This window comes from Nocardia sp. NPDC005745 (assembly GCF_040630775.1).
In the GTDB taxonomy this organism is placed as follows: Bacteria; Actinomycetota; Actinomycetes; order Mycobacteriales; family Mycobacteriaceae; genus Nocardia.
Genome location: NZ_JBEXYF010000012.1, coordinates 94,005 through 151,675, shown reverse-complemented (window position 1 = coordinate 151,675; position 57,671 = coordinate 94,005). Strand labels below are relative to the sequence as shown.

Annotated in this window: 21 protein-coding genes (1 of these 21 only partly in view); 6 read left to right on the top strand and 15 right to left on the bottom strand. The window is 69.9% G+C overall.

What is annotated here, in order from left to right; genetic code table 11:
• The 3 genes in view from ABZ420_RS15265 to ABZ420_RS15255 are tightly spaced (at most 36 nt apart) and all read left to right on the top strand, a layout consistent with a single transcriptional unit that may run on beyond the window.
• Positions 1-10,299 carry the 3' portion of a non-ribosomal peptide synthase/polyketide synthase gene (locus ABZ420_RS15265; protein WP_357122325.1) on the top strand. The gene continues 7,500 nt to the left of window position 1, outside the view, so only the last 10,299 of its 17,799 coding nucleotides appear in the window; its start codon lies off the left edge, out of view; the stop codon is at positions 10,297-10,299.
• A complete protein-coding gene (locus ABZ420_RS15260) occupies positions 10,299-35,660 on the top strand; it encodes a non-ribosomal peptide synthase/polyketide synthase (RefSeq protein ID WP_357122322.1) in 25,362 nt (8,453 codons plus the stop codon). Before ABZ420_RS15265 ends, ABZ420_RS15260 begins: the two co-directional genes overlap by 1 nt.
• A 36-nt stretch (positions 35,661-35,696) precedes the next feature.
• Entirely contained in the window at positions 35,697-35,915 is a 219-nt protein-coding gene (locus ABZ420_RS15255; protein WP_040870086.1) for an MbtH family protein, read from the top strand.
• A 60-nt stretch (positions 35,916-35,975) separates the two neighbouring features.
• On the opposite strand, the gene ABZ420_RS15250 is transcribed toward ABZ420_RS15255, so the two are convergent.
• The gene (locus ABZ420_RS15250; RefSeq protein ID WP_357122319.1) at positions 35,976-37,700 is read right to left on the bottom strand and encodes a hypothetical protein; all 1,725 of its coding nucleotides are present in this window, start codon (positions 37,698-37,700) and stop codon (positions 35,976-35,978) included.
• A gap of 72 nt (positions 37,701-37,772) precedes the next feature.
• Here ABZ420_RS15250 and ABZ420_RS15245 point away from each other — a divergent pair, with 72 nt between their 5' ends.
• Positions 37,773-38,039: a hypothetical protein gene (locus ABZ420_RS15245; protein WP_357038903.1), complete on the top strand. Its 267-nt coding sequence runs from the start codon at positions 37,773-37,775 to the stop codon at positions 38,037-38,039.
• 232 nt (positions 38,040-38,271) lie between these two features.
• On the opposite strand, the gene ABZ420_RS15240 is transcribed toward ABZ420_RS15245, so the two are convergent.
• From ABZ420_RS15240 to ABZ420_RS15185, 12 genes are all read right to left on the bottom strand, one after another.
• Entirely contained in the window at positions 38,272-39,147 is an 876-nt protein-coding gene (locus ABZ420_RS15240; protein ID WP_357122316.1) for an aldo/keto reductase, read from the bottom strand.
• A 403-nt stretch (positions 39,148-39,550) separates the two neighbouring features.
• The gene (locus tag ABZ420_RS15235) at positions 39,551-40,804 is read right to left on the bottom strand and encodes a helix-turn-helix domain-containing protein (protein ID WP_357122313.1); all 1,254 of its coding nucleotides are present in this window, start codon (positions 40,802-40,804) and stop codon (positions 39,551-39,553) included.
• A 149-nt stretch (positions 40,805-40,953) separates the two neighbouring features.
• Complete coding sequence (locus ABZ420_RS15230; protein WP_357122310.1) at positions 40,954-42,195, bottom strand: TetR family transcriptional regulator; 1,242 nt, start codon at positions 42,193-42,195, stop codon at positions 40,954-40,956.
• A 288-nt stretch (positions 42,196-42,483) separates the two neighbouring features.
• A complete protein-coding gene (locus ABZ420_RS15225; protein ID WP_357122307.1) occupies positions 42,484-43,821 on the bottom strand; it encodes a cytochrome P450 in 1,338 nt (445 codons plus the stop codon).
• Positions 43,822-43,919: 98 nt separating this feature from the next.
• Positions 43,920-44,126, bottom strand: coding sequence for a hypothetical protein (locus ABZ420_RS15220; protein ID WP_357122304.1), 207 nt, complete (start codon positions 44,124-44,126; stop codon positions 43,920-43,922).
• Between the two features lie 52 nt (positions 44,127-44,178).
• Positions 44,179-44,901, bottom strand: coding sequence for a BTAD domain-containing putative transcriptional regulator (locus ABZ420_RS15215; RefSeq protein ID WP_357122301.1), 723 nt, complete (start codon positions 44,899-44,901; stop codon positions 44,179-44,181).
• A gap of 52 nt (positions 44,902-44,953) precedes the next feature.
• Positions 44,954-46,207: a hypothetical protein gene (locus ABZ420_RS15210; RefSeq protein ID WP_357122298.1), complete on the bottom strand. Its 1,254-nt coding sequence runs from the start codon at positions 46,205-46,207 to the stop codon at positions 44,954-44,956.
• Positions 46,204-46,866: a hypothetical protein gene (locus tag ABZ420_RS15205; protein WP_357122295.1), complete on the bottom strand. Its 663-nt coding sequence runs from the start codon at positions 46,864-46,866 to the stop codon at positions 46,204-46,206. Before ABZ420_RS15205 ends, ABZ420_RS15210 begins: the two co-directional genes overlap by 4 nt.
• 11 nt (positions 46,867-46,877) lie before the next feature.
• Positions 46,878-48,140: a hypothetical protein gene (locus ABZ420_RS15200; protein ID WP_357122293.1), complete on the bottom strand. Its 1,263-nt coding sequence runs from the start codon at positions 48,138-48,140 to the stop codon at positions 46,878-46,880.
• Positions 48,137-50,578, bottom strand: a complete 2,442-nt coding sequence (locus ABZ420_RS15195) for a hypothetical protein (protein WP_357122290.1) — start codon at positions 50,576-50,578, stop codon at positions 48,137-48,139. Before ABZ420_RS15195 ends, ABZ420_RS15200 begins: the two co-directional genes overlap by 4 nt.
• A 140-nt stretch (positions 50,579-50,718) precedes the next feature.
• Positions 50,719-52,914, bottom strand: a complete 2,196-nt coding sequence (locus ABZ420_RS15190) for a caspase family protein (protein WP_357122287.1) — start codon at positions 52,912-52,914, stop codon at positions 50,719-50,721.
• On the bottom strand, positions 52,901-53,326 hold the full coding sequence (locus ABZ420_RS15185; RefSeq protein WP_357122285.1) for a hypothetical protein: 426 nt from the start codon (positions 53,324-53,326) through the stop codon (positions 52,901-52,903). The genes ABZ420_RS15190 and ABZ420_RS15185 overlap by 14 nt, the downstream gene beginning before the upstream one ends.
• 682 nt (positions 53,327-54,008) lie before the next feature.
• Between ABZ420_RS15185 and ABZ420_RS15180 the strand changes: the two genes are divergently transcribed.
• Both ABZ420_RS15180 and ABZ420_RS15175 read left to right on the top strand, forming a co-directional pair.
• Positions 54,009-54,218 carry a type II toxin-antitoxin system VapB family antitoxin gene (locus ABZ420_RS15180; protein WP_357122282.1) on the top strand — a complete coding sequence of 70 codons (210 nt, stop codon included), beginning with the start codon at positions 54,009-54,011 and terminating at the stop codon, positions 54,216-54,218.
• A gap of 29 nt (positions 54,219-54,247) precedes the next feature.
• Positions 54,248-54,649 carry a PIN domain nuclease gene (locus ABZ420_RS15175; RefSeq protein ID WP_357122279.1) on the top strand — a complete coding sequence of 134 codons (402 nt, stop codon included), beginning with the start codon at positions 54,248-54,250 and terminating at the stop codon, positions 54,647-54,649.
• 46 nt (positions 54,650-54,695) lie between these two features.
• Here the strand turns inward: ABZ420_RS15175 and ABZ420_RS15170 are convergent, their stop codons facing one another.
• Together ABZ420_RS15170 and ABZ420_RS15165 are read right to left on the bottom strand one after the other, a co-directional pair.
• Positions 54,696-56,645 carry an acetoacetate--CoA ligase gene (locus tag ABZ420_RS15170; protein WP_357122275.1) on the bottom strand — a complete coding sequence of 650 codons (1,950 nt, stop codon included), beginning with the start codon at positions 56,643-56,645 and terminating at the stop codon, positions 54,696-54,698.
• 31 nt (positions 56,646-56,676) lie between these two features.
• Positions 56,677-57,489 carry a CoA ester lyase gene (locus ABZ420_RS15165; RefSeq protein ID WP_357122272.1) on the bottom strand — a complete coding sequence of 271 codons (813 nt, stop codon included), beginning with the start codon at positions 57,487-57,489 and terminating at the stop codon, positions 56,677-56,679.
• Positions 57,490-57,671: the final 182 nt, after the last annotated feature.

The following is a 57,671-nucleotide window of genomic DNA, read 5'->3' as shown; positions in this document are numbered from 1 at the left end:
TTGGTCGAGGTGCTCGCGCCGGAGCGGTCGGCGGCCAGGCATCCGCTGTTCCAGGTGATGCTCGACTTGCAGAACACCGCGCGGACCGAACTCGAGCTGCCCGGCCTCACCGCGACCGGACTCGATATCGACACGGGCACGGCCAAATTCGATCTGCACCTGTCCGTGGCGGAAGCGGCGGACGGTTCCGGGCTCGCCGCGGTATTCGAATACGCGACCGATCTGTTCGACCCCGCCACCGTCGAGGCGTTCGCGTCGCGCTTGCACCGCGTGCTCGACGCGGTGGTCGCCGATCCGCGGGTGTGCCTCGGCACGATCGATGTGCTGAATCCCGGCGAACGCGCCCTCGTCCTGGACGCGTGGAACGCCACCGGGCACCCGGTGGACCGGGCCGCGACGCTGGTGTCGCTGTTCGAGGCGCAGGCGGCCCGGACGCCAGAGGCGATCGCGCTGAGGTTCGAGGGCGAATCGCTCAGCTACGCCGAGTTCGCGCGCCGGGTGCACCGGATGGCCAGGCTGCTGGTGTCGGTCGGCGTGCGTCCGGAGAAGCCCGTAGCGGTGGGCATGCGTCGGTCGGCCGATCTCGTGGTGGCGCTGTACGCGGTGCTCGCGGCGGGAGGAGCCTATGTCCCGATCGATCCGGAGCATCCGGCCGAGCGGGTCGCCGACGTCTTGCGGACGGTGCGTCCGGTCTGCGTGCTGACCCGCTCCGAGGACGGGCTCGAGCTGCCCGATCCGGCCACCGGCGGTGGGCTGTGGGCTGTGCTGGATGTCGACTTGTTCGACACCGAGGACTACGCCGGGGAACCGTTGACCGATGCGGACCTGCTCGGGACGGTCACCACGTCGAATACGGCGTATGTGATTTTCACGTCGGGTTCGACGGGTCGTCCGAAGGGCGTCGCTGTCTCGCACGCCGCGATCGTCAACCGCCTGGTGTGGATGCAGACGGCCTACCGGCTGATCGGCGCTGATGTGGTGTTGCAGAAGACGCCGGCGACGTTCGATGTGTCGGTGTGGGAGTTCTTCTGGCCGTTGCAGGTCGGTGCGCGTTTGGTGGTGGCGAAGCCGGATGGGCATCGTGATCCGGCCTACCTGGCGGAGGTCATCAGCGCCGAGAAGGTGACCGTCACCCACTTCGTGCCGTCGATGTTGGCGGTGTTCGTGGCGGATGCTGCTGCCGCACGGTGTGATTCGTTGCGGTTGGTGTTCGCTTCGGGTGAGGCGTTGCCGCCGAAGCCTGCGCATCGTTTGCGTGAGTTGACCGGTGCGGCGTTGCACAATCTGTACGGTCCGACCGAGGCGGCGGTCGACGTCACTTTCCATGAGGTCGTGGATGCTGATACCGAGTCGGTGCCGATCGGTGCTCCGGTGTTCAACACGCAGGTGTTCGTGTTGGATGCGCGCCTGCGTCCGGTGCCGGTGGGTGTGGCGGGTGAGTTGTATCTCGCGGGTGTGCAGCTCGCGCGGGGTTATGTGGCGCGTCCGGATCTGACGAGTGACCGGTTCGTGGCCAACCCGTATGGGGAGCCTGGTGGGCGGATGTATCGCACGGGTGACTTGGTGGCGTGGACCGAGCACGGTGAATTGGAGTATTTGGGCCGTACGGATTTCCAGGTGAAGTTGCGTGGTCTGCGTATCGAGCTGGGTGAGATCGAGCAGGCGCTGACCGGCCTGGAGGAGGTCGCCCAAGCGGTCGTGGTCGTGCGCGATGACGCCGGAACCGGTGAGCGCCTCGTCGCCTACCTGATCGAAGCGCCCGGCGCGCGAGTCGACCTCGGCGCGGTCGAAGCGACGCTCACCCGGCGGTTACCGGCGTACATGATGCCCTCGGCATACGTCGTGTTGACCGAGTTCCCGGTCAACGCCTCCGGCAAGCTGGACCGCCGCGCGCTGCCCGCGCCAGCGGTCGAGTCCGCGCGATTCCGTGCGCCCGCGACACCGGTACAGAAACTCGTCGCCGCCACGGTCGGTGAGCTGCTCGGCGTCGACCGGATAGGGCTGGACGACGATTTCTTCGCCCTCGGCGGCAACTCGCTCACCGCCGCCCGGCTGGTGGCCCGGCTCGGCGCTGCGCTCGACACCCGACTGCCGGTGCGGGCGCTGTTCGACGCGCCGACGGTCGCCGCGTTGGCCGCGCGGGCCGAATCGCACCGCGGCGATGGCGGTCGGGCACCGCTGCGCCCGCTCCCGCGGCCGGACCGGATTCCGCTGTCCCCGGCCCAGCAGCGCATCTGGTTCGTCAACCGCTTCCACGCCGACGGGCAAGCAGGCGCGATCGACAACATCCCGGTCGCGCTGCGGCTCTCGGGTGATCTCGACCCCGCGGCGATGACCACGGCCTTGGCCGATCTGGTGGCCCGGCACGAGACCTTGCGCACCGTCTACCCGGACGGCCCCGATGGGCCCGAGCAACGGGTCCTGCCCTCCACCGCGCCTGACGTCCCGGTAGTGCGGGTGACCGAAACGGCACTGCCGGAGAGGCTTCGGCAGCTGGCCGCCGCGCCGTTCGATCTGGTGACCGAGACACCCCTGCGCGCAGTGGTGTTCGTGATCGACGACGCGGCGCAGGAGTATGTGCTCGCCCTGGTGCTGCACCACATCGCCGCGGACGGATTCTCCCTCGGACCGCTGGCCGAGGATCTGATGACCGCCTATCTGGCGCGCCGCGCCGCCGCCGCGCCCACATGGGACGCCCTGCCGGTGCAGTACGCCGACTACACGCTCTGGCAGGCCGATTCCGCCGACGCCGAGCGGCAGCTCGACTACTGGCGCAGCGCCTTGGACGGCCTGCCGGAACAGCTCGAGTTGCCCACCGACCGTCCGCGCCCGCCGGTCTCGTCGCACCGCGGCGCGACACACCGCCTGCGCATCGACTCCGATCTGCACAGCGAACTGGGCGAGCTGGCGCGCAAGCGGGAGACCACGCTGTTCAGCACGGTGCACGCGGCGCTGGCGGTGCTGCTGGCCCGCCTGTCCGGCGGCTCGGACATCGCGATCGGCACCCCGGTCGCCGGACGCGGCGACGCGGCGCTGGACCGGCTCGTCGGCATGTTCGTCAACACGCTGGTGCTGCGGACCGCCGTCGACTCCAGAGCCCGCTTCGAGACCGTGCTGGACAAGGTGCGCGACCAGGACATCGACGCGCTCTCGCACGCCGACGTGCCGTTCGAACGTCTCGTCGAAGCGCTCGCGCCCACCCGCTCGCGCAACCGTCATCCGCTGTTCCAGGTGGCGCTGAGCTTCCAGAACTTCACCCTGCCCGAGTTCGAGCTGCCGGGCCTGCGGGTGAGCGCGCAGGAGTTCGACGCGCCGGTCGCCGAATTCGACCTCCAGTTCACCGTGCTGGAGTCCAACGACCGGGACGGCCGCGCCGACGGCATGCAGGTCGAGATCCGCTACGCCACGGACCTTTTCGACGCATCGGCGATCGCCGTGCTCGGCAGGCGGTTCACCCAGGTGCTCGCCGCCATCGCCGCCGATCCCACGGTGGTCGTCGGTGACATCCAGTTGCTCAGCGCCGAGGAACAGCACCGCGCGCTGTACGAATGGCCGGTCGGCGGGGACGACGTCGCCGATGTGGCAGGCAACCTGGCCGAGCGTTTCGCGCGGGCCGCCGCGCTGGACCCGGACGCCGTCGCGGTGCGTGACGGTGCGCGGTCGCTGTCCTACGCCGAACTCGACGAGTGGTCCAATCGGTTGGCGCGGCGGCTGGCGGCCGCGGGTGTCGGGCCGGAAACGCTGGTGGCCGTCGCGCTGCCCCGCTCGGCGGAACTGGTGGTCGCCCTCCTCGCCGTGCTCAAGGCGGGCGGCGGGTACCTGCCGATCGACCCGGCCTACCCGGACGACCGGATCGAATACGTCCTCGACGACGCCCGCCCGATCTGCGCGATCGCCGGAGCCGCCACCGAGTTGCCGCGCGGCTGGTTCGGCGGACCGGTGATCGACGTCGACGCGCCGAACCTCACGGAGTTCAGCGGCGCGCCGGTCACCGACGCGGACCGGCGCGCCCCGCTGCATCGCGCACACGCGGCCTACGTCATCTACACTTCCGGCTCCACCGGCAGGCCCAAAGGTGTTGTGGTGCCGCATCGCAACGTGTTGCGGCTGCTGGACAACACGCGGCGGCGCTTCGGTTTCGGGCCGGCGGACGTGTGGACCTTGTTCCACTCCTACGCCTTCGACTTCTCCGTGTGGGAACTGTGGGGCTCGCTGTCGACCGGCGCCACGGTGGTGGTGGTCGACTACTACACCTCACGCTCGCCGCAGCAGTTCCGCGATCTGCTGATCGCCGAGCGGGTCACCGTGCTCAACCAGACGCCGTCGGCGTTCTACCAGCTCGTCGCCGCCGACGCGGCCGGACCGGAAGCCGAATTCGCCCTGCGCACCGTGATCTTCGGCGGTGAAGCGCTGGAGCCGCAGCGGCTGGCCGGTTGGTTCGCCCGCTATCCGGACGCGCCCCGCCTGGTGAACATGTACGGCATCACCGAGACCACGGTGCACGTGTCCTATCGCGAGATCGACCGGCACACCGGGTCGTCGAGCGTGATCGGTACGGCGCTGCCCGGACTGACCGTTCGCCTGCTCGACGACCGGTTGCGGCCCGTGCCGGTGGGTGTGCCGGGGGAGATCTACGTGTCCGGCGGCCAGTTGGCGCGCGGCTACCTGCACCGTCCCGCCCTGACCGCCGCCCGCTTCGTCGCGGACCCGTACGCGGGCGACGGCTCGCTCACCTACCGCTCCGGCGATCTGGCCCGCTGGACCTCCGAAGGTGAGCTGGAGTACCTCGGGCGCGCCGACCAGCAGGTGAATCTGCGCGGCTTCCGTATCGAGCTGGGCGAGATCGAGGCCGCGCTGCTCGACGCGTGCGACGCGGTGCGGGAGGTGGCCGTGGTGGTGCGCACCGACCTGGTGGACGAACCGCGCATCGTGGCGTACGTGGTGGCCGTGGACGACTCGGACGACTCCATCGATGCCGCCGCGCTGCGGCAAGCCGTGGCCTACCGCCTGCCCGAGCACATGGTGCCCGCCGCGATCGTGCCGGTGCGACGAATCCCGTTGACCGTCAACGGGAAGCTCGACCGCGCGGCCCTGCCCGCGCCGCGGTTCGAGTCGACCGTCTACCGGCCGCCGTCCACACCGAGCGAACGCGTCGTGGCGGAGGTGTTCGCCGAAGTGCTCGGCTCGGCACGCCCCGTGGGCGCCGACGACGACTTCTTCGCGCTCGGCGGCAGCTCCCTGCTGGCCGCCAAGGCGGTCAGCCGAATCGGCGCGGCGCTGGGCCGGACGGTCGGGGTCCGGGCGCTGTTCGAAGCTCCCCGGGTCGCGGACCTGGCCGCCGTGGCGAGCACGGTGGCCATGGGCGGCACCCGGCCCGCGCTGCGGGCGGCGCCGCGTCCGGAGCGGATGCCGTTGTCGCCCGCGCAGCAGCGGATGTGGTTCCTGAACCGGTTCGACCCGTCCTCCACCGCCTACAACATTCCGGTGGCCCTGCGGCTGGCCGGGCGGCTGGACGTGGCCGCGTTGCAGGCCGCGCTCGGTGACGTGGTCGCCCGGCACGAGGCGCTGCGCACCCGTTATCCGCAGGTCGACGGCGAACCGGTGCAGTTCATCGCCGACGCCGCCGACGCCACCCCGGAGCTGCGGCCGATCGACATCGCGGAAGACGAGGTGCCGCGGCGCATTCGGGAGCTGGCCGAGACGACCTTCGACGTCACCGCCGAGGTCCCGCTGCGGCTGCGGCTGCTGCGGGTGGTCAGGGCGGGTGCGCGTCCCGCGGACGGGCACGGTGAATTCGTGCTGGCCGGAGTGCTGCACCACATCGCCGCCGACGGCTCGTCCATCGCGCCGTTCGTGCGGGACCTGATGCTCGCCTATATCGCGCGCCGCGACGGCACGGCGCCGGAGTGGACGCCGCTCGCCGTGCAGTACGCCGATTACGCCCTGTGGCAACGCGCCCTGCTCGGCGCCGAGGACGACCCCGATTCAATGGCGGCCCGCGAGATCGCGTTCTGGAGCGAGACCCTCGCCGGGCTGCCCGACCAGCTGGCGCTGCCCACCGACCGCCCCCGTCCGGCGAAACAGACCCTGCGCGGGGACAAGGTGCCGCTGACGATCGGCGCGCGGCTGCACGCGGATCTCGTCGCGCTCGGCAGGCGGCACGGCGCGACGCTGTTCATGGTGGTGCACACCGCGTTCGCGGTGCTGCTCGCGCGCTGGTCCGGCGCCGGTGACATCGCCATCGGTACGCCGGTGGCCGGGCGCGGCGCGGCCGAACTCGACGACGTCATCGGGATGTTCGTCAACACCCTCGTGCTGCGCGTCGGCGTCGACGGCGGCGAGCCGTTCGCCGGACTCCTGGCGCGGGCGCGGGCCGCCGACCTCGCGGCGCTCGAGCACGCCACCGTGCCGTTCGAGCGCCTGGTGGAAGTGCTCAACCCGGTGCGCTCGACCGCCAGGCACCCGCTGTTCCAGGTCGGCTACTCGTTCCAGAACCACGAGCGTGGACAGCTGCGGCTGCCCGGCCTCGAGGTCGACGAACTCGACTTCGACAACGGCGTGGCGCAATTCGACCTGCACCTGTTCGCCGTGGACGCCTACGACGCCGACGGCGCGCCCGACGGCATCGAGCTGGCCCTGCGTTACGCGACCGATCTGTTCGAGCGGCCCACCGCTTTCCGGTTCGCCGCACAGCTGCGCAGGGTGCTGGAAACGGTCGCGGTCCGCCCGGACCTACCCGTCGGCGACATCGATCTGCTCGGGACCGACCGGTCGCTGGTGCTGGCCGAATGGAACCGGACCCGGCAGCCGGTCCCGCGTGCCACGCCGGCGGATCTGATCGCCGCGCAGATCGCGCGCACCCCCGGGGCGGTCGCGCTGGTGGACGCGACGACCGGAGCCGAGCTGCGCTACGCCGAGTTCGGCGAACAGGTGAATCGATTGGCGCGCAAGCTCATCGCGCACGGTGTCGGCCCGGAGTCGACGGTCGTGCTGGCGATGCGCCGTTCGCCGGAACTGGTCGTCGCCATGTACGCCGTGGTGTGCGCCGGGGGCGCGTACGTGCCCATCGATCCGGACCATCCCGCCGAGCGAATCGCCCACATCATGTCCACCGCCGCGCCCGCCGTGCTCTTGACCACCTCGCGCGACGGCTTACCGGCCGGAACGAACCGCACGGCAATGGAAGTCGACCGACTCGACCTCGCCGAATTCGCCGCGACCCCGATCACGGACGCGGAGCGGGTGCGGGCACTGCGTCCGGAGCATCCGGCCTATGTCATCTTCACCTCCGGCTCGACGGGCCTGCCCAAGGGGGTGACGATCCCGCACGCCGCGATCGTGAATCAACTGGCCTGGATGACCGGGGAATTCGGTCTCGGGGCGAACGATCGCGTGCTGCTGAAGACGCCCGCGACCTTCGACCTGTCCGTGTGGGAGTTCTGGTCTCCGCTGGTGACCGGAGGACGCCTGATCATCACCGCACCCGGCGCGGAACGCGATCCGGACCAGCTGCGCGCGCTGCTGCGCCGCCACGGCGTGACCGTGCTGTACGCCGTTCCCGCCTTGATCGGCATGCTGCTGGCGGTGGAGCCGGGAGCCGCGCTGCCGGAAACCCTGCGCCGCGTGCTCGCCATCGGCGAGGCGCTGCCGCCCGCCACGGCCGCGGACTTCCTGCGCCGCCACCCCGCCGGGACCGCGCTGGACAACCTCTACGGTCCCACCGAGGCGGCGGTGTCGATCACCGCGTTCCCGGTGCGCACACCGCCGGAGCACACCGTCCCGATCGGGTCGCCCGTCTGGAACAGCCGGGTCTACGTGCTGGACGCGCGATTGCGGCCCGCGCCGATCGGCGTGCCGGGGGAGTTGTATCTCGCCGGCGCGCAGCTGGCGCGGGGCTACCAGCGGCGTCCGGCGCTGACCGCGGACCGCTTCGTGGCCGATCCGTTCGCGGTGGAACTCGGCGCCGCGGCGGGCGAGCGGATGTACCGCACCGGCGACATCGTGCGCAGGCGTCCCGACGGCACGCTGGAATACCTGGAGCGCGCCGACTTCCAGGTGCAGATCGGCGGCTTCCGCATCGAACTCGGCGAGGTGGAGGCCGCTCTGCGGCGACAGCCCGGGGTGAGCGCGGCGGTCGCGGTGGCGCGGGCCGACGAACGCGCCGGTACGCGGCTGATCGCGTATGCCGTTGTGCCCGAAGCGGATCCGGAGTCGTATGCCGACTCGGGCGTTTCGCTGCGTACGGGCGTGGCCGCGCAGCTGCCGGGGTACATGGTGCCCGCCGCCGTCGTCGTGCTGGCGGCGCTGCCGCTCACCGCCAACGGCAAGATCGATCGCACCGCGCTGCCCGAACCGGTGTTCGCCGAGGCGGCTTCCCGCGCACCGGCCGGTGCGCTGGAGCGGCTGGTCGCGGATGCGTTCGCCGAGGTCATCGGCGTGCAGACGGTGAGCGTGGACGACGACTTCTTCGCCAGGGGCGGCAACTCCCTGATGGCCACCCGGCTCGCGGCCCGGCTCGGCGCGGCGCTGGGCGGCCACGTCCCGGTGGCCGCGGTGTTCGACGCGCCGACGCCCGCCGCGCTCGCCGAGCGTCTCGCGCACAGCGAGCGCGGCGCGGCCCGGCCCGCGCTGGTCCGCCGCGCGGATACCGGGCCGGTGCCGCTCGCGCCCGCGCAGCAACGTATGTGGGTGCTCGACCGGCTCACGCCGGACTCCTCGGCCTATCACATCCCCGCGGCGCTGCGGTTGCGCGGCGAGCTGGACGTTGCGGCGCTGTCGGCGGCCGTCGGCGATGTGCTCGACCGGCACGAGACGCTGCGCACCAGGTACCCCGATTCCGAAGCGGGACCGGTCCAAGAGGTCGTGGCCGCGTCGCCGGTCGACCTGACGCCGATCCCGGTGACGCAAGCGGAACTGAATACGCGCATCGCGGAATTCGTCTCCCTCGGATTCGATCTCGCCGCCGCGCCGCCCGTGCGCGCCGCCCTGTTCGCCACTGCCGCCGACGAACACCTTCTGGTCGTCGTGCTGCACCACATCGGCGCGGACGGGTATTCGATCGCGCCGTTGACCGCCGACCTGGTGCGCGCCTACCTGGCCAGATCCGCCGGTCACGCGCCGGAGTGGGCCCCACCGGCCATCCGATACCGCGACTACAGCGCCTGGCAGCACGAGTTGCTCGGCGATCCCGCGGATCCGGACAGCCTTTTGGCCCGCCAACTCGCCTTCTGGCGAACCGAATTGGCCGCGGCGCCGGAATCGCTGTCCCTGCCCACCGACCGCCCGCGCCCGGCGCGCCGGGACATGCGGGGCGCTACCGTCGTCCGCGAGATCGACGCCGAGCGCACCGCCCGGCTGGAACGACTGGCCCGCGAACACGGCGGCACGCTGTTCACCCTGGTGCACAGCGCGCTCGCGGTGCTGCTGGCGAAGCTGTCCGGCGCGGGGGACGTCACGGTGGGCGTCCCGGTCGCCGGGCGCGGCGTCCGCGAACTGGACGAGCTGGTCGGCATGTTCGTCAACACCGTGGCGCTGCGCACCGAGGTCGACCCGCGCACGAGCTTCGGCGAACTGCTGCGGCAGGCCACCCGGCGCGATCTGGCGGCGCTCTCGCACGCGGACGTCCCGTTCGATCAGGTGGTCGATGCGCTGGGCGTCACCCGTTCCGGCTCGCACGCGCCGCTGTGCCAAGTGCTGCTCACCTTCCAGAACATGCCGCAGGCCGCCGTGGAGCTGCCCGGACTCGCGGTCGAGGCGGTCGATCTCGCATCGACGGAGGCGAAATTCGATCTACAGGTCACCGTGCTGGAGCGGTCCGGCGCCGGTCTGGAGCTGCGCGTCGGATACGCGACGGACATCTTCGACGAGCCGACCGCGCGGGCGTTCGGCGACCGGTTGCTGCGCGTGCTGGAGACGGTGGCCGCGGATCCGGCGGTGACCGTTCGCGCGATAGACATCCGGTCCGCGCGCGAACGGCGGCCGAGGCCGACCGCGACGGATCTGCCCGCTCTGATCGCTCGGGCAGCGCGGGCCGCGCCCGGCGCGCCAGCGTTCGAGCACGGCGATCGGTGGGTCCGCTTCGGCGAACTCGACGCGAAGCTCGCGACCGTCGCCAGGGCCATGGGCGCGGCGGCCAAACCCGAAGCCCTCATCCATGTCTCGCTCGCCGGGCTGGTGCCCGGCCTGCTCGCCGAACTCGGTGGCAGTGGTCTGTCGGCCTTGCTGCGCACCCTGGCCGCCACCGCCGAGGCGCTGCTCGCCGACTCGGCGCGGGCTCTCGATTCGGAAGGAAACCGCTGATGACCCACGCAGACGCCGTCCGCCGCGCCTACGGCATCGACGACCTGCCCGGCCTCATCGCGACCGTCGCCGGACGGGAGCCGCACCGGGTGGCGCTGCGCCACGGCGAGGTCACCGTCACCTACGCGGCGCTGGCCGCGGAACTCGCGGCGCTGTCGGAGATCATGAGCGCGGACTCACTGGTCCCCGTCGTGGTCTCCGGCCTGCTGCCAGCCCTGCTGGAGTCCGGTGACGGCGCGCTCGGCGCGGTGCTGGACGCACTGCTCGAGGACGCGCTCGCCGCCGTGCCCGATGCCACGACCACCGCCGCCGCACCGGTCGAGACGCTGGTGAGCCTGTTCGAGGAGCAGGCACGCCGCACCCCGGACGCGATCGCGCTCGACTACGCGGGCGTCACCCTGACCTACGCCGAATTCGACGGCCGGGTCAACGCGCTGGCCCAGCACTTGACCGGACGCGGCGTCCGGCCGGACACGCTGGTGGGCTTGGCGGTCCGGCGCTCGATCGACCTCATGGTGGGCATGTACGCGATCCTGAAGGCGGGCGGTGCGTACGTGCCGATCGACCCGGATCATCCGGCCGACCGCATCGCCTACGTGCTCGCGGTCGCCGATCCGGTGCTCGTGCTGACCACTACCCACGACGAACCCGACTTCGGGCGTCCGGTCGAGGCGCTGCGGATCGATGAGTTCGCGGGCCCGCCCGCACCGGAGGCCCCCGCGGTCACCCGGTCGGCCGACGACACCGCCTACGTGATCTTCACCTCCGGCTCGACCGGCAGGCCGAAGGGCGTCGCCGTGTCACATCGCTCGATCGTGGCGAATCTGCGCTGGCGGCAGCGGATGTACCGGCTGCGCGCCGACGACGTGGTGTTGCAGAAGACGCCGTTCACCTTCGACGTGTCGGTGTGGGAGTTCTTCTGGCCGTTGCAGGTCGGCGCCCGGCTGGTCGTGGCGGAGCCGGACGGCCATCGCGACCCGGCCTACTTGGCGCGCGTGATCGGCGAGCGCGCCGTCACGGTGGCGCATTTCGTGCCGTCCATGCTCGCGGTCTTCGTCGCCGAGCGGCGCGCGGCCACGGTGGACTCGCTGCGGCTGGTCTTCGCCTCGGGCGAGGCGCTCCCGGCCGCCACCGCCGCGGCGTTCCGCGACATCTGCGGCGCGACCCTGCACAACCTGTACGGGCCCACCGAAGCCGCCGTCGACGTGACCGCGCACGAGGTGACCGGCGCGGACGTGGCCGGGGTGCCGATCGGCGTCGCGGCCGACGACACGGAGTTACTGGTGCTCGACGACAGCTTGCGCCCGGTGGCCCGCGGTGTCGTCGGCGAGCTGTACCTGGCGGGCGTGCAACTGGCCCGCGGCTATGTGGCCCGCCCCGGCCTGACCGCCGAGCGATTCGTCGCCAACCCGGAGGGCCCGGCGGGGGAGCGGATGTACCGCACCGGCGACCTGGTGCGCTGGGCGTCCGGCGCGGAGGGCGGCCCGGACGAACTGGAATACCTGGGCCGAAGCGACTTCCAGGTGAAGCTGCGCGGCCTGCGGATCGAACTCGGCGAGGTCGAGGCGGCGCTGTCGCGTCATCCGGCGGTGGCCCAGGCGGCGGTGACGCTGCACCGGCAGGCCAGCGGTGATCATCTGGTCGGTTATGTCGTCGGTGACCCCATCGACGCCACCGATGTGCTCGAGCACGTCCGGCGCGAGCTGCCCGAGTACATGGTGCCCACCCTGCTCGTCCCGCTGGACGCGATGCCGCTGAACGCCAACGGGAAGCTGGACCGCCGGGCGTTGCCGGAGCCGGAATTCGGTTCCGGCGCACCGGCCTATCGGGCACCGGAGACCGAGGCGCAGGTGGCGGTGGCCGCGGTCTTCGCCGAGCTGCTCGGCCTGCCACGGATGGGCGCCGACGACGATTTCTTCGCGCTCGGCGGCAATTCGCTGCTCGCCACCCGCGCCATCGCCCGGATCGCCGCGGCCCTCGGCGCGACCATCGACGTGCGTGACTTCTTCGACCGCCCGACCGTGGCCGCGGTGGCCGCGGTGTCGCGTCCCGGCCCGGCGCGCCCGCCGCTGGTGGCGGGACCGCGCCCGGAGCACGTTCCGCTCTCGCCCGCGCAGCGGCGCATGTGGTTCCTCAACCGGTTCGACGCCGACATCGAGCAGGCCCGCGACCTGGGCGCCGCCGCCGTGGACAACATCCCGGTCGCGTTGCGCCTGCGCGGCCCACTGGAGGTCTCCGCGCTGTCGGCGGCGATCACCGATCTGGTGGCCAGGCACGAAGTGCTGCGCACCGTGTATCCGCAGACCGCCGACGGGCCCGCGCAATCGGTGCGGCGGGTGCACGCGGTGTTCGACCTGACGCCCGCCGACGTGCCGGAGGACCGGCTGGTCGCGGTGATCCGGCGGGCGGCGGGGCAGGGCTTCGACGTCGCCGAGGAGATCCCGGTACGAGTGCGCCTGCTGCGCTGCGGGCCCGAGGACCACACGCTGGTGCTCGTCGTCCACCACATCGCGGCGGACGGTTTCTCGCTCGGTCCGCTGATGCGCGACCTGACCACCGCCTATGCCGCGCGGCGCGAGGGCCGGGCGCCGGAGTGGGCTCCGCTGTCGGTGCAGTACGCCGATTACGCGCTCTGGCAGCAGCGGGTGCTCGGCGCGGAGACCGACGCGGACTCCGTGGCCGCGCGCCAGCTCGCCTTCTGGCGCGCCGAATTGGCCGGTCTCCCCGCGCAATTGGAGCTGCCCGCGGATCGGCCGCGCCCGCCCGCGGCCTCCTATCAGGGCGCGACCTACGAGTTCGCCCTCGACGCCGCCCTGCGCGCCGAGGTCGAGGCGGTCGCGGCGCGCGTTCGCACCACGCCGTTCATGGTGCTGCACGCCGCGCTGGCGGCCCTGCTGGCCCGGCTGTCGGGCACCGCCGACATCGCGATCGGCACGCCGGTCGCGGGCCGGGGCGAGGCCGCGCTGGACGATCTGGTCGGCATGTTCGTCAACACGCTCGTGCTGCGCACCGAAGTGGACGGCGCGCGCAGCTTCGCCGAGTTCCTCGCGTATGCCGCCGACCGCGACCTGCGCGCCTTCGCACACGCCGACATCCCGTTCGAGCAATTGGTGGAAGCGCTGAATCCGGCGCGGTCGGCCGCGCGCCACCCGCTGTTCCAGGTCGCGTTGTTCATGCAGAACATCGGGCCGATCGCGCCGGCCATGCCCGGTCTGGACGTCGAGCCGGTCGACTTCGATCCCGGTTTCGCGAAGTTCGATTTGCAGCTCACGGTCTCCGACGCCGCCGACGGATATCGCGCCGAATTCACTTATGCCACCGACTTGTTCGACGCGACGACCGTACGGGAGTTCGCGGCGAAGTTCGTCCGGCTGCTGCGTGCGGCGGTGGACGCCCCGGACGCCCCGGTCGGCGATCTCCCGCTGCTCGACGCGGGCGAACTGGACTACGTCACCGCGAGCTGGAACGCCAGCGGGCACAAAGTGCCGGACCGTTTCCTGCACGAGGGCTTCGACGCGCAGGTACGCCGCACGCCGGACGCCGTCGCGCTGGTCGCCGGTACCGAGCGGTTGAGCTACACCGAGCTGTCGGACCGGGCCGACCGGCTGGCCAGGATGCTCATCGGGATCGGCGTCGGCCCGGAGGCGCTGGTCGTGCTGGCCCTGCCGCGCTCGATCGAGCTGGTCGTGGCCATGTACGCGGTGGCGCGGGCGGGCGGTGCGTACGTCCCGGTGGATCCGGCGCATCCGGCCGAACGCGTCGGTCACATCCTCGACACCGCGCGCCCGCACGCGATCCTGACCAGCCGGGCGGCCGGATTCGATGCGGAGACCGCTTCCGCGCCGGTGTATCACCTGGACGAACTCGATCTCTCCGCCTACCCCTCCGGCAAGATCGGCGACCGTGAACGCCATGGCGTGCTGCACCCACAGCACCCGGCCTACGTGATCTTCACCTCCGGGTCCACCGGCAAGCCGAAAGGCGTGGCCGTCAGCCATCGGGCCATCGCCAACCAGCTGGCCTGGATGCACGCGGAGTACCGTCCGCGCGTCGGCGATGTCTACTTGCAGAAGACCGCGAGCACCTTCGACGTCTCGCTGTGGGGGTACTTCCTGCCGCTGCGGGCGGGCGCCACTTTGTTGCTCGCGACGGCGGACGGGCACCGCGATCCGCGCTACCTCGCCGAAACCATTGCCCGCCACCAGGTCACGCTCACCGATTTCGTGCCGTCGATGCTCGCGGTGTTCGCCGCGCACGCGCAGCCGGGTGAACTGGACTCGCTTCGCGAGGTGTTCGTCATCGGCGAGGCACTGCCTCCGCACACCGTCGCGGCGTTCCGGCAGGTGTGCGACGCGGGCCTGCACAACCTCTACGGCCCCACCGAGGCGGCGGTGTCCATCACCAACCACGAGGTCACCGCCGCGGACACACCGTACGTGCCGATCGGCGAGCCGGAGTGGAACGCGCAGGTCTACGTGCTGGACGGACGGTTGCGGCCCGCGCCGATCGGCGTGCCGGGCGAGCTGTACCTGGCGGGTGCGCAACTGGCGCGCGGCTACCACGGCCGCGTCGACCTCACCGCCGATCGTTTCGTCGCGAACCCGTTCGGCGCGCCGGGCGCCCGCATGTACCGCACCGGTGACCTGGTGCGCTGGAGCGGCGACGGCGAACTGATCTATCTGGGTCGCACCGATTTCCAGGTGAAATTCCGCGGCAGGCGCATCGAACTGGCCGAGATCGAGACCGCGTTGCTGGCGGTACCCGAGGTCGGGCAGGCCGCGGCGCGGCTGGTCACCGGACCGGCGGGTGACTTCCTGGCGGGTTACGTGATCGCGGCGCCCGGCGCGACAGCCGACCTCGACGCGGTGAAAGCCGCTGCCGCTCAGCGGCTTCCCGCTTACATGGTGCCGACCGCACTGGTCGAACTGGACGAATTCCCCGTGAACACCAGCGGCAAGCTCGATCGCGCGGCACTGCCGGCCCCGGTGCTCGCCGCCGAGCGCTTCCGCCCGCCCGTGGACGCCCCGCAACGGCTGGTCGCCGCGGTGTTCGCGGAGGTGCTGGGAGCCGAGCGAGTCGGGCTGGACGACGATTTCTTCGCCCTCGGCGGCAGCTCACTGGACGCCACCCAGGTCACCGCCCGCACGGGCGAGGCCGCGGGCGTGCGCGTGCCGGTGCGCGCGCTGTTCGACGCGCCCACGGTGGAGGGCTTCGCCGCCGCCATCGGACGGCTCGGTGCGGAGGGAGCCCAGCGGCTCGCGCTGGTCCGCCGGGAGCGGCCCGAACGGGTGCCGCTCTCGCCCGCGCAGCAGCGACTGTGGTTCCTCAACCGCGTCGAGAGTCAGGACGGCGTCGACAGCGTCTACAACCTGCCGATCGTGCTGCGGCTGACCGGTCGCCTGGACGTGACCGCGCTGGAACGCGCCGTGCTCGCCGTGCTCACCAGGCACGAGACGCTGCGCACCACCTACCCCGAAACCGACCGCGGCCCCTATCAATCCGTCCTCGACGCGGCCGACATCGGCTTGAGCCTGCATCCGGTGCCGATCGACCGCTCCGCGGTGCGCGACGCCGTGATCGGCATCGTCCGCGCCGGGTTCGACGTCACCGCCGAACTGCCGTGCCGGGTCGCGCTGCTGGCCGTCGACCGGGTGGACGAGGCGCGCGGCGTCACCGGCGACGAATACGTGCTGGTGTTCGTCGTGCATCACATCGCCGCCGACGCCCTGTCGATGGCGCCGCTGGTCACCGATCTGGTCCGGGCCTACCTCGCGTGCCTGACCGGCCTGCGGCCGGACTGGGACGAGCTGACCGTGCAGTACGCCGACTACAGCCTCTGGCATCGGGAACTCCTCGGCGCCGAGGACGTCCCCGGCGACGTCGCCTACCAGCAGCTGCGCTTCTGGCGCGACGTGCTGGACGGCGCCCCGGCGCAACTGCCGCTCCCGGCCGATCGGCCACGCCCCGCGGTCGCGTCGCACGAGGGAGCGGCCGTCGATTTCGTGATCGAGCCCGAGGTGGCCGCGGGCCTGCGCGCGCTCGCCCGGCGCAGCGGCGCGACACTGTTCATGACACTGCACGCGGCCTTGGCCGCCACCTTGGCCAGGATGAGCGGCAGCGCCGACATCGTGATCGGCTCGCCCGTCGGCGGGCGCGGCGAGCGAGCTCTGGACGCCCTCGTCGGCATGTTCGTCAATACCCTCGCACTGCGCACGCGGGTCGCCGCCGACGCGTCCTTCGCCGGGCTGCTCTCCGAGGTCCGCGACGCCGATCTGGCCGCGTTCGCCAACGCCGATCTGCCGTTCGAGCGGCTGGTGGACGCCATGGCCGTGGATCGCTCCGCCGGTGCGCACCCGCTGTTCCAGGTGATGTTCAGCTTCGAGGCGGCGACGCCCGCCTTCGACGGACAGGCCATGGAGGTGCCGTGGCTGTCGGTGCGCCCGGTCGAGATTCCCGACAACGGTGCGAAGTTCGATCTGCACCTGGTGGTGGCGGAGCGGTCGGAATCGGCGGGCCTGTCCGCCACCCTGCGCTACGCCACCGACCTGTTCGACGCAGTGACGGCCGAGTCCTATGCCGACCGGTTCCGGCGCATGCTCGCCGCCGCCACGGCCGATCCAGGGGCGCGCATCGGTGACATCGAACTGCTGTCGGACGCCGAACGCGCGCGGGTGCTGCGGGAATGGAACGCCACCGCGCATCCGCTGCCCGAATCCGACACGCTCGTTTCGCTGTTCGCCGCGCAGGTCGAACGCACACCGGGCGCCGCGGCGATCACCTTCGAGATGACGCCGCCGCCCCGCCACCACTCCACGACCCCGCCCCACTCGTCGCCCGAGCACCCCTCCACGAGTGGCTCCGCGACACCGGCCCACCTGTCGCCCGACCACCCCCCGACAAGTCGCACGGCGACACTGACCTATGCCGAGTTCGCCGGGCGGGTCAACCGCTTGGCGCGGTGGCTCGTCAACCGGGGCGTCGGCCCGGAAACACTGGTGGCGCTGGGCATGCGCCGTTCCGTCGATCTGGTGGTCGGCATGTACGCGGTGGTCACGGCGGGCGGCGGCTACCTGCCGATCGACCCCGACCATCCGGCCGAGCGCACCGCGCGCATCCTCGAAACGGCCGCGCCGGTGTGCGTGCTCACCGCGGACGCGGACCTGAATTGCGGCCTGCCCGAGACGCGGATCGATCGGCTGGACCTGTCGGGCTACCCGGACACCCCGCTCACCGACGCCGACCGGCGCGCTGCGCTGCGCCCGGACAACACCGCCTACGTGCTGTTCACCTCCGGTTCAACGGGCACGCCGAAGGGCGTGGCCATGAGCCATCGCGGCATCGTCAACCGGCTGCGCTGGATGCAGTCGGCGTATGTCGCGCTCGGGCCGGGCGATGTCCTGTTGCAGAAGACGCCCGCCACCTTCGACGTGTCGGTGCCGGAGCTCTTCTGGCCGTTGCAGGTCGGCGCGCGCATGGTGCTGGCGCGACCGGACGGGCATCGCGACCCGGCGTACCTGGCGCGCCTCATCCGTGCCGAGGGCGTCACCGCGGCGCACTTCGTGCCGTCCATGCTGGCCGTCTTCGTCGCGGGCGAGTTCGACGCGCCTTCGCTGCGCGAGGTGTTCTGCTCCGGTGAGGCGCTGCCGGTCGGCGTCGCCCACCGGATGCGCGAACTCACCGGTGCGCGGGTGCACAACGGCTACGGGCCCACCGAGGCGGCGGTGGAGGTGACCTTTCACGCGGTGTGCGACACCGACTTCGAGTCCGTGCCGATGGGCAAGCCGATCTGGAACACCCGGACGTATGTTCTCGACGCGCGGCTGCGGCCGGTGCCGGAGGGTGTGCCCGGCGAACTGTATCTCGCGGGTGTCCAACTGGCGCGCGGCTATCTGGGCCGTCCCGGCCGCACCGGTGACCGGTTCGTCGCCGACCCGTTCGGTCCGCCCGGCGAACGGATGTACCGCACCGGCGATCTGGTGCGGTGGACCCGCGCGGGCGAGCTGGAGTTCCTCGGCCGCACCGATTCCCAGGTCAAGCTCCGCGGCCTGCGCATCGAACTCGGCGAGATCGAGTCGGCGCTGCTCGCGACGCCCGCCGTGACCCAGGCCGCCGTTCTGGTACGCGACGATCGCGGCACGGGTGAGCAGCTGGTCGCCTACCTCGTGGCGGACGCACCGGTCGAGATCGCGACTTTGCGCGACGCGGTGGCTCAGCGGCTTCCCGGCTATATGGTGCCGCAGGCGTTCGTGGTGCTGGACCGGCTGCCGGTGAACGCCTCCGGGAAGCTGGACCGATCCGCGCTACCGGCGCCCGTGCTCGCGCCCGCGACCTTCCTGCCCCCGGCCGGCGCGGCGGAAACGCTTGTCGCCGAAACCTTCGAAGCCCTGCTCGGGGTGACCGAGGTGGGCGCCGAGGACGACTTCTTCGCCCTCGGCGGCAACTCCCTCAGCGCCACCCAGCTGGCCGCGCGACTGGGCAAGGCCACCGGCGCCGAGGTGGCGGTGCGGACGATCTTCGACGCGCCCACGGTGCGGGCGCTGGCGCGGCGGATCACCATCGACCGCCCCGTCGAGACCGCCGCTGTCGCGCTGCCGCCGCTCACGCCGCAGGAGCGCGGCGGGCCGATCCCGTTGTCGATCGCCCAGCAGCGCATGTGGTTCCTGAATCGGTTCGACACCACCAGCGGCGCGTACAACATCCCGTTCGCGCTGCGCCTCACCGGGGCGCTGAACGTGCCCGCGCTGGAAGCGGCGATCGCCGACGTGATCGCCCGGCACGAGACGCTGCGCACGATCTATCCCGAACACGACGACGGCGCGACCCAATTGGTGCTTCCCGCCGGGACGAAACTGGTCGAACTGGTCACACGGCCGGTTCCCGCACAGCAGGTGCCCGAACTCGTCGCCGCGGCCGCGCGCACCGGGTTCGACGTCACCGCCGAGGTGCCGCTGCGCGTCCGCCTGCTGCGCGTCGAGGACGACCGGCCGGGCGCGCAGCAGGTCCACATCCTGCTGTTCGTCGTGCATCACATCGCCGCGGACGGTTGGTCTTTCGCGCCACTGACCAGGGACCTGGCCAACGCTTACGTCGCACGGTGCGCGGGCATGGCGCCCGCGCCGAGTTCCCTGCCGGTGCAGTACGCCGACTTCGCGATCTGGCAGCGCGCCGCGCTCGGCTCGGCCGACGACCCGGCCTCGATGCTGTCGCGCCAGTTGGCCTACTGGACCGATCGGCTGGCCGGGCTGCCCGAGGTGCTGACGCTCCCGTCCGACCGGTCGCGTCCCGCGGTGGCCACCAACCGGGGCGGCGCGCTGACCGGTCGGCTGGACGCCGCCCTGCACGAGCGGATCCACGACCTGGCCGCCGCGCACCGGGTGACGCCGTTCATGGTGCTGCACACCGCGCTGGCCGTGCTGCTGAGCCGCTACGGCGCGGGCGCGGATGTGGTGATCGGCGCGCCGGTCGCGGGGCGCGGTGAGGAGGCGCTGGACGAGCTGGTCGGCATGTTCGTCAACACGCTGGTGCTGCGCACCGAGGTCCGCCCGGACGCGACCCTGGGCGAACTGCTGGCGTCCGTGCGCGCGGCCGACCTGGCCGCCTTCGACCACGCGGCGGTGCCGTTCGAGCAGTTGGTCGAGGTGCTGAACCCGGTTCGCTCGCAGGCGCACGCCCCGCTGTACCAGGTCGCGCTGACCTTGCAGAACCAGGCCGCGCCGGAGTTCCGGCTGCACCGGCTGGCCATCGCCGCGCTCGAGGTGGGCGCTGCGCCGATCCAGCTCGACCTGGACTGGACGTTCACCGACCGCTACACCGCCGACGGCGCGCCGGACGGCATCGACGTGCACCTGCACTACGCGCTCGACCTGTTCGACGAACCGACCGTCACCGGATTCCTCGCCGCTTTCGAACGCGTGCTGTGCGCGATGGTGCGTGACGCCCGCATCCCGGTCGGCGCGGTCGAGCTGATGTCGCCGGTCGAGCGCGGCATGCTGCTGTCGGACCGCAACGCCACCGCGCACGCGCTGCCCGCCGAGACGCTGGACGACCTGCTCACCGCCCGCGTCGCCGCCACGCCCGAGCGCGTCGGCGTGCGCTTCGAGGACGCGGCGGTGACCTACGCCGAGTTCGCCTCCCGGGTGAACCGGCTGGCCCGCAGGCTGATCGAGGCGGGTGTGGGCCCGGAGGACATCGTCGGCCTGGCCGCCGCACGCTCGATCGACATGCTCGTGGCGATGTACGCGATCGTGCGCGCGGGCGCGGCGTACCTGCCGATCGATCCGGCGCACCCGGCCGAACGCCTGGCGCAGATCGTCGGAACCGCCGCGCCCCGGCTGGTGCTGACCGCGGGCGGCGCGACGCTGCCCGCACCGGACGGTGTGGCCGTCCTCGATCTCGCCGATCTCGATCTCGACGGCGTCACCGACGGCCCGGTCACCGATGCCGAGCGCGTCGCCGCGCTGCGACCGGACAACACCGCCTACGTGCTGTTCACCTCCGGCTCCACCGGGCGGCCGAAGGGCGTGGCCGTCACGCACCGCGCGATCATGAACCAGCTGCGGTGGCTGGAATTCCGCTACCGGGTCACCGCGTCCGACCGCATCCTGCAACGCGCGCCGCTGACCTTCGACGTGTCGGTGTGGGAATGCTTCCTGCCGATCGCCGTCGGCGCGCCGCTGGTGATCGCCCGCCCCGGCGGGCACCTGGACCTGACCTACTTCGCGGACCTGTTGCGCGAACACCGCATCACCATCGCCGAGTACGTGCCCTCGGTGCTTGCCGCGCTGCTCGGCGAGGGCATGGGCGACGCGCTGCGGTCGTTCCGGCACCTGCACTGCGGCGGCGAAGCGCTCACCCCGGACCTGCTCGCCGCGCTGCGCGGCAGCTTCGACGGCGCGGTGCACAACGCCTACGGCCCCACCGAGGCGGCGATCTCGGCGATCTACCACGAGTTCACCGACGCCGACGCGGGAGCCGGTCGGGACGTGGCCATCGGCCGCCCGTGCTGGAACACCAGGGCCTACGTGCTGGACGCCCGGTTGCGCCCGGTGCCGATCGGCGTCACCGGAGAGCTGTATCTCGCGGGCGACCAACTGGCGCGCGGGTATCACGCCCGCCCTGGGCTGACCGCCGAACGATTCGTCGCCGACCCGTTCGGGGTGCCCGGCCGCATGATGTACCGGACCGGTGACCTGGTGCGCTGGAATCGCGACGGCGATCTGGTGTATTTGGGCCGCAACGACTTCCAGGTCAAGTTGCGTGGTCAGCGGATCGAGCTGGGGGAGATCGAGGCGGTTCTCGCCGCCGCGACCGGCGTGACGAACGCGGCGGTGCGCGTGGCCCGCGACGGCGCGGGACAGGAATGCCTGGTCGGTTACGTCACCGGGGCGGACGTGGGGCCGGAGGCGGTGCTCGACGAGGCGCGCGCCCAGCTGCCCGCGTACATGGTGCCCACCCACGTCGTCGTGCTCGACGAGATGCCGTTGACCACCGTGGGCAAGCTCGACCGGTCGGCGCTGCCCGCCGTCGAACTCACCGCCGCCGCAGGGGAGTTCCGTGCGCCGCGGGAGGGGACCGAGGCGGTGCTCGCCACGCTGGTCGCCGACCTGACCGGTGCGGCGCGGATCGGCGCGGACGACGACTTCTTCGCCCGCGGCGGCAATTCGCTGCTGGCCATGCGGCTGGTCGCCAGGGTCAACGCCGCCTTCGGGTGCGCGCTGAGCGTGCGCGAGGTGTTCGAGACGCCGAGCGTGGCGGGGCTGGCGTCGCGGGTCGCCCGGTCGCAGCGCCCGGACACCGCAAGGCCCGCGCTCGCCCCGGCCGAGCGTCCCGCTCGGATCCCGTTGTCGCTGGCACAGACCCGCATGTGGCTGCTGCACCGGCTCGATCCGGATTCGGCGGTCTACCACATCCCGATCACCATCCGGCTCGCCGGCGCGCTGGACGAGGCGGCGTTGCGGGCTGCCGTGCGTGACGTGATCGATCGGCACGAATCGCTGCGCACCGTCTTCCCCGCGGATGCCGACGGCCCGACCCAAGTGGTGCTCAGCGGCGCGGATGTGCCCGAGCTGCCGCTGCACCCGATCGAGGTGACCGAACCGGACCTGCGTGGCGCGGTACTCGCGGTGACCGCCGAGAGTTTCGACCTGCGCACACGTGTCCCGGTGCGGGCGAGTCTGTTTCGCGTCGCGCCGGATGATCACCTGCTCGCCGTCGTGGTCCACCACATCGCCGCCGACGGCGTCTCCACCGCGCCGCTGGCCCGCGACCTCATGACGGCCTACACCGCGCGCGCCGCCGGGGAGCCGCCGTCGTGGCGTCCGCTGCCCGTGCAATACGCCGACTTCACCCTCTGGCAGCGCGCCGCGCTGGGCTCCGCCGACGATCCGGACTCGGCGCTGTCGACCCAGATCGCCTACTGGCGGGCCGAACTCGACGGACTCCCGCCGGTGCTGGAGCTGCCCGCCGACCGTCCCCGCCCGGCTGTGGCCTCCGGGCGCGGCGCCACCGTCGAGTTCGCGATCCCCGCCGACCTCACCGGCTCGATCGCCGAACTCGCTCGGCGGCGCGGGGTCTCGATGTTCATGGTGCTGCACGCCGCCTACGCCGCGCTGCTCGCGCGCCTCACCGGGGTGGACGACGTCGCCATCGGCACCCCGGTCGCGGGACGTGGCGAACAAGCGCTGGACGACCTGGTCGGCATGTTCGTCAACACCCTCGTGCTGCGCACCCCGATCGCGGCGGACGCGTCCTTCGCCGAACTGCTCGCTCGCGTGCGCGAGGCCGATGTGCGGGCCTTCGCCCACGCCGACCTTCCTTTCGAGCGTCTGGTCGAGGAGCTGAAACCGGTCCGCTCGCAAGCGCATTCGCCGATCGTGCAGACGCTGCTCACCTTCGAGCAGCACGATGACACCGTGCTGCGCCTGCCCGGTCTCACCGTGTCGGCCTATCCGCTGGACAATCGCGTCGCCCAGTTCGACCTGGCCGTGGAATTGACCGAGCACCGTGCGGAGACCGGTTACGCGCTGCGCGGCGTGCTGCGCTACGCCACGGACCTGTTCGACCGGGCCACCGTCGAGACGTTCGGGGCTCGCTTCGCGCGGGTGCTGCGGGCCGCGGTGGCCGACCCTTCCGTGCGGGTCGGCGACCTCGAACTCCTCGACGACGCCGAGCGGGCGCTGGTGCTCGACCGATGGAACGACACCGCCGCCGCCGTCGACCCGGCGGCCACGCTGGTCTCGCTGTTCGAGGCGCAGGTGGCCAGGACCCCGGAGGCGCCCGCGGTCACGGTCGAGGGGCACGCCATGGCCCACTCGTCGCCCGACCACCACCCCCACATGAGTAGCTACGCGACGCTCACGTACTCCGAGTTCGCCGGGCGGGCGCGACAGCTGGCGCGCTGGCTGGCCGGGCAGGGCGTCGGCTCCGGCACGCCGGTCGCGCTCGGCATGCGCCGGTCGCTGGACCTGGTGCTCGGCATCTACGCGGTCACCCTCGCGGGCGGCGCGTACGTCCCGCTCGACCCCGACCATCCGGCCGAGCGGCTGGAATACGTGCTGTCGACCGCACGGCCGGTGTGCGTGCTGACCTCCGGCCTCGATCTGGACGCGGGCGCGGCACGACAGGTCCGGGTCGACCGGCTCGACCTGACCGGCTACTCCACCGCTCCGCTGACCGCCCTGGACCGGCTCGGGTCACCCGCGCCGGGTCACACCGCTTATGTGATCTTCACCTCGGGATCGACCGGACGCCCGAAGGGCGTCGCGGTCACCCACGCGGCGATCGTGAATCGCCTCACATGGATGCAGTCGGCCTATCCGCTGGCCGCCGACGACGTGGTGCTGCAAAAGACCCCCGCCACCTTCGATGTTTCCGTCTGGGAATTTTTCTGGCCCTTGGCTTTCGGCGCCCGGCTGGTGGTCACTCGTCCAGATGGTCATCGCGACCCGGCCTATCTGGCTCGCGTGATCGTCGAGCAGCGCGTCACGACGGTGCACTTCGTACCCTCCGTGCTGGGGGTTTTCCTGGCGGAGCCACGCACAGGTGAGTGCATTACGCTGCGCAGCGTCTTCGCATCGGGCGAGGCATTGCCCGCGGTTACCGCGCAACGGGCGCGAGAGCTGATCGGAGCGCGGGTGCACAACCTGTACGGCCCAACCGAGGCCGCTGTCGACGTCACCTATCACGAGGTGACCGATGAGGACCTGGTGTCCGTGCCGATCGGCAGGCCGGTGGCCAACACCCGCTTGCTGGTGCTGGACGCGCGGCTGCGGCCGGTGCCCGTCGGCGTGCCGGGCGAGCTGTACCTGGCAGGCGCGCAGTTGGCGCAGGGCTACGTGGCGCGCCCCGAACTGACCGCCGATCGGTTCGTGGCCGGTCCGTTCGGGCCTGCCGGAGCGCGGATGTACCGCACGGGCGACCTCGTGGCCTGGCGGCCGGACGGTGAACTGGAGTATCTGGGTCGGACGGACTTCCAGGTCAAGCTGCGCGGTCTGCGCATCGAGCCGGGCGAGGTCGAATCGGCGCTGCTGGCGCTGGACGCGGTCGCGCAGGCGGTGGTGCTGGTCCGTTCGGACGAGCGGTTGGGCGATCAGCTGGTCGCCTACCTGGTCGCGTCGGGCCGCCACGAACTCGACACCGAGCGAGTGCGTGCCGCGCTGAGCGCCGAACTGCCCGCGTATGCGGTGCCGACGGCGTTCGTCGTCCTCGAGCGGTTCCCGGTCAACGCCTCGGGCAAGCTGGACCGGGCCGCACTGCCCGCGCCGGAGTTCGCGACCGCGGGCTACCGGGCTCCGGCCACCCGGGTCGAGGCGACCGTCGCGCGGATCGTCGCGACGCTGCTCGGCGTCGAGCGCGTCGGCGCGGACGACGACTTCTTCGCTCTCGGCGGCAACTCGCTGATCGCCACCCAGGTCGCCGCCCGGCTGGGCGCCGAACTGGACGCCGAGATCCCGGTGCGCCTGCTGTTCGAGGCGCCGACCGTGACCGCGCTGGCCGCACGGGCCGAACGGCTCGCGGGCACGGGCGCCGAGCCCGCGCTCGCGCCGCGGCCGCGTCCGGAACGCGTACCGCTCTCGCCCGCGCAGCAGCGCATGTGGTTCCTCAACCGCTTCGATCCCGCCGAGACCGTGCACAACATCGCGGTGGTGGTCCGCCTCACGGGCTATCTGGACCCGGACACCCTCGCCGCCGCCGTCGGCGACCTGGTCGGCAGGCACGAAACCCTGCGCACCGTGTACCCCGACCACGACGGCATCGGCTACCAGCGCATTCTCGACGCCACCCACGTCCCGGCGATCAAGGTGCTGGATGCGGCGGGCGCGCTGCGGGAGTTCGTCGCCGCCCCCTTCGACCTCACCGCCGAGGTGCCGCTGCGCATCGGCTTGGTCACCCGGTCCGATCGCGATCACCTGCTGGCCCTGGTGGTGCACCACATCGCGGCCGACGGCTTCTCGATGGGGCCGCTGGCCCGCGATCTGGCCGCCGCCTACGCGGCCCGCGCGACGCGCACCGCCCCGGTCTGGACCGAACTCGACCTGCAATACGCCGACTACGCGCTCTGGCAGCGCGAGGTGCTCGGCGCCGAGGACGACCCGCACTCGGTGGCCGCGCGGCAATTGGCGTACTGGCGCGAGACGCTGCGCGGGCTGCCCGCTCAGCTCGACCTGCCCGCCGACCGCCCGCGCCCCCCGATCGCCTCGCACGCCGCGGCGAGCACGACCACGACGCTGCCCGGCGAGGTGGGCGACGGCATCGCCGCCGTGGCCGCGCGCTACGAGGCCACACCGTTCATGGTCGTGCACGCCGCGCTGGCCACCCTGCTGGCCAAACTCTCCGGCACGGACGATATCGCGATCGGCGCGCCCGTCGCGGGCCGCGGTGACGCGGCGCTGGACGATCTGGTCGGCATGTTCGTCAACACTTTGGTGTTGCGCGCGCGGGTCCCCGGCTCGGACACCTTCGCCGCCGTGCTGCGCCGGGTGCGCGAGCAGGACCTGGACGCCTTCGCTCACGCCGACGTGCCGTTCGAGCGCCTGGTCGAGGTGCTCGACCCGCCGCGCTCGCAGGCCAGGCACCCGCTGTTCCAGGTCGCGCTGTTCTTCCAGAATCTCGCGCCGGTCACCCTGGACATGGCAGGCGTCGCCGTGACAGAGTATGAATTCGACTACGAGACAACGCCGTTCGACCTCCAGCTCACCGTCACCGGCGACTCGCTGCGCTTCACCTACGCCACCGATCTGTTCGACGCCGCCACCGTCGAGACCTTCGGCGAGCGCTTCGCCCGCCTGCTCGCCGTGGTCACCGCCGACCCGGAACAGGTGGTCGGCGATATCGATCTGTTCGGCACGGGCGAACTGCACCGCGTGGTCACCGAGTGGAACGACTCCGCGCACACCGCCCTGGCCGACGAACTGCTGCTCGACGAATTCGAGGCGCAGGCGGCCGCGACGCCCGATGATCCGGCGCTGGTGTTCGTGCCCGACAGCGCGACGCCCCCGGCCGCCGTGACCTACGGCGACCTGGACCGGCGCGCCAACCGGCTAGCCCGCCACCTGATCGCGGCGGGCGTCGGCCCGGAATCGCTGGTTGCGCTGGCGATCCGGCGCTCACCGGAGCTGGTGATCGCGATGTACGCCGTGCTCAAAGCGGGCGGCGCGTACGTGCCGATCGACCCCGACCACCCCGCGCGACGCATCGCCCACATTCTCGAGACCGCGCGGCCCGTGGCCGTGCTCACCACGACGGCCGATCGGATCGACGCGGGCGAGTCCGTCGCCACCGTCCTGGTCGACGCCATCGCGCTGGACGGCTACTCCGACGACCCCATCGCGGCGGACGAACGTTCCGCGCCGATCCACCCCGGCAGCCCGGCCTATGTGATCTTCACCAGCGGCTCCACCGGAAAACCCAAGGGCGTCAGCGTGTCACACGCGGCGATCGTCAACCAGATGACCTGGATGCAATCGCGATACGGCCTCACCGCCGACGACGTGTACCTGCAAAAGACCGCGACCACGTTCGACGTGTCGCTGTGGGGCTATTTCCTGCCCCTGCGCGTCGGCGCCACACTGGTGCTGGCCGCACCGGACGGCCACCGCGACCCGGGCTATCTCACCCAGGTGATCGCCGAGCGACGAGTCACCATCACCGATTTCGTGCCGTCGATGCTCAGCGTCTTCGCCGGGCACCTCGCGGCCGCCGGCCACAGCGCCGCACTCGAGTCGCTGCACACGGTGTTCGTCATCGGCGAGGCGCTGCCCGCCGAAACCGTGCGGGCGTTCGGCACGGTGAGCGCCGCACGGGTGCACAACCTGTATGGCCCGACCGAAGCGGCGGTGAGCATCACCCACCGCGACGTGACGGGCGAGAGCGACCGCACCGTCCTGCCGATCGGCAACCCGGAATGGAACAGCCGGGTCTACGTGCTGGATTCGCGGCTGCGCCCGACGCTGCCCGGTGTCGCGGGCGAGCTGTATCTCGCGGGCGTCCAGCTCGCGCGCGGCTACCACGGCAGGCCGGATCTCACCGCGGACCGCTTCGTGGCCAACCCGTTCGGCGCACCGGGGCAGCGGATGTACCGCACCGGTGACCTGGTGCGCTGGGACGCCGGCGGCGACACCGCCGAACTGGTGTATCTGGGCCGCACCGACTTCCAGGTGAAGTTCCGCGGCCAGCGCGTCGAACTCGGCGAGATCGAGGCCGCCCTCGCGGCCGCGCCGGGAGTGGCGCAGGCGGCGGCCCGGGTGGTCACCACCGTCACCGGCGACGACCACCTGGTCGGCTACCTCACCGCCGAGCCGCGCGCGGCGCTGTCGGATGCCGAGGTGCTGCGCGCCGCCGCGGCCGCGCTGCCGTCGTACATGCTCCCCTCGGCGCTGGTCACGCTGGACGCCTTCCCGCTCAACGCCTCCGGCAAGCTGGACCACAAGGCACTGCCGGAACCGGTGTTCGACCGCGTCGCCTACCGCGCCCCGGTGACGCCCGCCGAACGCGTGGTGGCCGACGCCGTCGAATCGGTGCTGGGCTCCGGCCCGATCGGCCTCGACGACCACTTCTTCGCCTTGGGCGGCAACTCGCTCAGCGCCACCCGGGTACTGGCCAGGATCGGCGACCGGCTCGGTCGCCGCGTCCCGGTGCGGCTGCTGTTCGAGGCGCCGACCGTGGGCGCGCTGGCCGAACTGCTCACCGCGCACGCGGCCGCGACCGAGCGGGTGGTGCCGCTGGTGGCTGGGCCACGGCCGCAACGCATTCCGCTCGCGCCCGTCCAGCGCGGCATGTGGTTCCTCAACCGGCTCGACCCGGCTTCGCCCGCCCACAACATCCCGGTCGCGCTGCGCATCGAGGGCGAACTGAACGTCGACGCCCTCGCGGCCGCGTTCGCCGACGTCGTGGCGCGGCACGAGAGCTTGCGCACGCTGTACCCGGCCGACGCGACCGGCGCGGGTCACCAGGTGATCCTGCCGCCGGACAGCGCCGCCGTGCGATTGACGGTCGAAGCGCCGGACGGCCGCGCCGTAGACGACCGGATCGCCGAAATCCGCTCCGCCGGTTTCGATGTCACCGCCGAGGTCCCGGTGCGTGCCACACTGCTGCGCGAGCACGCCACCAGTCACGTACTGGTCGCGGTGGTGCACCACATCGCGGCCGACGGCTACTCGATGAGCCCACTGCTGCGCGACCTGCTGACGGCTTATCTCTCCCGGGTCCTCGGCACGCGCCCGGTCTGGCCCGCTCTCGCCGCCCAGTACGCCGATTACGCCCTCTGGCAGGACGCCGAGCTGGAAAAAGCCGCTGCGCGGCAGCTTCCGTATTGGTCCGAGACGTTGCGCGACCTGCCCGACGAACTCGAATTGCCCGCCGACCGTCCACGTCCGGCCGTCGCGACCGGTCGCGGCGCGAACGTGCGGGCCAGAATCGGCGGCGGTGTCGCCGCGCGCGTCGCCGAACTGGCCGCGCGACACGACGCGACGCCGTTCATGGTGGTCCACGCCGCCCTCACCGTCCTGCTGGCTCGCCTGTCGGGCTCCGACGACATCCCGATCGGCACTCCGGTGGCAGGCCGCGGCGCGGCGGCCCTGGACGACCTGGTCGGCATGTTCGTCAACACCGTGGTGCTGCGCACCCGCCTCGACCAGGACCGCTCCTTCACCGATCTGCTCGCCCGGACCAAAGCCGTCGATGTCGCCGCCTTCGAGCACGCGGGCGTGCCGTTCGATCGGGTGGTCGACGAACTCGGCGTCGAGCGCTCCCAGGCAAGGCATCCGCTGTTCACCGTGGCGCTGAGCTACCTGAACGCCGGAACCGGCCCCTTCACCGTGCCGGGCCTGGAGCTGACCGCCGTCGAGTTCGACGAGCCGGTGGCCCGATTCGACTGGCAGTTCACCGTGTCCGCCGAGCCCGACGCCGACGGTCATCTCGCGGTCGAACTGGACTACGCCACCGACCTGTTCGACGGCGCCACCGCCCGCGCCGTGCTGCGCCGCTTCGGCAGGCTGCTCGGCGCGCTCACGGCGCGACCGGACGCGCCGATCGGCACGGTCGACCTGCTGGCGCCCGCCGAGCGCGCCGACCTGCTCGGCCGCCGGGGCGACGCGCCGGTGCCGCCGCACATGCTGGCCGAACTGATGGCCGTCGCGGTCGCGTTCGACCCGGACGCGGTCGCGCTGGTCGCGAGCGACCGGCAGCTGACCTACCGGACGCTGGACGAGCAGTCGTCGCGGCTGGCGCGCATGCTCATCGGACACGGAATCGGCGCCGAGGACGTGGTGGCCGTGGCGGTGCCGCGCTCGATCAGCTCCGTGCTCGCGGTGTGGGCGGTGGCCAAGACGGGCGCGGTGTTCGTTCCGGTCGACCCCACCTATCCGGCCGACCGGATCGCGCACATGCTCACCGATTCCGGTGCGGCGCTGGGCCTGACGATCGCCACCTGCCGCGCGGCACTGCCCGGTGCCGTCGATTGGCTGGTGCTGGACGCGCCGTCCACGGCGGCGCGGATGCGCCGCAACAGCGGAGCACCGATCGATGCCGCCGAGCTGATCCGCCCCGTGCGGGTGGAGAACCCGGCCTGGATGATCTACACCTCCGGCTCCACCGGCACGCCCAAGGGCGTGGTCGCCACGCACGGCGGTCTCGCCGGAGTCGCCCTCGCGCAGCGGGACCGGTACGCGGTCACCGCCGACGCGCGCGTCCTGCACGTGGCCTCGCCCAGCTTCGACGCGTCCATGCTCGAACTGCTCCTGGCCCTGTCCGCCGGGGCGGCGCTGGTGATCGCGCCCCCTGGCGTCTACGGCGGCGCGGAACTCACCGCGCTCATCCGCGACCGGCGGGTGACGCACGCGTTCCTCACCCCGGCGGTCCTGCCGACGCTCGACCCGGCCGAGCTGAGCTGCCTGCGGGAACTCACCGTCGGAGGCGAAGCCTACGGCCCGGACACGGTGCGGCACTGGGCGCCCGGCCGGTCGTTCCACAACACCTACGGCCCGACCGAGACCACCGTCATCGCGACGATCAGCGCGGCGTTGCGGCCCGGTGATCCCCTCGATCTGGGCACGCCGATCCACGGCATGTCCGCGCTGGTGCTGGACGGCAGGCTGCGGCCCGTACCGGTCGGCGTCACCGGCGAGCTGTACCTGCGCGGTCCCGGCCTGGCCCGGGGATATCATGCGCGGCCGGGTCTTTCGTCGTCCCGGTTCGTCGCCGACCCCTACGGCCCCGCGGGCGGGCGGCTGTACCGGACCGGTGACCTGGTGCGCTGGACCGGATCGGGCGCACTGCGCTATGTCGGGCGTTCGGATCAGCAGGTGAAGGTGCGCGGCCTGCGCATCGAACTCGGCGAGATCGACGCCGTGCTCGCGGCACACGAGACGGTGCGCACGGCCGTCACCGTGGGCCACACCGATGCCTCGGGCGCGGTGTCGCTGGTCGCCTACGTCGTCGCCGCCCTCGGCCACACGATCGACGTCGCCGACCTGCTGGCGCACGCAGCTCGCTCGCTCGCCGGGTACATGGTGCCGAGCAGCGTGCTGGTGCTCGACGAACTGCCTCTTACTCCGGTCGGCAAGCTGGACCGCACCGCGCTGCCGCGGCCCGAACTGCGCGCCGCGCCGTTCCGCGCGCCCGGCACCGAGGTCGAGCGAGCGGTGGCGCGAACGGTCGCGGAGGTCCTCGGACTCGAGCGCGTCGGCGCGGACGACGACTTCTTCGCCCGCGGCGGCAACTCGCTTTCCGCGACCCAGCTGGCCGCGCGGCTCGGGGACCGGCTGGCGGTCGCCGTCGGCGTCCGCGCGGTGTTCGAGCACCCGACGGTCGCCGCGCTGGCCCGCGCGCTGGAGATCGCCTCCGGTGCGGCCCCCCGCCCCGCGCTCACCCGGCGCGCGCTGACCGGCCCCGTGCCCCTCTCGCTCGCGCAGCAGCGCATGTGGTTCCTCAACCGCCTCGATCGGCAGTCCACCGCCTACAACATCCCGCTCGCGGTGCGCCTGACCGGTGAGCTGGACGTGGCGGCGCTGAACGCCGCGATCGGCGACGTCGTCGCCCGCCACGACGTGCTGCGCACGGTCTACCCGCTGCACGCGTCCGGGCCGGTGCAGGTCGTCTTGCGGGTCGCCGACAGCACACCGGTGCTGGCGCCCATCGCCGTCGCGGCCGACGATCTCGCCGCGGCGGTGGCCGACTTCGTCGGCGGCGGGTTCGACGTCACCGACACCGTCCCCGTCCGCGCCCGGCTGTTCGCTCCGGTCGACGGCGCCGCGGCGGATCCGGTCACCGAGCACGTGCTCGTCGTCGTGGTGCACCACATCGCCGCCGACGGCTCGTCGCTGGCGCCGTTGGCCCGCGACGTCATGCTCGCCTACGCGGCACGCAGACGCGGCGCCGCGCCGGACTGGTCGCCGCTCCCGGTGCAATACACCGATTTCAGCGTGTGGCAGCGCGAACTGCTCGGCGCGGAGGACGATCCCGCTTCGCTGCTGGCGCGTCAGATCCGGTTCTGGACCGAGACGCTGGCCGATCTGCCCGCGCAGCTGAGCCTGCCCACCGATCGCCCGCGCCCCGCCGTCGTCGCGACGCGCGGCAAGCACGTCGATTTCGCGATCGCCCCGGACGTGCACGCCCGGCTGACCGAACTCGGCCGTGAATCCGGCGCGACGCTGTTCATGGTGCTGCACGCGGCGTTCGCGGTGCTGCTCGCCCGCCTGTCGGGCACCGCGGACATCGCGGTGGGCACGCCGGTGGCCGGGCGCGGAGCGGCGGAACTCGACGACGTGGTCGGCATGTTCGTCAACACACTGGTCCTGCGGGCCCAGGTCGACGCGGGCGAGGGTTTCGCGGGCCTGCTCGCTCGCGTCCGCGCCACCGATGTCGCGGCCTTCGCGCACGCCGACGTCCCGTTCGAGCGTCTGGTCGAGGTGCTCAACCCGGAGCGGTCCACCGCCCGTCATCCGCTGTTCCAGGTCGGCTTCTCCTTCCACAACCAGGCGGAAGCCGATTTCTCGCTGGACGGATTGACCGCCACCGCCGCCGATTTCGACTCCGAGGTCGCCCAATTCGACCTGCATCTGGTCGTCACCGACCGCTACGGCCCCGGCGGAACCCCGGCGGGCATGGCGGCCTCGCTCACCTACGCCACCGCCCTGTTCGACGAGTCCACGGTGGCCGGTTTCGCCACCCGCCTGCAACGGCTGCTGAACGCGGTGTGCGCGGACCCGCGGCTGCCCGTCGGTGATCTCGCGCTGCTGGACCCGGCCGAGACCGAGCGCGTGCTGGTGACCTGGAACCGTGCCGACCAGGCCTTCGCCCCGACGACGCTGATCGTCGCGTTCGAGGCGCAAGCGGCCAGGACGCCACAGGCGGTCGCCATCGTCGACGACGCCACCACCCTCACCTACGCGGAGTTCGCCGCGCGGGTCAACCGGCTGGCCCGGGTGCTCATCGCACGCGGGATCGGCCCGGAGAAGCTTGTCGCGCTGGCGATTCCGCGCAGCGTCGACCTGCTCGTCGCGATGTACGCGGTGGTGACGGCCGGTGGCGCGTACGTGCCGCTGGACCCGGCGCATCCGCTGGAACGCACCGCGAGCGTGCTCGCCGCCGCGGGACCGCACCTGGTGCTCACCTCGGCGCGCGAGCCGATGCTGCCCGTGACCGCATCGGAACACGGTGTGGTGCTGGATATCTCGACCGTCACCGACACCGTGGCCGACCATCCGGTGCGAGACGACGAACGGATCGCCGCGCTCTCTCCCGCGAACACCGCGTACGTCATCTTCACCTCCGGTTCCACCGGTGTGCCGAAGGGCGTGGCGGTGCCGCACGGGGCGGTCGCGCATCAGCTGGACTGGATGCAGTCGGAATACGCGCTCGGCTCGGACGACGCGGCGCTGGTACTGACCTCGGCCGCCTTCGACCTGTCGGTGTGGGAGTACTGGTGGGCGTTGCGAACCGGAGCCCGGCTGGTGCTCGCACCGCAGGACGCGCAGCGCGACCCGGCCGGCCTGCTCGACCTGGTTCGCCGCGCTTCGGTGACGACGCTGACACTGGTGCCCTCGCTGCTGTCGCTACTGGCCGAAGCCTCCGGCGAGCGCAGGCTGCCGCGTTCGCTGCGCCGGTTGCTCGTCATCGGCGAGGCGTTGCCCGCCGCGACGGTGCGGCGGGTCGAGGCGCTCACCGCGGCCGGGATCGACAACCTCTACGGACCCACCGAAGCCGCGGTGTCGGTCACCCGGTTCCGGGTGGAAACCGATATCCGGCAGGCGCTGGTGCCCATCGGCATGCCTCAATCCGGTAACCGGGTCTACGTGCTCGACGACCGGCTGCACCCGGTGCCCGCCGGGGTGACCGGTGAGCTGTACCTCGGCGGCGCGCAGCTGGCCCGCGGTTACCACGGCCGAGCCGAACTCACCGCGGAACGGTTCGTGGCCGACCCGTTCGGGCCCGCGGGCGCCCGCCTTTACCGCACCGGCGACATGGTGCGCTGGGCCGCCGACGGCAACCTCGAGTACGTCGAGCGGCGTGATCACCAGGTGAAGATCCGCGGCTACCGCATCGAACTCGCCGAGATCGAGCACGCCCTTCGCTCGCGGCCCGAGATCGGCGCGGCGATCGTCCTCGCCTACGACACCGACGGCGCGAACGCCGCGCTGGCCGGCTATTTCACCGCCGCCGAGCGGCTCGACCCGGGCGCGTTGCGCGCCGCGTTGGCCGATGTCCTGCCGAGCTACATGGTGCCAACGCAGCTGCGGCAACTGGAAACCTTGCCGCTCACCGCGAACGGCAAGGTCGATCGCGCGGCCTTGCCGCGTCCGGAGCCGCACGCGCGGGAATTCCGCGCACCCGGCACCGATCTGGAACGTGCCGTGTGCGCAGACTTCGCCGAGGTGCTCGCCGCCGAGCGGGTCGGCCTGGACGACAACTTCTTCGAACGCGGCGGTAACTCGCTGCTGGCCACCCGCTTGGCCGCCCGCCTGAGCGCGGCACTGGGTGAGCAGATCCCGGTGCTCTGGCTGTTCGCCGCGCCGACGCCGGCCCGCCTGATCGCCCAGCTGGAGCAGCACCGCTGCGGTCGCGGCCGGGTCGAGGCGGCCGCCGCGTTCGACGTCGTGCTCGCGCTGCGCACCGGCGGCGCTCGGGAGCCGCTGTTCTGCATCCATCCCGCCGGTGGTGTGGCGTGGTCCTTCGCGGGTCTCGCGGCGCACCTGGACCCGGAACGGGACGTGTACGGCATCCAGTCGCCGATGCTGAACCCGGGCGAGGCCCTTCCGGAGTCCATCGACGACTGGGCGCGCCGGTACGTGCGGGAGATCCGCGCCGTGCAGCCCGACGGGCCGTACCACCTGCTCGGCTGGTCGCTCGGCGGCGTGCTGGCGCACGCGGTGGCGACGCAGTTGCAGGAGCAGGGCCAGCGGGTGGCGGTCCTGGCCATGATGGACAGCTCGCTGCGGGTCGAGGCGGAGGAGGTCACCGCCCTGCCGGTCGCCGATCTGCTCGGCGGGTTGCTCGGCGAAGCGGCCGATGACGGGGACGCCGAACTGGACCTGCCCCGCCTCGCGCGCAGGCTCGCGCGACTGCCCGAGCCGTTCGCCTCGTTCGGCGCCGACCGCCTCGACCGAGTGCTGAGCGCGGGGGCCGGGTCACTGGAGTTGATCCGGCGCTACCGCCCCCGCCCGTACAAGGGCAACCTGCTGTACTTCACCGCCGCGCTGGACGATCCCACCGGCGCCGCGGGCGCCGCGAGCTGGGCCGACGCCGTGGACGGCACCGTGCACAACCACGCGGTGCACGCCTCGCACTGGCGGATGACCTCGGAGTCCGCGCTGGCGCGGATCGGCCACGTCCTCACCGCGGCATTGGTGGACACCGAGCGCCCTTAGATCCCCTGACCCGACCAGGAAGAAGGAAAATCCGAAATGACCAATCCGTTCGAGAACGACGACGCCAAGTTCTACGTCCTGATCAACAAGGAGGGCGAACACTCCCTGTGGCCGGTCTTCGCCGCCGTCCCCGGTGGCTGGACCATCGCCTACGGCGCCGCCAATCGCAAGTCCTGCCTGGAGTACGTGGAGACGCACTGGGTGGACATGCGCCCCAAGTCGCTCATCGAGGCCATGTCCAGCGAGGCGAACTGACCACCTGAATGCGCGGGGCGCGCCGGTCCCCATCCCCCCTGCCGACCGGCGCGCTCCGCCTCAGGCCTTGACCCGCGCCGAGTCGATCACCGCATGCGCGTGCTGGCGCCATTCGCCGACGGCTCTGGTGCGCAGGCCGCCGAGCGCCGAGTCGAACTGCTTGGCGCGCTGGGTGACGGTGAGCCCGACGTAGGTGTGCGCGTTCGTGATGGCGCTGGTCGCCACCGCGCAGGCTTCCTCGATCTCGCCGGAGGCCAGCAGCGCCGTGGCGTGCTCGAAGCGGACCAGGGCGGGCTCCATGGTCTCCGACGGGTCGTACAGCGCCATCGCGCGGGCGGCCGCCACGGCGGTCTCGTCGGCGCGGCCGAGGCGGGAATATCCGATCGCCTGATAAAAGGCGAGTTTCTCCGGGCGGAAAGAAAAAATACCGACCGAAAGGTCTTCCGGGCCGACGTCTTCCAAAGCCGATGCCGATCGCGTGATACAGCGCGCGAATTCGTCGGCGTGCCCGAGACTAGCGTGCGCGCGCGCCGCCATTCCCCACAACCACGCGGCGGCCGCGCCGTAGGACGGATTTTCTTGCAATCGGCCGTCGAGTAACTGCAAAACTTCCTTCGGCTTATCGCTATAGGTGGGCAAATACGCGAGCCCGGCCAGGGCGATGTCCTCCGAATAGCGGTCGCCGATGTCCTGCGCGGCATGGATCGCGGTGGCATACCACATCCGGGCCTGGCCGAAATGCCCCTCGTTGAACAGGATCTCGCCGACCACGTTCGCCAGTCTGCCCGCCGTGCGCACCAGCCGGACCTGATGATGGGTGGGCTGCCGTTCGCCGAGACAGCTTCGGACCATCCGGAATTGCTCGAGCCCGGCCTGCAGCAGTTCGTGCGGCGGCACCTGCACCACCCGCGTGCCGAGGACCTCGGCCGACTGCTCCAGGAACACCAGTCGCCGTTCACTGATCGACCCCGCGTCGAGGGTTGCCAGCATCCGTTCCGGTTCGCTCGCCACCAGGTCCGCCGCCTGGCCTGCCAGGCCCGCGCCGATGCAGGCCAGCAGTTCTCGCCTTCTCACGTCGTCTTCCTCGACTTCCTTGTCGAGCCCGATTTCCCTACCGAGCTTGGTGTGCCTTTCGGGCGCCGAATCGGCGCTTTCGTAGTCGGGGGCGGTCGCCCGGCCCGTGACGATCGCACGCTCGAATCGTTCGGCGACGACGGAATCGACCTGCGACAGGACTCTGTCGAGGAGACGCTGGCTAGCGGCGTGCATCCGGGTTGTCCGGCCGTTCTCCCACAGGACCACGGTGCGCGGTGTGACGCCCACCAGACGCGCGAATTCGTAACGGCTTCGCTTCATCGCCGTGCGAAGCGCATGTACAGCTTCGCCCGTCCAGTCGACCTCCACCATAGGTCTCACTTCCTCGCTCCAGGCCGATACAAACGGAAAGTACTCGCAATTACCGCATTCGGGTCTGTTATCTACCGAATCGCAACGCGCACTGTTGAACCGCACCCGGCATCGGGGGTCCGCCCAAACCCTGTCGAGGGCGCCCGCTGTCCGGAACCCGGCGCACGGTCCCGACACGGCCCGATCCATCCGTGTCGAGCGCGATCCGGCGGCGCCTTCTCGGTGCCGGGTGCACTGCCCAAGTGGAGGTGAAAGATGGACGTGTTGCACTCGGACGTCAGAGAATTGTGGCTGGTGCAAAGCCGCGACTGCACGCAGGAAGCGCTCGGCCTGACCTACGACCGCGCACGGTTTCTCTGCGCCGTGCACGCCGGTCACGGCGCGAACTGCCGTCAGTACCTAAGCGCGTCGGCGTTCTGTTTCCGGCAGGACGCCGGCCAGTAACCCGCCGTGGAACCGCTGCTGAGCATGCTCGGCGCGTGCACGCTGCTGGTGGCGGCCATCATCGGTGTCGGATCGTGTCTGCCGCACGGCGGCGCCGAGGACGCGCACCGCCCGCCCGAGCATCCGTTCACCATCGAACAGGCGCACCGGGTGATGCAGGGCCACCGCCCTTGCCGCGCCGACGCCTGCCCCCGCAAGCAGGCGGCCTTCCGCACCCTGGTCGCCTCCGGCCGCGTCATCCCCGACAGCCGGGCCGACGGATACTCGCGCTGACCGACCGTCGGCGCACCGAACTCGTTGCCGCACAGCGCGATCCGCCAGGCAGCGCAGTTCACCCACCGGTCGGGACTCGGCGAGGGAGTCCCGACCGGTACCACCGTCCCCCCGTACTTTCAATCCAGAGTCGATGTCGGAGGGGAACATCGACCCACGCCCACCTTGCCGCCGCCGGTCGTGAGTGGCACACGGCTGCGGCGAATCGGCCGGCCGGGCGGGCTCTTCCCGTCTATTCGGTGGCTGCCGAGAGGGCTTCGAATTCTTCGTCCGTCAGCGTGATTCGCGCTGCGGCGATGTTCTCCTCGACGTGCGCGACGCTGGAGGTGCCGGGGATCGGCAGCATCACGGGGGAGCGGCGCAGCAACCAGGCCAGTGCGAGTTGGGCGGGGGACGCGCCGTGGTCGGCGGAGATGGCCGCGAGCGGTCCGCCGGGGGCGGCGAGTTGGCCCGTGGCGATCGGGAACCACGGGATGAAGCCGATGTTCTCCTGCTCGGCGTAGTTCAGCACGTCCTCGTCGGCGCGGTTGGCCAAGTTGTACAGGTTCTGCACCGAGACGATAGTGGCGAGTTCGCGTGCCTGACGCAGCTGTTCGACGGTGACCTGGGAGAGGCCGATGTGCCGGATCTTGCCCTCCTGCTGGAGCGCCACGAGTTCACCGAGCTGGTCGGCCAGCGGCACCTGGGGGTCGATGCGGTGCAGCTGGTACAGGTCGATGCGGTCGACGCCCAAGTGGCGCAGGCTGAGTTCGGCTTGCTGGCGCAGGTATTCGGGCCGGGCGACCGGACGCCATTCGTTGGGCCCCTGACGCGTGAGACCGGCTTTGGTGGCGATCACCAAGTCCTCCGGGTAAGGCCGCAGGGCCTTACGGATCAGCTTCTCGCTGACGAACGGGCCGTAGGAGTCGGCGGTGTCGATGAAGTTGACGCCGAGCTCGACCGCGCGGCGCAGAACGCGCACCGCCTCGTCCGGGTCCTCGGGGTCGCCCCACACCCCGGGGCCGGTCAACTGCATCGCGCCGTACCCGAGCCGATGCACCGGAAGATCGCCGCCGATGGCGAAGGTTCCGGACGCCGCCGCGGTTTGCGCGTCGAGATCTGTGCTCATGTGGATGTTCCTTCCGAAGTCGGAAACTGCGCGAATGCTCTACGAGCGTCGCGCCGGTCCTGGCGCGCGCTCTCCTGCCGCAACAGCGCTGTCGCGAGGTCGATTCCCACCGCGGTGTTCGCCGGTGGCGTAAACACCCACCGGGTCCCCGGCCGACCCGACATCGATCCCTGCGCCTCACGTCCGGCGCGTCGGCATCGCCACGGTGGATGGCACGGGCCCCACCGTACTCGTTCCCGGAAACGGGGAGACCAGGACCGACCGGCTGGCACTGCCTCCGCACTTCCCCGTGCGAAAGGGGCTGCTCTGCCTCGCGCGCTGCGGCGATGTCTCGAGCCCACGGCGGGGGTATGACTGGGGAGCTCACCGGCGACACGGCATATTGCATCCGCGAATCGGCGGGCTATGCCGTGGGGACCGCGGGCCGGTCGAAGAGGATCGCCTGCATCAGGCGGATCACGCGGCGCGGCGAGCACGCCGGGTCGGTGGAGCCGAAACGCTCACCCAGGTCGACGACCAGTGCGAACGCGGCGTGCACCAGCAGGCGCGCCTCGGCGGCCGATAGCTCGGGCCGCACGCCGACCAGCAGTTTGGCCCACTCCTCGACATTGAGGCGCTGGATGTTGCGCAGCACGGTGCGCTCCTCCGGCGGCACGTTGCTGATCTCGGCGTAGTAGACGAAGGTGAGCTCGCGCTCGGCGAACGAGCCCGCCACGTACAACTCGATCAAGGTGTCGAGCGCTTGCTCCGGCGTCTCGGCGGCGGCGACGGCGGGTCCGATGGCGGCCGACACTCGATCCGCCGCCCGGCGGAACGCCGCCGTGAGGATGTCGCCCTTGCCTCGGTAGAACCGGTACACCGCCGATGAGGCGGGCAGCCCGGCGGCGGTCGCGATGTCCTCCACGCTGACATTCGGGTATCCGCGCTGGTGGAACAGCTCGACCGCGCGCATCAGCAGCAACTCGTGTTTGAAGGTCAGCGGGATCTCGGTCGCGGCGAAGCTCTCGGCTTCGGCGTTACCGGCAGGCGGCAGCTCGCACGCGGCGAGTGCGCGGCAGGCCGCGGTCAGCCGCGCGGTCAGCGCCCGCACCGGAATCGACACGTGGTGGTCGCCGATGCTGCTGAGCACACTCAGCTCCGCGGCGGCGAGCACGGAGCGGTCGGCCTTGGGCAGCGCGGGCCTGGTCTCCGCGAGCAGCGAGGTGAGCGCCGCGTTCACCCCCGCGAGCTGATCGGCCAGGGTGGCGGCGTCGGCGTCCTCCAGGTAGCGCCGCTGCCAACGCAACAACGCGGCGCTGCGCCGGTTGGCGATCGCCGCGTCGATCAGGGCGTCGAGCACGCGTTCGAGCCGTTGCGCTGGGGGCAGGCCGGTGGCATCCGGCAGCCGGGCCGCTTCCTGACTGACCGTGCCCAGCCGCAGCACTTCCTCGCGGAACAGGGCGTACTTGCTCGGATAGTGGCGATACAGCGCCGCGGAGCTGATGTCGAGGCGGGAGGCGATGTCGTCCATGCTGACGCCGTGGTAGCCCAGCGCACCGAACGCCTCGGCCGACGCGGCCGCGATCTGCGCGCGGCGGTCGCGTGGGCGGCGCCGGATCACCCGTGCCGGTGTCCCGTCGGCCGCCTTGTCCGCAGCGTGGCGGTCCTGGGCACCCATGCCGCGATGGTAGCCCAAGCCAACGTTTGGTACACCGATGCTGCCCTGCCTGGGGAACAAGTGAATGATAGATCACAAAGAAGCTGTGAACCGGCCTTAATGTCGCACTATTGAGCCAGTCGATCGAGAATTCTCGATAACATATAGGGCTAGCGCGCGGGCCGCCCGAACAGCACCGACTGCATCAGCAGCCGCACCCGATCCTGAGCGGCCAGCGGCTCGTCGCCGAAGGCGCGGCCCAGATCGACCACCACCGCGAAGGCGGCGTGCACCAGAATGCGTGCCTCCGCCGGAGCGAGTTCCGGGCGCACCTCGCGCAGCAACCGGGCCCACTCCTCGACGCTGAGCCGCTGGATATTGCGCAGCACCGTGCGCTCTTCGACCGGAACGTGCTGGAACTCCGTGTAATACACGAAGGTGAGCGCACGTTCGGCGAACGATCCGGCCACGTACTGCGTGATCAGCGCCGTGAGCGCGTCCTCGGCGCCGGTGGCCGCCGCCACGGCAGGGCCGACGGCGCCGGAAACACGTTCGGCGGCCCGCCGGAACGCGGCGGCCAGGATGTCGCTCTTGCCGCGGTAGAACCGGTACACCGCCGAGGCGGCCGAAAGCCCTGCGGCCGTGGCGATGTCCTCGACACTGACGTTGGGGTAGCCGCGCTCGTGGAACAGCTCGACCGCCTTGCGCAGCAGCAGTTCGTGTTTGAAGGAGTCCGGGATCTCCACCACCGCGACCGGCTCGACCGGCCGCGTCGCGGGCAGCTTCGCGTGCGCGACCGACCAACAGGCCGAATGCAAAAGGCGGGCAAGAGGTTTCACCGGGAGGGCGGCGTGGTGGTCGGCGATGCTGGTGATCGTGCTGAGCAGGGCGGCGCGCAGCACACGCACGTCCTGCTCGGCGAGTTCGGGGCGCAGCGCGGCGAGTTGGCTACCCAGCGCGCCGAGCACCGTGGCCTGCTGGTCGTTGAGCGTGGTCTGGTCGTCCGGCTCGAGGTACCTGACCTCCCAGCGCACCAGCGTGACGGTGGGGCGATTGTCGATGGTGACCGCGATCAGCGCGTCGAGTACGTGCTGGAGCCGCTGTTCGGCGGGCCGGTCCGCCGCCTCCTCGGGCAGTTCGACCGATTCGGTCATCGCCCGGCCGACGCGCAGCAGTTCCTCCCGGAACAGCGCGTACTTGCTCGGATAGTGGCGGTACAGCGCCGCGGAGCTGATGCCGAGCCCGGAGGCGATGTCGTCCATGCTCACGCCGTGGTAGCCGAGCGCGCCGAACGCGGCCGCCGACGCCGCGGCGATCTGGGCACGACGATTCTTCGGTCTGCGCCGGATCTCCCGAGGTGCCGAGTCGCCGCTGCTCGCCTTCCGCGCCGTACGGCGATTGTCGACACTCATGAGGAACATCGTAACGACCTGGTCGTATGGCCGGGGTCGCCGCGTCACGGGATACGGCTCCCGGGGATGAGCGGCCCCCGGGAGCTGTACCTGTTCTCCGGTGCGCGCCGGCATGCGATAAGGCGGGATGTGCGCGCCGGTGCGTCCGGAAGTCGACAACCGGAATCGGCCGAGCGCCGGGGCACCATGCGCGCCAGGCCGGACAGGTTGTCGAACAAAGATAAACTTACAACACGATAGAGCCAGTACAACAGCAGATCATGCAAAGAATCATTGTTCACATATTTGTCAGCCGCGCGGGCTGATCACGACCCGCGCTCGGCCACCCGGCACGGTGGTGATGTTGCGAACCTTGCCGCGCTCCGGCTTGCCGTCCGCCGGCAGCGAAAGAACGTGGCGGAGGAGGATTTCGCGCAGCACGGTGACGCCTTCCAGTAAGGAGAATCCCGCGCCGATGCATCGCCGCACGCCCCCGCCGAACGGCAGCCAGGTGTTCGGCGCCACCGCGCCGTCGAGGAAGCGGGCCGGACGGAATACGGCGACGTCGGGGTAGGCATCGGTACGCCGGTGTGCGAGGACGATGGAGGTGGCGACCACGGTGCCCGCGGGGAGCCACCGTCCTCCGATCGTCATGTCCCTGGTCAGTTTTCGATTGGTGCCGGAGATAATGGTGTGCAACCGCATGGCCTCCTTGAGCACCGCGTCGAGGTACTTATCGTCGCCCGTGCGCGCGGCCTCCGCCGCCGACCGCTGGATTTCGGGGTCGGCGGCGAGTTCGTAGAGCGCCCAGGACAGCGCCGAGGCGGTGGTCTCGTGCCCGGCCAGCAGCAGGGTGATGAGTTGGTCGCGCAGCTCGGCATCGGTTAGCGGCGCGTCGTCGTCGCCCGCGCCGACCTGGAGCAGGCGCGACAGCACGTCGGTGCGCTCGGCCAGATCGGTCGCGCGCCGCCGGTCGGCGATCTCGGCGTAGAGCAGGTCGTCCACCGCCGTCAGGTTCTCGGCGAACTTCCTCCACGGCCCGATCCGGCGCATTCGGTCGTTTTTGAATCCCAGGAAGATCAGCGGGTTCAGGTGGACGATCCGGTTCAGTCGCGGGCTCAGTTCGGCTTTGGTCCGCTCGTCGGTGACGCCGAAGACCACCCGCGTGATCACCTCGAGGGTGAGCGCGTTCATCCGGTCCAGCATGCGCACGGTGGACCCGGACGCCCAGCTCCCCGCTTCCGCCGCCGCGATCTCGGTGATCAGTGCCCGGTAGCCGCGCAGTGCGGAACCGTTGAAGGCGGGCATGAGCAACCTGCGGGCCCGCGCGTGCTCGGCCTCGTCGGTCAGCAGCAGCGAATGCGGACCCATGATCGCGCCCAGGATCTGATTGCCCTCGCCCGCGTGCAGATCGCGCGGGTCGCCCGCGAAGATCTCCTTGATGTGTTCGGGGCGGGAGTACACCACCAGGCGGTCGGCGAACGGCGGAACCCGCAGGGCGAAGACGTCGCCGTAGCGGCGCGCCATCGCGGTGAGGAAGCGGGCCCGGTCCCGCTGGAACAACACGCTCTGCACGAGCGGCGGCAGCGGCGGCCCGGGCGGGAACCCCTCGTGCTCGGTCCACTCTCGGACGTCCTGTGCGGCCACGATGCCACCTCCACGCGGGTATCGACTGGCTGTCGCTTCCACGCTAGGAGAAACCCGGACGCCGGTCCATGTCCGCTGGTGCCCGTCCGAGGGCCGGATCAAGAAGACTTCGAGCCGCCCTGCACGATGTGGTCGAGCCAGCGGCGGACGGCCTCCAAGACATGCGTGGGATCGGCCACGAGCAGACTCGAAGAGGGATCATCGGGATCGGCGCCGAGAAGTCGCGCACGAAAGCCGGCCGGCTGCCCGGACTCCATCCATGCGCGCACGACGATCACCGTATTCGGACGAGGGCTCGTGTCCATTGTTCTCCGCTCTCGGGCTGCTTCCAGTAGCTTTCGACGCGTCACCGACTCGTCAGCTACCCGTGGCCTGAAGCTGGGCGGGGACGGCGCGAGGGCGGCGCAGACGCGAGAAGATGAGTGCCTGCAAGCGGGGGGACGGTTCGATACCGAGTTCATCGTGGAGTGTTCTGCGAAACGCGGTGAACACTCGCAGTGCCTCGGCAACGTTGTCTTCACAGAGATGTATCCAGATCAAGGTGCGGTAGGCGCTTTCACGGAGTGGTTCGACTCGGATGGCTTCGAGCGCAGTCTCGATGGCGGCGGCGAACCGGCGACGGCGGCACAGGTGGCAGGCCATGGCTTCGATGGCATGTAGTCGCAGCTGACGAAGCCGTTCCCGTTCGAAAAGAACCCAATCCTCGTACCAGCCGGGTAGAAGCTCGCCGTCGGACAGGTGGAAGAGGTCGAGATCGGCATCGTCGGGTGTACCGGTGCGGTCGGTGAGCCTGCGCGCCCATGACACGAAATGGATGAGATCGACATCCATTCGTCCGATCGCCAGGTTCTCACGACGGTTGTGCACGAGATCGGTGTCGATTCGCTGCATCCGCCACAGAGTGCTGCGCAGGCTGCCGAGAGCGTGTTGCTCGGTGGCCTCCGGCCAGAGCAGGGCGGCGATGGTCGCGCGGTTCGTCGTGCCGCGAAGTGTGAGTACGGCGAGCAATCGCTGGCCGGCGGGGCTCAGTGTCAGCGGTTCGTTCGAGCGTTCGACGTGAAAACTGCCGAGCAGATGCAACCGGATGGCGGTGGACACCGTGGCTTCGGGCATGTCCATCTCGACTCCGGCGTCAGCCGGTGCGGGAACCGTTGCCGGCCTCGACGCGTGCCCGCTGCGGAGAGGCCTTCGGTCGAGCAGCCGGGACGTTGGTTCGGGGCGTGACCGTGGTCCGGCGGGCTTTCATGTCCCGTCCGGTGGCGGTCGACCATTGATTGATGATGTCGAGCATGTCTCTGCGAACCTGGTTCGGCGGCCCGGTTTGGGGATCGGCATAGAGCACACTGACGGCGCTGGAAGTGTTGTAGTCGCCCAGTTCGATCTTGCTGAGCAGCGCCGACATTCGCGGTGCCAGCTGGAAAAAACTCTCGGACTTGGCATGGGGCGTCAGGCCCACTCGCTCTCCGATCTTGCGCAGCCGTTCCTCAGGGCTGCCCGCATTGGCTTTCAGGTCGGTGACCACGCAGTTGTCGGTCTCCAGTGTGAGATGGAACCAAGACAGCAGCGAGACGATGACGAACTCCTCTCGCGCGAGGTTCCCGAATCGCCGCCGGGTGATCAGCATGTCCTGCATATCCCGGGCGGAGGTCGCGATCGCCGCGTCGTCCTTGGTATTGATGCCACTGGTGTTGTTGTAGTTCTCCGACGCCAGCCACACCTCGCGCAGGAAGTCCTCGAAGACCTCGATGAACCCGGTGTTCGCCGCGGTCGGTCGGTGGTATGGATAGCTGGAGGCGCCGTCCGCACCATGATTCAGATCGGCCCCGAACATGCGGTAGTACGCGTTGCGGCGGGTGGCCTCCGGATCCGGACGGACACGGCTGGTGATCGCGGCGATGCTGCCTGAGGGCAGATCCCGGAAAAACAAGGCCTCGGTGCTGCGGAGCCACAAATGTGTCAGCGGTGAGGGCACTTCGAGGCGTTCGCCCTGCAGATACTCGGTGACGACCCGCCGGAAGATGTCGATCAGCCGGGTGTTCTCGATCAGGTAGGCGTAGATGAGGTGGTCCCATCGGCCGCCGGTGCCAGGATCTGTCTCACTCGTTCGGTCGATTCGCCACGGTCCGAAGAACGTGTCGGAAATGCCGGGCAGCAGATCACGCACCCCGGACTCGAGACCGGGAACCATCCCGTACAGGAGGGCAGGCGGAAGATCGAAAACCGGTCTGCCAGCTTTACCGTAGGCCCAGCTCTCCTCGAGGAAGCGCTGGAGTTGCTCCGGATGCAGCTTGAAGACTTCCTCGGTGGCCAGCCGGGGGATGTCGATCTCGCTGGGGTTCTCGATCCTCAGTTTATCGGCGAACCAATTGGCCAATTGGCGGATCATGACGGACCTCTTGTGTACGCGATGAGCATTATGTCGGGGATGGATGCGGGGATTTCGTCGGAGATTCGCAAATCCCAATCTGTGGTGAGGGTTTCATCCATGATGGTTCTGACCGTGACCGGACCCGTCTTCGCTGTGTCCGGGACCCGGACGGAGTAGTACTGGTCAGCCGCGCCGGGGGAGTTGTCCGACCGGGAAACCGGGTCGGCGTAGCATTTGTCCCCGGTGCCCGGGGATTCGTCCGGCTGGGGAGTAGGGAACGTGCCCGCCTCACCGCCGGCGGTATCGACGAATCCCACCCTGTCGAGCGCTGCCGCATTACGCATGTGGATCCTCACGTTGTCGCCCTGCTTGACCGACTCGGGGGTGATGCTCACGATCTGTGCGGGGCTGACGAAATTGTCATCGGCTGGTCCGGCAAATTGACTGCGCAGCAAGGCATATGAGCGAGAACGTTGCAGTTCTTCCTCACGCAGCCCGCGCTGGTTCCCGTCCGAAATAGTCTTGCTGAGCCGGGTGGTGATTTCTTCCGTGAACTTCTTGTACTCCTGGAATTGCTGGTTGTGCTTGTCGTCGAGGTTGTTCAGCAACTTTTGAAGTAGGTCGGCCAGCGGGAACTGTTCGAACTTCTCGTCTTTGGAAGATTTGGTGCCAACCATCGGTCTCCCTTTCAAGCGGCGGCGGACACGGAGGCAAGCGTGCCGAGGCGGCGCATCCATGTCTCGAAATCGTGTGCGGTCTGTGCTGCGGTCTCCGGGTGGACCGCGACGCTGAATGCCGCGTGCGCCAGCAGCCGGAGCCCCTCGGCTTGCAGGTAGTGGCTGGAGGTGGTGAGCGCACCGCCGCCTGCCCGCTGCATCTCGGTGAGAGCGGTTGGGCTCACCCGGGCCGGGTCGACTATCTGGGCCAGGGCCGCGCCACCGAACGCCCGCATCGGGGTACGCAATCCGAGCTCGATGATTCGGGGGAGTTGTTCGACGCTGCGGGTGAGCAGCGGTTGCAACTCGGTAGGCGCCGAGGCGATGGGATACACGGTCTGCCAGGCTTGCCGGAGAGTGTCCCAAGGACCGATGCCGTAGAACCGTTGGCACATTTGTACTCCGGCCAGCACCCGCAAGTAGGCGACCGGATGCGGGTCGCCCATCGGGAATGCGAACACCTGGCGCGCATCGTTGACCACATCGTGCAGGGCGGCGACGGCACCGTAACCGGAGTGGGCGAAGGCCAGCAGATCCGGTCCCAGCTCTGTCGCCCACCCCGCCCAGACGTCCGCCACCAAGGGATCCGGGATCTCTCGGCGCAACACAGTGGCCAGTTCATCGTTCCAGCCGGTCAGATGCGCTACCTGATGTCCGGCCTCATGCAGCATCGAGGTGGGCCGCAGCAGGTTGAACCGGGTGAGCTTTATCGCGGCGGCGGGGGAGGGGGAACTCCCATCCCACGCCCGCCACCCCGCCCGCAGGATGGAAGCACCCAGACCGCTGTCGAGGTAGACCAAGGCGGGTGGCGGGGTCGTCCGCATAGGTCGCAGTGGGGCTCGCATGCTCTCGACGGCCAGGTAGTCGCAGGCTCGGAGCAGCTCGCCCAGCCTGGCGGTGGTACGGGACCTGACGGCGTTCCCGTAGAAGGTGAGAACCGTCTCGGCCTGCAGATATCTGCGGCGGAATCGGTGCACTCGCTCCTGGCAGCGGCGCAGGTCGGCAAGGGTGAGCGCGGCGCGGATATCGGCTTGCATCGCGTCGAGCTCGAGCCGGGCGCTGGTGACCAGTTCGGTCAAGTGCCGCCGCACCGCCAGCCCCAGATAGGTTTCCAACGCGCGCCAAGCGTCCGGGGCGGCGAAGTTGTCCAGATCGGCCAAGCCCACCGTCGCGGTCTGCCAGTGCGCTGCTTCACCGGACAGCTCGAAGCGCAGCGCCGCGGTCTCGTCGATCATGACCGGAACCCCGCGACGGTGCGCACGCCGAACTCGGCTCGCTGCAGCAGCGCCTTGGTCAGGGCGATCGCGGAACCGACCGCGTCGCCGCGCAGGGCCTTGTCGAGCACCTGCATCATCGAATTGTGCCGTGCGGTAACGATGATGGTCACCCCGTTGATCGGTTTGTCCGCCGCTGTGAGGAAGTCTTGGCGCTGCCGGGTGAAATATTCCGACAGGGCCATACCGATCCAGTCGATGATCTTCGCACCGATCTTCGCGAGCAATTGCACGCCGACCGCGGAAAGCGCCTTGCCGGCGAACTCTTCGCCCGCAGCCGTCTCGTGGACCACCTTGACATGTCGACGGGAATCGCCCGACAGCATGCTTCGCAGTGCGGCGACGTAGGTTTTTTTGAGCAGCACGATCGCCGGCGTCACCGATTCACCGCGTCGCATCGACGCTGCCACCGCCTGAGTGTCGGTCTCATTGAGATAGATGTAGATCTGCGCTTGCGATGCGGGGATGTTCAGCGTCAGGTTGACCTGGCTGGTATGCCCGAACGGCCGCCGTGTCGTGGCGCTGTCTTGCGGTGCGACGCGCCGACTCGAACTTTGCGGAACGAGAATCACAAAGCGCTGACCCACCGCGATCCGGTGAGGGGAGAGCAGGAAGTGGTTCGCCACATCCCGGCCCAGTAGAGGTTCACCGAACAAAGTGGCGGCCGTCTGCCGGGTCAAGGGCAAGAATAGCTTCCACCCCAGGGACGTGGTCGGTCCGAGCCCGGGTACGTCTCGTTCGAGCCGGGCGATCGTGGACAGTTTGGTTCCGACAATCGCTTCGTACAGGTATGCCTTGCAAGTCACTGGTGCCGTGACCCCTAGGCGCGCTTGCAGAATCGCCGCGAGGGGCACCGCTCCGAATCCGGTGACCAACCTGGCAGTCGGTCGGCTCACCGTGACATCGAGCACCCGGGTGTACCGTTTGTACCGTCGTCGGCCGGTGGCCGGGCGCAGCACCCAGGTGCCGCGGGAAGCCGCTCGCGCCGTCACCTCCTGGTACTCCTCGCGGATCAGGTCCGGGGGGAACGATTCCGCGGCGGCTTCGGTGAATGCTTCCTGCACGGCTGCCTCGAGCAGGCGTTGATCTTCGAAGACCTCCTGACCTTGCTCCGCCACTCGGCGTATGGTCCCTTCGACCGCGCTGGCCACCGCCTCGCCGGCCAGCCTGCTCTGTTCCGCCGGAACCTCCAGCCCTACCAGGCTCATCCCCGTGGACACGATGGCCTTCGACAAGGGCTTCGCGACGTCCGCTCCCACGTAGGGGCGTACGAGCCTGGCCACGTATTTGGCGAGAAAGCCGACAACTTTGCCCCGGCCGATGATGTTGATGCCGAGCTTGAGTGCGCCCAGGATCGCCGGGACGAAGTTCTCCATCGCTTCGGTGAGGTCTCCGCCGGGAGGAGCCTGGGTAACGTCGCGGATGAACTGTTCGCGGGCGGAATCGAGTTCGGCGAGCCGGTCTTCGGCTTCTTGCTCGGCCTGCTCGGCCGCTTCGGTCTGGATGGATTCCTGTTCGCTCTCCTCTTCGGTGAAGAACAGACTGGCTACCGTCGCGTCGAATTCGCGTTGGATAGTGTCGGGATCCGGGTGCGCGTGCGCCTCGGCGGCGGCTTCGGTTTCGGCTTCCTCGAAACCGCTGAACGACTCGGCCTCGTCGACCCACTGTTCCTGCTCACGGAATAGTCGACCGGCAAGCTTGCGGGCCGCGGGCCGCAAAGCGACCGGAAGCCGGCCGAGCGCGAGTTTGAGCACCCGCTTGAGCAGCGGCCGGACGAGTTTTTTGAGTTTGCCGAAGATCCAGCCGAGCGGGATGATCTTGCCGACCGCCGCGATTCCCTTCTTGGCCAGTCGCACCGCGCCGCGGGCAACCGACTTGGCCTTCTTCCACAGTTTACCGAGGAAGTTCTCGAACGCTGGAGACAAATGCTCGAAACTGGGCTGGATGGACTCGAACAGCCGGTCGAGCTCGTCCTCGGAGCTGGTGGTGATGTCGTGTTGCATGTACTGCTCCGCATAGCGATCCAGCATGGCCTCGGCTTCGCTGACGAGCGGAGTCATATAGTGTTCGAGGAATTGCTCGCCGTCTCGGATTCGAACCTCTTCGGACTGCTCGCCGAGCGTTGCGGCTGCCTCTGCCGCCAACTCGTACAGCGCTTCGCCGAATTCCATCTCGTAGAGGCTCGAGACCATCGTCTCGTACGCTTCACGCTCTGGACTCGGCCCACTCGGGCCGCCTGCCTGCTCGTACTCCGATCGAAACGGCGATTCCATCTCGGTTACCGGAGGCAACGTCTCCGACCCGAAACCTGAACTCTCACCATCGGACATCAGCTGAAAAGTCTCGGCGAACGGGGAGGCCGGAGCATAGGCCTCCATTTCTGCGGACGTAGCGGTCATGGCTTTTTCCCTCGGGATTCGGTGCAGTCTCTGCGCAAGGCCTCGTGAAGCAAGTCTTCGTCGCGAGCCCTATCGTCCACACCGGCCGTCATCCATGTGTCACCGCGCCGTCACCACTCCGGTCCGCGAGGTCCGTGGACTCAGCCGGTATAGAGCCGCACCTGGGAGTTGCCGGTCGCGGTCCCGGTCGGGTCCACCACGAAGGTGTATTCATCCGCGGTGGGCAATGTCGTAGTGATGCGCCCCGTGCCGTCGTTGGCGATGCACTCGCTGTCGATCTCTTTGCCTGCTCGATCCCGTAATTTGATAGCTCCGCACTGTGCTGGCAATGTCGAGGTGTCGACTACTACGGACACCTTCTGACCGGCGGTGCCGGTGAACCGGAGCTTGCTGACGGCTCCGGGTTGTCCGATGGTGGAGGTGACAGGCGGACCGTCCGGGGTGATTGTGGTGTCCTGGTCGACGATGTTGAAAAGCCGCACCTGAGACTCACCGGTCGCGTAGTCGGCTGGATCCACCACGATCATGTATTGTCCCGCGGCCGGCAAGGTCGAATTTTCGATAAGGCCGGTGCCGTCCCGATGGATGCACTCGCTGTCCATCTCTTTGCCTGCTCGATCCCGCAACTCGAGGACTCCACATTGTGCTGGCAATGTCGAGGTGTCGACTACTACGGACACCTTCTGACCGGCAGTGCCGGTGAACCGGAGCTTGCTGACGGCTCCGGGTTGTCCGATGGTGGAGGTGACAGGCGGACCGTCCGGGGTGATTGTGGTGTCCTGGTCGACGATGTTGAAAAGCCGCACCTGAGACTCACCCGTCGCCTTGTCGGCTGGATCCACCACGATCGTGTACTCCCCAGACGATGTGAGCCGCGCGGTGTCTATGTACCCGGTCCCATTGTTGTCCACGCACCCATCTGCTATTTCCTTGCCGGATGGATCCCACAATTCGAGGACCCCGCATTGCGACGGCAATGTCGAGGAAGTGACCTTGACGAACACCCTCTGACCTGCGGCGGCGGTGAACCGAAGTTTGCTCACCGCACCTGGGTGTTCGATGGCGGCGCTGATCGGTGGCCCGTCAAGGGCGATCGCCGAGTCCTGGTCGACCGAGTCGATCACACGTACGGTGGCTTTGCCGGTGGCATCGTTCGATGGGGCCAGTAACACGGTGTATCGCCCGTCCGCTAGCAGCGCCGTGCCGTCTATGTAGCCGGTACCGTTGCTGTTCATGCAGCCGCTGGCGATCTGTTTTCCTGTCGGATCGCGCAAAACGGGTAGCCCACACTGCGACGGAAATGTCGACGAGGTGACGTCGACGAATACCTTTTGACCGGTTCGGCCCGGGAAGGTCAATTCGGCCGTGTCACCGGGCTTGGCGATCTCGAGTGTTCGCTGGACAGGTTCGGGATCCGGGTCCGGCCAGAACAGGTAGATCGCCGCCGCGCCCATAACGAGCGAAGCGACTTCGATCAAGGGGCTCCACCATCGCTGCCACCACAGCTCGGGTTGCGGTTCGGGCGAGATTGCATTCTCCTGTAGGTGGGTTGGGGGCGATGGTGGATCAACCGGTGGTGCGTCGGTCCGGACTGCACTGCTTTTGGCGATGAACAACGCGCCCTGCGCGCGGAACACGTTGCAAGTCGGTGTCTGGTTCGGGGTGCTGCGTTTCACCGTATCGTGTACGTAGGTGTAGAGATCAATGACGCTTATCCAGCCGTCGCCATCGATATCCGCTTCGCCGGTGCGTAGTCCGTGCACGATGGCACTGGTGAACACCGATGGTTCGTTGGTGGCGCGACTGCTGGCTTCGAATTCGTGACTGAACTGCAGCGACGTCGAGGCGGTGATGACCACGCTGCCACTCCCGGTAAAGGGTTCGGCGATGTCCACCGAGTCCGATCCGGACCTTCTTCGCCGGCTATTGGAATATGCTCCGCTATAGCAGCAGTCGAGCAACAGCACCGTCTTGGTCGAACGACTGTCCTCGAGCTGATCCCTGATGAAGACAATGTCGATGCCCGTCGCGGCGAGATATTCTTTCTCGGAGTCGGTACCGATCAGGTATAAGAAATTGTGTATGTCCTTCTCGCCGTGACAGGACATGTGCAGGAGTAGCAAATCGTCACCGCGCGCTTTGCGAGAAAATCTTTCGATCGCTCTGCGGCACTCCGCTGAAGTAGCATCCCGCAGCACCTCGACCTCGAATCCGGCGATATCCGGATCAGCTAGCACCGACTCGAGCTCGATGGCGTCATGAGCCGCGCCGGGCAATTCGGCGAAGGCGGGGTCGCGGTAATGCTGGTTCGCGATGATCAGACTACGTTTTGCCATGGTTCGAAGCTCGGAAACGGGCCAAGAATTCGGCTAGGAGCCTGCGCTTCTCCTCGGTCGAAGCGACAGAGATCTCGATCTCGTCGTCCCCGCTCTTCATCCGCACGACGCCATGTTCGCGTCGAGTCACCCAACTTTTGACGACCTCGGTCGCGGCCTGCATGACGGCAGGCGATGACACGATCGCGACGATCGAAGCGACCGCCGTCACATCACCCGCCCGCGTTCGCGCCGGAGCCGGGCCTTCGGTGGGACGGCCGATGTCGTCGAAGTCGAGTTCGCGCAATTCGGCGAGGAGCAGGTTACTGTCCCAGCTCAGCCGCTCAGGGTCCGCACCGACCTCGACGATCGTGAATTCCACCTGTTCCCGCATCAGATCCCCAAAGTTCGTGGTTTTGATCTGCCGCTTCACCAGGAGCAATCAAGTCTACTCGTTCAGGAGCGGTCGACAGTGGTTCGAACCCGGTTTCCCGGTTCATCGGTATCAGCCAGACACCCTGTCTCCGGCGAGACGCACTTGTCTATCACGTCGGATCCGGCATCGATCGCCGACGAAGGGACCCCCCCGTCACCGCCGGCACCGTTCGCAATCCTCCGCACGTAGTCGGCCGAATTCGGCTGTACCGGTGCGTCTTTCTGGTAAGGAGTTCGTCATGGCCTTGGCTTTGCGCCCGGTTGACCCCACACCGGTGCTGGGCGCCGTGGTGCCCTGGCGCAGCGGATCACGGCGCGCTATCGGCTCACCCCGCAGGAGAAGCGCAACCTGGCCGCCGCCCGCGCCGCACGGCCGGCGGTCTTCACCGCGTCGATCGGCGGCCGCGCCTACCGCAGATAGGAATCACCGCGCCCCAGTCGAACTCGGGGACCCTCAGCCGCGCCCGGGCCGGATGGTGCCGTACCGGTCGAGCAGGTCCGGGTGGTCCACCGCGCTGCGTTCGACGACGCCGTTCGGTCGGCTGCTCTGCACTTCCGGCTTCTTGCCGATGCGGTATGCCTGGGAGGGTGAGCGCGAGTATAGGCAGGGCTGATGGATGCGGCGTGCCTGTCGTCGAGAATGTTGCTCCATCGGTTTATAGGTATATATCCTTGTATATATGAAGACCATGATCGATCTGAACGACGAAGCCCTAGCCCTCGCTGCCAAGGAGTTGGGGACCACCACCAAGAAGGACACGGTGAACGCGGCTCTGGAATTCGTCGCCGAGCGGAGACGCCGAATCGAACAGGTCTTGACCGATCCGTACGGGTTCGGCGTCGGTCAAGATATCGGTGATGCCGAAGTAATGGGCGAGGCTCGTCGTTGAGCGAAACCACTCCTCTGCGACTCCACCTCGTGGACACCTCCGCGAGCGCCAGACTCGGGCATGAGCCGGTGCGTGCGGTGATCGCCGGGCTGATCGCCGACCGTGCGGCTGCGACCTGCGTCACGGTGGATCTGGAAGCGGGTTACTCCGGCCGCAACCTCGCCGACGTGCAGAACATCGGCCAGCGCCGTCGCGCTCTCTACGTCAACCTGCCGATCAACGAGACGATCGCCGACCGTGCCCGGGAAGTCCAGCAATTGATGGCACGCAAAGGTCACCACCGAGCCGCGGGGATCGTGGATCTGCTCACTGCCGCCGTTGCCGAGTTCCACGGGGCCGTACTGGTCCACTACGACGCGGATTTCGAACACATCGCGGCGGTGACGAGGCAGCCCCAGGTCTGGGTCGTGCCCCAGGGCAGCCTCGACTAGGTTGTCGTGACCCGCGAACCCACTGCGCCCAGCCGAACTCGCGATCTCAGCCCTTTCCGCCGGGCCGGATGGTGCCGTACCAGTCGAGCAGGTCCGGGTTGTCCACCGCGCTGCGTTCGACGACGCGGGCCGGGTCGGCGCCTTGGAACAGTTTCTTGATCGGCACCTCGAGTTTCTTGCCGGTGCGGGTGTGCGGGATGCCGGGGGCGAGGATGATCTCGTCGGGGACGTGGCGGGGGGAGACCTCGGTGCGGATGGTGCTGTTGATGCGGGCTTTCAGCTCGTCGGTGAGTTCGGCGCCGGGGGCCAGCGTGACGAACAACGGCATCCAGTAGCCGCCGTCGGATTGCTCGGCGCCGATCACCAGTGCCTCGGCGATCTCCGGGAGCCGTTCGACGGACTGGTAGATGTCGGCGCTGCCCATCCGGATGCCGTGCCGGTTGAGCGTGGAGTCCGACCGCCCGTGCACGATCACGCTGTGGTGGTCGGTGATGGTGATCCAGTCGCCGTGCCGCCACACGCCGGGGAACGTGTCGAAATACGCGTCGTGGTAGCGCTTTCCGTCCTCGTCGCGCCAGAAGGCGACCGGCATGGACGGCATCGGCGCGGTGACGACCAGTTCGCCCACCTCGCCGCGCACCGGCTGCCCCGCCGGGTCGTAGGCGTCCAGCGCGACGCCGAGATAGGGCGCCGACAACTCGCCCGGCCACACGGGCATAGTGCGCACGCCGCCGATGAACGCCGACACCACGTCGGTGCCGCCGCTGATCGAGGAGACCTGAACGTGCTCGCCGACGTTCTCGCCCAGCCACAGCGCCGAGGAGGTGGGCAGCGAGGAACCCGTGATGCCGACGGCGCGCAGCGCCGACAGGTCGTGATCGGTGCGCGGTACGGAGCCCGCTTTGATGCACGCCAGCACATAGCCGGGGCTGGCGCCGAGCACGGTGGCTCCGACCTCGGCGGCGATGCGCCACAGCGCGTCGGGGGTGGGAGCGGTCGGGCTGCCGTCGTAGGTGACGATGGTGGCCCCGGTCAGCAGGCCCGCGATCTGGAAGTTCCACATCATCCAGCTCGGGCTGGTGTACCAGAAGAAGGTGTCATCGGGGCCGATGTCGGATTGCAGGGCAACGGCTTTGAGATGTTCGAGCAGCACGCCGCCGTGGCCGTGCACGATGCCCTTGGGCAGGCCGGTGGTGCCGGAGGAGAACACGATCCACAGCGGATGGTCGAAATCCACCGATTCGGTGGTGATCACCGGCGGCAGCGACTCGGTGCTGGTGATCGCGTCGTCCCACGAGGTCGCGTCCGGTACCTCGAGCCCGAGCCGGGGGACCACGACCGTGCCCTTCAAGCTGTCCAGGCCCGCGCGCAAGGCGACGACGTCCTCGCGCTTGTCGTGCGCCTTGCCGCCGAAACGGTAGCCGTCGGCGGTGACCAGCACGGTGGGTTCGAGCTGCCCGAGCCGGTCCAGCGCGGCTTTCGGGGAATAGTCCTGCCCGCAGGCGCTCCAGACCGCGCCGATGCTCGCGGTGGCCAGGAACGCGATCACCGCCTCCGGGATGTTCGGCAGATATCCCGCCACCCGGTCACCGGGCCGCACACCCAGCGAACGCAGCGTTTGCGCGAAAGCGGCGGTGTGGTCGATCAATTCGGCCCAGGACACCTCCCGGATCGGCGCGTCCTCGCTGACCGCCTTGATCGCGGGCCGGTCGGTGCGCAGCTGCCGGATCACCTGGTCCACGTAGTTCAGCCTGGTGCCGGGAAACCATTGCGCCCCAGGCATCTCGGCGTTCGCCAATACCTCGCCCGCGACGTCGCCGAGTTGGAAATAGTCCCACAGCGCGTGCCAGAACCCGGCGAGATCCCGCACCGACCACTGCCACAGCGCGTGATAGTCGGCCGTGCGCACGCCGGTGCGCTCGGCGACGAATCGCGCGAAGTCGGTGACTTTCGCCGCGGCGATGTCTTCTTCGGTCGGCACCCATTGCGGTTGCATCGCGGTCCTCCTGACTGTGGAAACTCGGTGCTCAGGCGCGGTCGGCGCGCCGCACGATCTGCTCGGCGTGCCGGAACACGGGGCCATCGACCATCCTGCCCTCCAGGGCGAAGACCCCGCGGTGCTTCGGCGCTTCCTCCAGCACCCGCCGGGCCCAGGTGATCTCTTCCTCCGAGGGCGCGTAGGCGGCGCGCAGCACCGCCACCTGACTCGGGTGGATGGCGACCTTGGCGTCGAACCCGATCGCGACCGCGTCCTCCGCCTCCGCGCGCAGCCCGTCCAGATCCCGGATGTTCAGATACACCGAATCCAGCGCGAACTTGCCATAGGCCTTGGCGGCCAGCAGCGTGCTGGAGCGCACGTGGCGGGCCACGTCGCGGTAACTGCCGTCGGCGTGCCTGCTCCCGGCGCCGCCGAGCCCGGCCACCAGATCCTCCGCGCCCCACATGACGCCGATCGCGTTGTGCGCCGTCATCACATGGCCGACTGTGAGCGCGCCGAGCGGCGACTCGATCAGCGCGATCACCTCGTGCTCGGGCAGCGCCGCGACCTGTTCGGCCGACTCGCATTTCGGCAGCATCAGCCGCCGGTAAGCGGTGCCCGCGAGGGCCGCGAGATCGAGCGCGTGGTCCCCGGTGCCCGCCGCGTTGATCCGCACCACCGTGGTCGCCGGATCCAGGGGGGTATCCACCAGCGCCTTACGCGCCGCCGCCTTGTCGTGCGCGGCGACGCCGTCCTCGAGGTCGAGAATCACCACATCCGCCACATCCGCCGCCTTCGCGAAGCGTTCCGGGCGATCGGCCGGGCAGAACAACCAGGCCGGGCCCGCCATCTGCCAGCTCATACGTGTCCTTTCACGCTGTGTCTGTTGTCGGCGTGAGCGGGGGTCTGCGTGGTTACGCTGCGCTGCCGCCTCCGGCCCTGACCGCTCACGCTGTGTCTGTTGTCGGCGTGAGCGGGGGCCTGCGTGGTTACGCTGCGCTGCCGCCTCCGGCCCTGACCGCTCACGCTGTGTCTGTTGTCGGC

Coding starts and splice junctions, on each gene's coding strand:
- ABZ420_RS15170 (WP_357122275.1), bottom strand. CDS start 56,645: ATGCAACCGCAATGGGTGCCGACCGAAGAAGACATCGCCGCGGCGAAA.
- ABZ420_RS15210 (WP_357122298.1), bottom strand. CDS start 46,207: ATGATCCGCCAATTGGCCAATTGGTTCGCCGATAAACTGAGGATCGAG.
- ABZ420_RS15195 (WP_357122290.1), bottom strand. CDS start 50,578: ATGACCGCTACGTCCGCAGAAATGGAGGCCTATGCTCCGGCCTCCCCG.
- ABZ420_RS15235 (WP_357122313.1), bottom strand. CDS start 40,804: ATGGGTGCCCAGGACCGCCACGCTGCGGACAAGGCGGCCGACGGGACA.
- ABZ420_RS15190 (WP_357122287.1), bottom strand. CDS start 52,914: ATGGCAAAACGTAGTCTGATCATCGCGAACCAGCATTACCGCGACCCC.
- ABZ420_RS15165 (WP_357122272.1), bottom strand. CDS start 57,489: ATGAGCTGGCAGATGGCGGGCCCGGCCTGGTTGTTCTGCCCGGCCGAT.
- ABZ420_RS15255 (WP_040870086.1), top strand. CDS start 35,697: ATGACCAATCCGTTCGAGAACGACGACGCCAAGTTCTACGTCCTGATC.
- ABZ420_RS15260 (WP_357122322.1), top strand. CDS start 10,299: ATGACCCACGCAGACGCCGTCCGCCGCGCCTACGGCATCGACGACCTG.
- ABZ420_RS15200 (WP_357122293.1), bottom strand. CDS start 48,140: ATGATCGACGAGACCGCGGCGCTGCGCTTCGAGCTGTCCGGTGAAGCA.
- ABZ420_RS15180 (WP_357122282.1), top strand. CDS start 54,009: ATGAAGACCATGATCGATCTGAACGACGAAGCCCTAGCCCTCGCTGCC.
- ABZ420_RS15220 (WP_357122304.1), bottom strand. CDS start 44,126: ATGGACACGAGCCCTCGTCCGAATACGGTGATCGTCGTGCGCGCATGG.
- ABZ420_RS15230 (WP_357122310.1), bottom strand. CDS start 42,195: ATGAGTGTCGACAATCGCCGTACGGCGCGGAAGGCGAGCAGCGGCGAC.
- ABZ420_RS15240 (WP_357122316.1), bottom strand. CDS start 39,147: ATGAGCACAGATCTCGACGCGCAAACCGCGGCGGCGTCCGGAACCTTC.
- ABZ420_RS15205 (WP_357122295.1), bottom strand. CDS start 46,866: ATGGTTGGCACCAAATCTTCCAAAGACGAGAAGTTCGAACAGTTCCCG.